49 protein-coding genes (1 of these 49 cut by a window edge) are annotated in these 57,671 nt (G+C 38.5%); 27 read left to right on the plus strand and 22 right to left on the minus strand.

What is annotated here, in order from left to right; genetic code table 11:
- From ASE74_RS11850 to ASE74_RS11860, 3 genes are all read left to right on the plus strand, one after another.
- Positions 1-404: the final stretch of an ABC transporter ATP-binding protein gene (locus ASE74_RS11850; RefSeq protein ID WP_055908993.1), read on the plus strand. It extends 505 nt beyond the left edge of the window; 404 of the gene's 909 nt are visible here — the last part of the coding sequence; its start codon lies beyond the left edge, outside the window; its stop codon occupies positions 402-404.
- Position 405: 1 nt separating this feature from the next.
- Positions 406-1,203 (plus strand): ABC transporter permease, encoded by a 798-nt coding sequence (locus ASE74_RS11855; RefSeq protein ID WP_055908995.1) that lies wholly within the window; start codon positions 406-408, stop codon positions 1,201-1,203.
- A gap of 106 nt (positions 1,204-1,309) precedes the next feature.
- Positions 1,310-2,878: a M20/M25/M40 family metallo-hydrolase gene (locus ASE74_RS11860; RefSeq protein WP_055908997.1), complete on the plus strand. Its 1,569-nt coding sequence runs from the start codon at positions 1,310-1,312 to the stop codon at positions 2,876-2,878.
- A gap of 99 nt (positions 2,879-2,977) precedes the next feature.
- Here ASE74_RS11860 and ASE74_RS24400 read toward each other — a convergent pair whose 3' ends face one another.
- Positions 2,978-3,208 carry a response regulator transcription factor gene (locus ASE74_RS24400; protein ID WP_082458749.1) on the minus strand — a complete coding sequence of 77 codons (231 nt, stop codon included), beginning with the start codon at positions 3,206-3,208 and terminating at the stop codon, positions 2,978-2,980.
- A gap of 310 nt (positions 3,209-3,518) precedes the next feature.
- On the opposite strand from ASE74_RS24400, the gene ASE74_RS11865 reads away from it, so the two are divergent.
- The 8 genes from ASE74_RS11865 (at position 3,519) to ASE74_RS11900 (ending at position 9,726) form a co-directional block, all read left to right on the plus strand.
- Positions 3,519-3,974 carry a hypothetical protein gene (locus tag ASE74_RS11865; RefSeq protein WP_055909000.1) on the plus strand — a complete coding sequence of 152 codons (456 nt, stop codon included), beginning with the start codon at positions 3,519-3,521 and terminating at the stop codon, positions 3,972-3,974.
- A 10-nt stretch (positions 3,975-3,984) separates the two neighbouring features.
- Positions 3,985-4,671, plus strand: a complete 687-nt coding sequence (locus tag ASE74_RS11870) for a hypothetical protein (RefSeq protein WP_055909002.1) — start codon at positions 3,985-3,987, stop codon at positions 4,669-4,671.
- On the plus strand, positions 4,671-5,438 hold the full coding sequence (locus ASE74_RS11875; RefSeq protein ID WP_055909004.1) for a sensor histidine kinase: 768 nt from the start codon (positions 4,671-4,673) through the stop codon (positions 5,436-5,438). Before ASE74_RS11870 ends, ASE74_RS11875 begins: the two co-directional genes overlap by 1 nt.
- A gap of 5 nt (positions 5,439-5,443) precedes the next feature.
- Complete coding sequence (locus ASE74_RS11880; RefSeq protein ID WP_055909006.1) at positions 5,444-6,085, plus strand: response regulator transcription factor; 642 nt, start codon at positions 5,444-5,446, stop codon at positions 6,083-6,085.
- Between the two features lie 219 nt (positions 6,086-6,304).
- Complete coding sequence (locus ASE74_RS11885; RefSeq protein ID WP_055909009.1) at positions 6,305-6,682, plus strand: BlaI/MecI/CopY family transcriptional regulator; 378 nt, start codon at positions 6,305-6,307, stop codon at positions 6,680-6,682.
- Positions 6,679-8,664 (plus strand): M56 family metallopeptidase, encoded by a 1,986-nt coding sequence (locus ASE74_RS11890; protein WP_055909011.1) that lies wholly within the window; start codon positions 6,679-6,681, stop codon positions 8,662-8,664. Before ASE74_RS11885 ends, ASE74_RS11890 begins: the two co-directional genes overlap by 4 nt.
- Positions 8,665-8,676: 12 nt before the next feature.
- The gene (locus ASE74_RS11895) at positions 8,677-9,303 is read left to right on the plus strand and encodes a TonB-dependent receptor plug domain-containing protein (protein ID WP_055909013.1); all 627 of its coding nucleotides are present in this window, start codon (positions 8,677-8,679) and stop codon (positions 9,301-9,303) included.
- A 24-nt stretch (positions 9,304-9,327) separates the two neighbouring features.
- Positions 9,328-9,726, plus strand: a complete 399-nt coding sequence (locus tag ASE74_RS11900; protein WP_055909015.1) for an energy transducer TonB — start codon at positions 9,328-9,330, stop codon at positions 9,724-9,726.
- A 486-nt stretch (positions 9,727-10,212) separates the two neighbouring features.
- Here ASE74_RS11900 and ASE74_RS11905 read toward each other — a convergent pair whose 3' ends face one another.
- From ASE74_RS11905 to ASE74_RS11915, 3 genes are all read right to left on the minus strand, one after another.
- Positions 10,213-10,983, minus strand: coding sequence for a succinate dehydrogenase/fumarate reductase iron-sulfur subunit (locus ASE74_RS11905; protein ID WP_055909023.1), 771 nt, complete (start codon positions 10,981-10,983; stop codon positions 10,213-10,215).
- Positions 10,984-11,064: 81 nt separating this feature from the next.
- Entirely contained in the window at positions 11,065-13,044 is a 1,980-nt protein-coding gene (locus tag ASE74_RS11910) for a fumarate reductase/succinate dehydrogenase flavoprotein subunit (protein ID WP_055909025.1), read from the minus strand.
- A gap of 19 nt (positions 13,045-13,063) precedes the next feature.
- Complete coding sequence (locus tag ASE74_RS11915; RefSeq protein ID WP_055909029.1) at positions 13,064-13,744, minus strand: succinate dehydrogenase cytochrome b subunit; 681 nt, start codon at positions 13,742-13,744, stop codon at positions 13,064-13,066.
- Positions 13,745-14,264: 520 nt separating this feature from the next.
- On the opposite strand from ASE74_RS11915, the gene ASE74_RS11920 reads away from it, so the two are divergent.
- Entirely contained in the window at positions 14,265-15,386 is a 1,122-nt protein-coding gene (locus ASE74_RS11920) for a thioredoxin family protein (protein WP_055909032.1), read from the plus strand.
- 86 nt (positions 15,387-15,472) lie between these two features.
- Here ASE74_RS11920 and ASE74_RS11925 read toward each other — a convergent pair whose 3' ends face one another.
- The 3 genes from ASE74_RS11925 to ASE74_RS11935 all read right to left on the minus strand — a co-directional run bounded on the left by ASE74_RS11925 (position 15,473) and on the right by ASE74_RS11935 (position 18,524).
- Positions 15,473-15,664: a cold-shock protein gene (locus ASE74_RS11925; protein ID WP_010599638.1), complete on the minus strand. Its 192-nt coding sequence runs from the start codon at positions 15,662-15,664 to the stop codon at positions 15,473-15,475.
- A 311-nt stretch (positions 15,665-15,975) separates the two neighbouring features.
- A complete protein-coding gene (locus ASE74_RS11930; RefSeq protein ID WP_055909035.1) occupies positions 15,976-16,476 on the minus strand; it encodes a hypothetical protein in 501 nt (166 codons plus the stop codon).
- A gap of 497 nt (positions 16,477-16,973) precedes the next feature.
- A complete protein-coding gene (locus ASE74_RS11935) occupies positions 16,974-18,524 on the minus strand; it encodes a trypsin-like peptidase domain-containing protein (protein WP_055909038.1) in 1,551 nt (516 codons plus the stop codon).
- 384 nt (positions 18,525-18,908) lie between these two features.
- Between ASE74_RS11935 and dapF the strand changes: the two genes are divergently transcribed.
- The 4 genes from dapF (at position 18,909) to ASE74_RS11955 (ending at position 26,032) form a co-directional block, all read left to right on the plus strand.
- Positions 18,909-19,691, plus strand: a complete 783-nt coding sequence (gene dapF / locus ASE74_RS11940; protein ID WP_055909041.1) for a diaminopimelate epimerase — start codon at positions 18,909-18,911, stop codon at positions 19,689-19,691.
- Between the two features lie 531 nt (positions 19,692-20,222).
- The gene (locus ASE74_RS11945) at positions 20,223-21,392 is read left to right on the plus strand and encodes an efflux RND transporter periplasmic adaptor subunit (RefSeq protein ID WP_055909044.1); all 1,170 of its coding nucleotides are present in this window, start codon (positions 20,223-20,225) and stop codon (positions 21,390-21,392) included.
- 49 nt (positions 21,393-21,441) lie between these two features.
- Positions 21,442-24,621, plus strand: coding sequence for an efflux RND transporter permease subunit (locus tag ASE74_RS11950; protein ID WP_055909048.1), 3,180 nt, complete (start codon positions 21,442-21,444; stop codon positions 24,619-24,621).
- A gap of 10 nt (positions 24,622-24,631) precedes the next feature.
- Positions 24,632-26,032: an efflux transporter outer membrane subunit gene (locus ASE74_RS11955; protein ID WP_055909518.1), complete on the plus strand. Its 1,401-nt coding sequence runs from the start codon at positions 24,632-24,634 to the stop codon at positions 26,030-26,032.
- A gap of 916 nt (positions 26,033-26,948) precedes the next feature.
- Here the strand turns inward: ASE74_RS11955 and ASE74_RS25125 are convergent.
- Positions 26,949-27,155: hypothetical protein (locus ASE74_RS25125; protein WP_235526071.1), on the minus strand; the 207-nt coding region annotated here is incomplete at its 5' end.
- A gap of 1,254 nt (positions 27,156-28,409) precedes the next feature.
- On the opposite strand from ASE74_RS25125, the gene ASE74_RS11975 reads away from it, so the two are divergent.
- Positions 28,410-31,940, plus strand: coding sequence for a gliding motility-associated C-terminal domain-containing protein (locus ASE74_RS11975; RefSeq protein ID WP_055909520.1), 3,531 nt, complete (start codon positions 28,410-28,412; stop codon positions 31,938-31,940).
- On the opposite strand, the gene ASE74_RS11980 is transcribed toward ASE74_RS11975, so the two are convergent.
- A complete protein-coding gene (locus tag ASE74_RS11980; RefSeq protein WP_055909059.1) occupies positions 31,937-32,947 on the minus strand; it encodes a type IX secretion system membrane protein PorP/SprF in 1,011 nt (336 codons plus the stop codon). The two genes, ASE74_RS11975 and ASE74_RS11980, sit on opposite strands and share 4 nt — an antisense overlap.
- Before the next feature lie 341 nt (positions 32,948-33,288).
- On the opposite strand from ASE74_RS11980, the gene ASE74_RS11985 reads away from it, so the two are divergent.
- The 4 genes from ASE74_RS11985 to ASE74_RS12000 all read left to right on the plus strand — a co-directional run bounded on the left by ASE74_RS11985 (position 33,289) and on the right by ASE74_RS12000 (position 38,264).
- Entirely contained in the window at positions 33,289-36,180 is a 2,892-nt protein-coding gene (locus ASE74_RS11985; protein ID WP_055909061.1) for a DEAD/DEAH box helicase, read from the plus strand.
- Between the two features lie 206 nt (positions 36,181-36,386).
- Positions 36,387-36,704, plus strand: coding sequence for a DUF2892 domain-containing protein (locus ASE74_RS11990; RefSeq protein ID WP_055909064.1), 318 nt, complete (start codon positions 36,387-36,389; stop codon positions 36,702-36,704).
- A 65-nt stretch (positions 36,705-36,769) separates the two neighbouring features.
- On the plus strand, positions 36,770-37,552 hold the full coding sequence (locus tag ASE74_RS11995; protein WP_055909066.1) for a DUF1080 domain-containing protein: 783 nt from the start codon (positions 36,770-36,772) through the stop codon (positions 37,550-37,552).
- 103 nt (positions 37,553-37,655) lie between these two features.
- Positions 37,656-38,264, plus strand: a complete 609-nt coding sequence (locus ASE74_RS12000; protein WP_055909068.1) for a TMEM175 family protein — start codon at positions 37,656-37,658, stop codon at positions 38,262-38,264.
- A 71-nt stretch (positions 38,265-38,335) separates the two neighbouring features.
- Here ASE74_RS12000 and aat read toward each other — a convergent pair whose 3' ends face one another.
- A complete protein-coding gene (gene aat, locus ASE74_RS12005) occupies positions 38,336-38,974 on the minus strand; it encodes a leucyl/phenylalanyl-tRNA--protein transferase (protein ID WP_055909069.1) in 639 nt (212 codons plus the stop codon).
- A 74-nt stretch (positions 38,975-39,048) separates the two neighbouring features.
- On the opposite strand from aat, the gene ASE74_RS12010 reads away from it, so the two are divergent.
- Both ASE74_RS12010 and ASE74_RS12015 read left to right on the plus strand, forming a co-directional pair.
- Positions 39,049-40,491 (plus strand): DUF1800 family protein, encoded by a 1,443-nt coding sequence (locus ASE74_RS12010; protein ID WP_055909071.1) that lies wholly within the window; start codon positions 39,049-39,051, stop codon positions 40,489-40,491.
- A gap of 172 nt (positions 40,492-40,663) precedes the next feature.
- Positions 40,664-41,863, plus strand: coding sequence for a DUF1501 domain-containing protein (locus tag ASE74_RS12015; protein WP_055909078.1), 1,200 nt, complete (start codon positions 40,664-40,666; stop codon positions 41,861-41,863).
- A gap of 62 nt (positions 41,864-41,925) precedes the next feature.
- Here the strand turns inward: ASE74_RS12015 and ASE74_RS12020 are convergent, their stop codons facing one another.
- On the minus strand, positions 41,926-42,279 hold the full coding sequence (locus tag ASE74_RS12020) for a hypothetical protein (RefSeq protein WP_055909081.1): 354 nt from the start codon (positions 42,277-42,279) through the stop codon (positions 41,926-41,928).
- A 105-nt stretch (positions 42,280-42,384) separates the two neighbouring features.
- Here ASE74_RS12020 and ASE74_RS12025 point away from each other — a divergent pair, with 105 nt between their 5' ends.
- Positions 42,385-42,753, plus strand: a complete 369-nt coding sequence (locus ASE74_RS12025; protein WP_055909084.1) for a YccF domain-containing protein — start codon at positions 42,385-42,387, stop codon at positions 42,751-42,753.
- Positions 42,754-42,763: 10 nt separating this feature from the next.
- Here the strand turns inward: ASE74_RS12025 and ASE74_RS12030 are convergent, their stop codons facing one another.
- Positions 42,764-43,738 (minus strand): App1 family protein, encoded by a 975-nt coding sequence (locus tag ASE74_RS12030; protein ID WP_055909087.1) that lies wholly within the window; start codon positions 43,736-43,738, stop codon positions 42,764-42,766.
- A 57-nt stretch (positions 43,739-43,795) separates the two neighbouring features.
- On the opposite strand from ASE74_RS12030, the gene ASE74_RS12035 reads away from it, so the two are divergent.
- On the plus strand, positions 43,796-44,680 hold the full coding sequence (locus ASE74_RS12035) for a diacylglycerol kinase family protein (RefSeq protein ID WP_055909091.1): 885 nt from the start codon (positions 43,796-43,798) through the stop codon (positions 44,678-44,680).
- On the opposite strand, the gene ASE74_RS12040 is transcribed toward ASE74_RS12035, so the two are convergent.
- From ASE74_RS12040 to ASE74_RS12085, 10 genes are all read right to left on the minus strand, one after another.
- Positions 44,657-45,061, minus strand: coding sequence for a hypothetical protein (locus ASE74_RS12040; protein ID WP_055909094.1), 405 nt, complete (start codon positions 45,059-45,061; stop codon positions 44,657-44,659). The genes ASE74_RS12035 and ASE74_RS12040 overlap by 24 nt on opposite strands.
- The gene (locus ASE74_RS12045) at positions 45,062-45,715 is read right to left on the minus strand and encodes a TonB family protein (protein ID WP_055909097.1); all 654 of its coding nucleotides are present in this window, start codon (positions 45,713-45,715) and stop codon (positions 45,062-45,064) included.
- Between the two features lie 137 nt (positions 45,716-45,852).
- Positions 45,853-46,551: a peptidoglycan DD-metalloendopeptidase family protein gene (locus ASE74_RS12050; RefSeq protein WP_055909100.1), complete on the minus strand. Its 699-nt coding sequence runs from the start codon at positions 46,549-46,551 to the stop codon at positions 45,853-45,855.
- Positions 46,552-46,556: 5 nt separating this feature from the next.
- Positions 46,557-47,186: a hemolysin III family protein gene (locus ASE74_RS12055; protein WP_162235809.1), complete on the minus strand. Its 630-nt coding sequence runs from the start codon at positions 47,184-47,186 to the stop codon at positions 46,557-46,559.
- A 6-nt stretch (positions 47,187-47,192) separates the two neighbouring features.
- On the minus strand, positions 47,193-47,570 hold the full coding sequence (gene rbfA, locus ASE74_RS12060; RefSeq protein ID WP_025143353.1) for a 30S ribosome-binding factor RbfA: 378 nt from the start codon (positions 47,568-47,570) through the stop codon (positions 47,193-47,195).
- A gap of 87 nt (positions 47,571-47,657) precedes the next feature.
- Positions 47,658-48,848, minus strand: a complete 1,191-nt coding sequence (gene hflX, locus ASE74_RS12065; protein WP_055909106.1) for a GTPase HflX — start codon at positions 48,846-48,848, stop codon at positions 47,658-47,660.
- Between the two features lie 365 nt (positions 48,849-49,213).
- Entirely contained in the window at positions 49,214-49,996 is a 783-nt protein-coding gene (gene trpC / locus ASE74_RS12070; protein ID WP_055909523.1) for an indole-3-glycerol phosphate synthase TrpC, read from the minus strand.
- A gap of 103 nt (positions 49,997-50,099) precedes the next feature.
- A complete protein-coding gene (locus ASE74_RS12075) occupies positions 50,100-50,687 on the minus strand; it encodes an aminodeoxychorismate/anthranilate synthase component II (RefSeq protein ID WP_055909108.1) in 588 nt (195 codons plus the stop codon).
- Between the two features lie 45 nt (positions 50,688-50,732).
- Positions 50,733-52,130 (minus strand): anthranilate synthase component I family protein, encoded by a 1,398-nt coding sequence (locus ASE74_RS12080; protein ID WP_200912301.1) that lies wholly within the window; start codon positions 52,128-52,130, stop codon positions 50,733-50,735.
- Between the two features lie 542 nt (positions 52,131-52,672).
- On the minus strand, positions 52,673-53,116 hold the full coding sequence (locus ASE74_RS12085; RefSeq protein ID WP_055909114.1) for a hypothetical protein: 444 nt from the start codon (positions 53,114-53,116) through the stop codon (positions 52,673-52,675).
- A 112-nt stretch (positions 53,117-53,228) separates the two neighbouring features.
- Here ASE74_RS12085 and ASE74_RS12090 point away from each other — a divergent pair, with 112 nt between their 5' ends.
- Positions 53,229-56,249: an amidohydrolase family protein gene (locus tag ASE74_RS12090; RefSeq protein WP_055909117.1), complete on the plus strand. Its 3,021-nt coding sequence runs from the start codon at positions 53,229-53,231 to the stop codon at positions 56,247-56,249.
- A 1-nt stretch (position 56,250) separates the two neighbouring features.
- On the plus strand, positions 56,251-57,561 hold the full coding sequence (locus ASE74_RS12095; protein WP_055909119.1) for an amidohydrolase family protein: 1,311 nt from the start codon (positions 56,251-56,253) through the stop codon (positions 57,559-57,561).
- Positions 57,562-57,671 lie beyond the last annotated feature (110 nt).

Below are 57,671 nucleotides of genomic sequence, written 5' to 3' on the forward strand. Positions count from 1 at the left end.
TAGAAATCCGTAATCTGATGATCGATCTGGCCACTAAACATCAAAAAACAATCTTGGTATCGAGCCATTTACTGGCAGAAATAGAAAGAACGGCCACACATGTTGGCATTATAAATAAAGGTGAACTTTTGTTTCAGGGCACTATCGATGAACTTCATTTACTTAGCAAACCCATGCTTGAAATTGAAGTAGATCAGATTGAAAACGCAACCGCACTTATCTTAAAATCGGGTTATGAGGTGATAACAAAAACCGATAAAAAAATTACGGTTCCATTTATTTCAGCGCAAAATAGTGGCGAGTTAAACACTTTGCTCATTAAAAATGGCTTTACAGTAAGCAGTTTATACAAACAAAGAAAAGATCTCGAAAATTTATTCCTCGATATTACCAAAACAAACTAATATGCACACGCTCTTCATATCTCTACAATCAGAATTTTATAAATCGCGTAAAACTTTAGCATTTTGGGCGGCCATTTTATTACCCGTAATTATATGTGGCCTAATTACCTTTGGTTTTTATTCCGGATCAGAGAAGATTCTTGATCGGCATTACCCACCAATGATGCTTTGGGGCAATTATATCGGTGCAGCACTAAATGTTATGGGTTTATTGGTTATGCCTTTCTATGTTATATTTATGGCTTTCTCAGTTAATAATATCGAGCATAAAAACGATACATGGAAAATGTTATTTGCGCAGCCACTAAATAAATTTTCTATTTATGCGGCAAAATATTTATACGCCGTATTATTAATATTCATTTGTTTATTCCTTTTTGCAACTTTAACCTACTTATTTGGCCATTTATTACAGGTTTTAGTGCCCGGATATAACTTTAACCAATTTAATCCCTCCACTGTCCTGATCAATTCTTACACTAAATTGTTCCTCTCCTCATTAGGGATTTTATCATTACAGTTTATTTTAAGCTTAGTATGGGGCGATTTCCTTAAGCCAATGGGAATTGGTTTTATTGGAACCATTATGGGCATTATAACTGCAAACGTAGGCTGGAAATATGCTTACCTTATCCCCTACGCGCTACCAACGCTGGCATTAAGAATAACGAAAGTAAAAAAAGGTGGTGATCCATTGGATTTTCCAATTTTTACCCAAGAAATATGGACAAGCTTAATCTATGCGGCCATTCTTTTCACTATTGGCTATTTTATTGTGACTAAAAAGAGCATAAAATAAGTTTAGGGCTAAAATTTCATCGAACAATCGTGTAAAAATATCATTGGAAAATAATTTGGAACGGTTTAAAGTGTATTTTAGATTAAAACCAACAAATTATTCAGAAATGATCAAAAAATTTACACTAACAGCATTGGCTTTCAGTCTTTGCTTTTCGGCTTTTGCACAAGAAACACCAGATGCAGCTGTTATACAAAAAATTAGAAAAGAAGGTTTAGACAATTCCAAGGCAATGGAAATTGCTTTTAATTTAACGGATGTGAGTGGGCCGCGTTTATCAAACTCGCCAGGACTAAAAAAAGCACAGGATTGGGCCGTAAAACAACTTACCGATTGGGGATTAAAAAATGCCCACCTCGAAGCCTGGGGAACTTTCGGTAAAGGCTGGCAAATTGATAAATACTATGCCGCAACTACCATCCCATATTACCATGCCATTATTGCATCGCCAAAAGCCTGGACACCTGGTACCAACGGCCCGATTAAATCTCAGGTGGTTTTAATTAAAGCCGATAGCGTAGCCGATTTAGCAAAATATAAAGGCAAATTAGCCGGAAAAATCATCATGATGGATCAGGGTGCACCCTTAACAAGTGGCACAAAAGCAGATTTTTCGCGCTATGCAGATACCACATTGGCACAAATGGCCGCTGCTAAACCACAAGCAGCAGGTGCAAGACAACGCCCAACCAGCGGACCAATGGCCGATAGAATGGCACAAATGATGAAAATGCGCGAAATCCGTGCTGCAATCAGCGCCATGCTTGTTGAAGAAAAAGTTGGTTTAATTTTAACTTATGCCCGTGGCGGACAAGGAACATTTTTTACCAGTAATGGTGCTTCTTATGCACTAGATGCCAAACCGGTATCGCCAGAACTGGAAGTAGCAGCAGAAGATTTTTTACATATACTACGCCTTTTGCGTGCCGGCAAAACAGTAGAGGTAGAAGCTGATATCAAAACATCATTTTATGATAAGGATCCGCAAGGCTATAATGTAATTGCAGAAATACCGGGAACTGATAAAAAGTTAAAAGAAGAAGTGGTGATGATTGGCGGGCATTTCGACTCATGGCATGCAGCAACTGGCGCAACCGATAATGCTGCAGGCTCTACCGTAATGATGGAAGCCATGCGTATTTTAAAAGCAATAGATTTTAAACCAAAACGTACAATCCGCATTGCACTTTGGAGCTCTGAAGAACAGGGTTTGTTTGGATCGAGAGGTTATGTAACCAAACACTTTGGCGATCCGAAAACGATGGTACTTACACCCGATCAGAAAAAAATCTCAGCTTATTATAACCTCGATAACGGAACAGGAAAAATCCGTGGCATTTATTTACAGGGTAATGAGGCCGCTGGCCCGATTTTTCAAAACTGGTTTACACCTTTTAATGATTTAGGAGCAACAACGGTAACCATTAATAACACAGGCGGTACGGATCATCAGGCTTTCGACGCGGTTGGTATTCCAGGCTTCCAATTCATTCAGGATCCTGCTGATTACAATACCCGAACCCACCATAGCAATATGGATACTTATGACAGACTTGTTGAAGACGACTTAAAACAGGCCGCAACAATTATTGCTTCTTTTGTTTATAATACATCGCAACGCGAAGCACAAATCCCTAGAAAAGAACTACCTGCACCACAACCTGCAAGACCGTAAATTGAACACCGCTTAAAATAAAAGCCTGCTGATTTGACTTTAGGATCAAATAGCAGGCTTTATTATTTAGATTGAGAGGTTATATGTATTTTGAAACCCTTACAGGGATAATATTCTTTCTTTAAACGCCCAAACAATTAATTGATAAGAGTTTTTTAAATCGAGTTTTCTTACCATATTTCTGCGGTGCGTATTAACTGTATGCTCACTGATAAAAAGCATTTCGCCGATTTCTTTACTGTTATAACCCATTGATAACAGGTGTACAATCTCAATTTCCCTCTCGCTGATCGAACTGTGATTTTCCTTTAGGAGGATATTGTTTGCCATTTTTGAAAAAATTAATGGTTAAATGTTTTTCGTAGTCGCCGCCCATTGTAGACCTATTTCTAAATAAGTTCAAAATAGTTGTTTTTCATAGGTAGACGCTCTATTATTTGATAACCGCATTTTTTTAAGTTGTTATCATATACCAAAAGTAGTAGTACCTCGCAATTCGTTGCTAGTGTAAAATGCCCTAAATTAAAGGGTATTTTTACGGTATCGTTCAGTGAAGCTTGGAGGGCTTATAGAATTTATTTTTCAACTTTCATTAGCTCCCCACTTATTATCTATATTTGGGTTAAAACCAAATAACTTTATGACACAAGTTCCTTTAATGAAGGATGGTAAAAACAACACCATCCCGGTAAATATTGCACAACAGATGACGGAGGCTTTTCGCAAAAGCCAGAATACAGAAAAAGGTACATATACAAAAGCGGCCTGGTTTCCTGCGGCACAAATATCATCCTTAACAAAAAAAATGATTGATTTTGGTGGCGACGGGATTAGAATCTATTTCGGAAGGTACACCAGCGAGATTATTGATCAGATCAACAAATTGGAATACGGAGACCAAATCCCTTATACCTATGCCGATATGAATACCGTACTTCTGGTGGTCACCAAATTAATTGATGGTAAACCCTGCACGGATTATTTTATTGATAAAGATGTTGCCTGCAATGTTGAGGATGCACAACCAACCGATCCTGAAAACAGAGCTTTATTATGCCCGCAACAATGCGATGATACTAGCAAATTGATGTTATAACATCAAATAGATGATAGGAAGAATTGACATTCCACTGGATATATTCAAGATTCTGAAATATATCCTGCCAACAAGCGCCTCGTATGCCGAGCTGCTTTGCCTTGTTTTTGCTATATATTTTTTATCAAAAGACAAGAACCCATTTTGGCGAATAACCATATGGTACCTGGTAATCGTAATGGTAACCGAAACTGCTGGAAAGTATTGCGCCTTAACTTACCGTACAAATCTATTTGTGCTTAACATTTATACCTTATTTGAGGTATCATACGTTACCTATGGATTTTATACTTTTATAAAACAGTATGCCGATATCAAAAAATGGATAATTGCAATCTATGGAGTAATCATATTAATTTACATCACATTTACCGCTATATACGGTATCCATGTATATAATGCTTTTACCATAAGTATAATGTCGGTGGTTTTTGTTATTTATGGCTTATTCTATTTTTATTTATTGCTTAAAGACGAAGATTATATCGATTTAAAATTTCATGCTGCATTTTGGTGGGTTGGCGGGGCCTTAATATTTTATTTTGGCAGCACACTCGCTAATTTCTTTGATGATATTATACAGCAAAAATTTTTAGGCAAATACAATACAAGGTCTATTATTTACACAACACTTAACTTTTTTTTATATGGCCTCTGGGCCTATTCATTTATATGCAGAGCTCGTCAACGGAAGTAATGTCACTCATATTATTGGCATCATTTGTTTTTCTTTTGATGCCAATATTCCTTTTACTTTATATCAGGTCGTATAACCAGCACAAAAAGAACCACGTTCTGGAAAAGCAGAATATGCAGCAAATATTCGAATCCGAAATGCTTCAAACACGTATTGAGGTACAAGATCAAACCATGCAGAGCATTGCCACAGAACTGCATGATAATGTTGGACAACTGCTGAGTCTTACCACCCTTACCCTAAATTCAGTTAATATAAATGATGCAGAAAAAGCAAAAAAGAAAATAGACAATTCACTTTCCCTTGTCAACAAATCAATTAAAGAACTTCGCGAACTGGCTAAACTTTTGCATGGTGAGCAATTGGTAGAAAACGGCATTGGTAATGCCATTGATCAGGAAATAAACTGGCTTAATAAAACTGGCGCATATGAGCTAAAAACAAACAATTTACTGGTTGAAAAACAAATTACTTCGCCAAATAAAGACTTGATTATCCTTCGTTTACTGCAAGAAATTATCAATAATATCATTAAACATGCACAGGCCACACAGATTCAAATCGATGCTTACCTACAGAACGATACTTTACATTTAAAAGTAACCGAAAATGGAATAGGTTTTAATCCAGACGAAATTAAAGCTCAAAAATCGGGTATGGGCCTTAATTCTATTTACAAAAGAATTGAGATGATTGATGGAAAATTAGCCTTAAATTCGGCCCCGGGAGAAGGTACTTCCATTGCAATCGAAATCCCATACCCTTAAACTGTATGCAGAACCAAAGTATCGCTATCGCTATTGTTGATGACCACACGCTCTTCCGCTCAGGATTAGCCAGCCTGTTGGAAGAATTTGATGAAATTAAAGTGATGTTTGAAGCCACTAATGGGGTGGATCTTCAAAACAAAATTAATAACCATACTGAAGTTCAGCTTATTTTGATGGACATCAACATGCCTGTAATGGATGGTTATGCTGCTACCAAATGGGTTAAAATCCACCACCCGAATGTTCATGTGCTTGCATTAAGCATGCTCGAAGATGAAAAGGCAATTATCGGAATGCTCAAAGCTGGTGCTGGCGGTTATATGCTCAAAGAATCAACTCCATCAGATTTATTTGCAGCCATAAGAGTAATTGTAGACAAAGGATTTTTTGTAAATGAATTGGTATCCGGAAGGTTATTGGTAGCTTTAAAAGACAGCGATATTAAACCAACATTCTCTGCCCGCGAATTAACATTTTTTCAGCATTGCAGCACCGAGCTTACTTACAAAGAGATTGCCGACTTAATGAATGTAAGTCCACGCACGGTTGACAACTATAGGGAATCTCTTTTTGCGAAACTCAACATTAAATCACGCACCGGATTGGTAGTTTATGGCATTAAAAATAACATCATCACGATTTAAACTTTTATAAAAGATAAATCATCAACACACTGATTATCAATACTTTAAATACAAAACCTTCTGCATTCCCATTTCAAAATAATGGAAATTCATTCTAAAAAATACAGCATTTTCGATTTCTAAAATATTTTTCAAATAAAATTTGGATAACTAACGAATTAGTTTTAACTTTAGTCAAGACAATTTAATTTGTCATCATCCTTATTATTATTAATTATTATGGAAATTAAAGATTTAACCAAAGCTGAAGAACAAATTATGCAGGTTTTATGGCAATTGGAAAAAGCATTCGTCAAAGAAGTTATTGATGAGCTTCCCCTTCCCAAACCTGCCTATAATACTGTTTCAACAATCATTAGAATCTTAGAAACGAAAGGCTTTATTGGCCACGAAGCTTTCGGGAAAGCACATCAGTACTATCCTTTAATCAGCAGAGAAGAATATAAGCGCCACGCAACGGAAAAATTGCTGGGTAATTATTTCGAAAATTCGGTTGAGAGTATGTTCTCTTTCTTTGTTAAAGAAGAAAAACTGGATTTAAGCGACGTTGATGAAATTTTAAAAATGATTAACAAAATTAAACATCAGCCAAAATGAGTTTTGCCCACTACCTATTACAGGTGAACTTATATTTAATTGTTTTTTTCGGTTTTTACAAATTACTGTTAGATAAGGAAACCTACTTTACCTTAAACCGCATTTACCTGGTATCTGCGGGAATTTTGTCGTTATGCATACCGTTTATACGTTTAGAATGGCTTACAGAACAAAAGGCAGCACAGCAGGTTTATACATCAGTAAATTGGGAAGCCGTATTACAACAGGCAACAATAGTAACAGAACGGAGCGCAGGCTTTAATTGGGCCAATGCTTTCGTTTATATTTATTGTGCAGGTATATTGTTTTTCTTGGGTAGATTGGTATTTAACTTATTGGCAGTTAAAAAACTCATCACATCAAGCAAAGCCGGATCGGCATTTTCTTTTTTCGGAAAAAAAATAATCGACCGCGAATTGCCGCAAATGGATGTGATTGATATTCACGAAGAAGCACACATTAAACAATGGCATACGGTAGATATTTTATTTTTCGAAATTATAGGCATAATTACCTGGTTAAACCCGGTAATTTACCTATACAAAAAAGCGATTAAAAATATCCATGAGTTTTTGGCTGATGAACTTGCCGCCGAATTTCAGGGCGATAAGGCTGAGTATGCCATGCTTTTGCTCAGCAAATCATTCGGCATATCGCCAAACGCATTAACAAATGGCTTTTTAGAGAAATCGTTAATTAAAAAAAGAATTTTCATGCTTCATAAAGAACGATCTAAAAAAATCGCGATTATGAAGTATGGAATTTCTATCCCACTGTTTGCACTCTTGATCGTATTTTCATCAGCAACTGTGCGTAAAAGTGAAAAACTAATCTCCATTACTGATCAGATTCCTTTAGATAAGCCGATTGAGATGGTACAGGATATGGTAACCGAAACACCTAAAGAAATAATTCCCGAACCAAAGGTTTCTATTGATGGAAAAACAGATCCCAATTGGAAAGGATTTTATCAGTTTCTTGGCAGAAACATTAAATATCCGGCGGCAGCCAATAGTGACGAAGTGCAAGGAAACGCTCAGATAAAGTTTAATTTAAAAGGTGGAAGAGTAACAAATATCATTTCAAATGTAGAATTAGGTGCCGGTTGTGATGAAGAAGTAATGAAAGCCATTTTATCATATAGAGGCTTTAAACAGATAAAGGATGGTAAATATGCATTAACAGTGAGCTTTAGTATTCCGGAATCGTCGGAAGAATTTAAAAATAAATTGTTGCCAAAATCAGCAGGCTATCTGAATTTGAACAAAATTACCATTATATCTTATCTCCAAAAAAATACTGAAACCGGAACGGTTAAATCAGAAAATACTGATAAAATTTACGACTTTGTTTCAATCGAAAAACAGCCTGAATTTCCGGGTGGTATAGCTAAGTTTTATAAATACCTTGGTAGCAATATCAAATATCCTAAAATGGCTTTAGAGAATAATGTTCAAGGTAAAGTTTTCCTTAGTTATGTAGTTGAAAAAGATGGTTCGCTATCGGATATTCAAATTACCAGAGGATTAGGAAGCGGTACAGATGAAGAGGCCGTGAGGGTTATAAAAGATTCGCCAAAATGGAACCCCGGCATTTCAAACGGTAAGCCTGTTAGGGTAAAATATAACATCAATGTGAACTTCACAATCAATGATGATACACCAAAAGAAATTAAAACAGGTAGTATTCCTGCCGATAGGATAAAATTGAAAGATGGTTCTAATCTTGATGCATTAATCATTTTAGATGGTGTTAAATTATCTGAGAACAGCCAATTGGGTACAATCAATCCAAATAGTATCGAATCAATAGAGGTACTAAAAGATCAAACCGCCATGAATTTGTATGGACCAAAGGCTAAAGGTGGCGTAATTTTAATAACAAGCAAGGGTGCAAAAAGCAATACTTTCCGATCGTTAGATGCCAAAGAACTTTCGATAGATAAGACAGGTAACTTTTTTGAACTCAGAAAAAGATTCTAATCAAAATTTACTATGAAAAATGTAATCGTATTTACCATGCTGATGGGGTTTACTTTAGCTGGTTTTGCCCAAAAGGCCGACAGTACCAAAACACCTAAAATTAAGTTAAATAGTACATATCTTACCGCTACTGAACCATTAATGGTGGTGAATGGGACTAAGCAAGTTTTAAGGGGTATATCATCGGTAAAGGATCTTGATCCTACCAATATTAAAGCCGTTACCATATTAAAAGATAGTTCTGCGATTGCAAAGTACGGAGCAGACGGCTTTGCGGGAGTTATAGAAATAGAAACCAAAAACACCGATTCAACAGGTAACAGCATTATAAAGGCTAAACCTATAAAACCTGTAGATCTGCATTTGAATGGAAAAGTAACGGGATTTAAGGTAAATCCAATGCCCAATGGCCAATTACCTGTTAAAAAGCGATACCTGTTAAATAGAGATTTCGATCCAAAAGCAAAAATGCTGTATATTATTGATGGTAAAGAAGTTGCTGATCCTAAAATAAATGAACAATCTATTAAGTCAGTAGAAGTTCTTAAAGATTCGTCGGCCACAACTTTATACGGCGATAAAGGCAAAAATGGTGTAATTATTATCACAACCAATAAAGCAACCTCCAAGAAAAATTAATCCCTAACCTTTTAATATAAAACAATGAGAAAGCTAATCTTTTTAGCCCTAATGGGCATCGCCATGTGTTTTAACCAGGCAAAAGCACAAAACAATCCTGATAAAGTTTACGATTTTACCTCTTTAGAGAAAACGCCAGATTACCCTGGAGGAATCAAGAAATTTTATGAATACCTGGGCCGTGAAATAAAGTATCCTGAGGTAGCCAAAAGAAACAGCACACAGGGAAAAGTATTCGTTTCATTCGTAGTGGAAAAGGATGGCCAGTTAACTGATGTTAAAGTTACCAGAAGCCTAACCCCTGAAACAGATGCGGAAGCATTAAGAGTTTTAGAAAAATCGCCAAGGTGGAACCCCGGCTTAATAAATGGAAGACCGGTTCGTGTAAAATACAACATCAATGTTAATTTCAGCATGAAATAAAAATCAAACGGTAATCTGAATAAACACAAAACCCCAGCAAAAATTGCCGGGGTTTTATGTTTTCTCTCCTGTCTCGGAAGACTAAATTTACGAAAATTTTAATGTATATACAAATATTACAGAATATAATTTTTAATTAAGCAAAATTTTAATATGCTAACATAGGAATATTGTAACTTTCGCAAACTTTTATTTTGAGCTTGCTTTGTTGTACAAGGTTTCAGTTTTAAAAGATCAAGTTTCGTATGTTTTCAAAACATGATGTAAATGTTAAATTCCACATTATTTTCAGCTCATATTAACCAAGAGATCACTATAGTTTAGTCCATTATAATTTTCAGTCATTTAGAAGTTTAAAATACTTTTAGTTCATATTTCACCTCTTTATTAATTCTTCTTAGCTTTCAAAAAAGAGCCAAAACTAGAAAGCCCCCACAACGTGGAGGCTCAAGAATCCGGTGTTTAAACCGGATGCACAGTATATCTTTAAATTGTTTCCTCAGAAATGAATTTTGCAGATGCAAAATCACGGTTCATGCGGGCAATGTTTTCCAAAGAGATTCCTTTAGGGCATTCGGCCTCGCAGGCACCAGTATTGGTACAGTTACCAAAACCTTCTGCATCCATTTGTGCAACCATGCTCTGTACCCTGCGGTAACGCTCTGGCTGACCTTGTGGTAACAATGCCAATTGAGAGATTTTAGCCGACACGAAAAGCATTGCTGAAGCATTTTTACAAGTAGCCACACAAGCACCACAACCAATACAAGCCGCCGCTTCAAAAGCAGCATCTGCCTGCATTTTAGGAATAGGCAAATTGTTTGCATCCTGAGCATTACCCGTGTTTACCGAAATAAAACCACCGGCAGCAATAACCCTATCAAATGCAGAACGATCTACTGTTAAATCTTTTACTACCGGAAAAGCTGCTGCTCTCCAAGGCTCAACAACGATGGTATCGCCATCTTTGAAAGAACGCATATGCAACTGGCATGTAGTTACCAAGTCTTTAGGTCCGTGCGGACGGCCGTTAATGTACATTGAACACATTCCGCAGATACCTTCGCGGCAATCGTGGTCAAATACAACAGGCTCTTCGCCTTTAGTGATTAATTGCTCGTTCAATACATCGAACATCTCTAAGAAAGACATATCCGGTGAAATATCGGCCAATTTATAATCTACCAAAGCACCTTTGGTTTTGTTATTTTTTTGACGCCAAACTTTTAGCGTTAAGTTCATATTTCCTGTACTCATTGTATCTCAGATTTGAGATTTGAGATATTAGATATGGGAACCAAGATTTTCATCTCATGCCTCACATCTTACATCTCTTATCTATTTATAACTTCTTTGTGCTACTTTAATATTTTCAAACTTCAATTCTTCTTTATGAAGTTCGAAGTTTACACCTTCTTTAAATTCCCAAGCGGCTACGTATGCAAAATTTTCATCATCACGCAGGGCTTCACCTTCTTCGGTTTGATACTCTTCACGGAAGTGACCACCACAACTTTCGTTACGGTTTAAAGCATCAATACACATTAACTCGCCAAGCTCGATAAAATCGGCAACACGACCAGCTTTTTCCAATTCAGTGTTTAACTCATCAGCAGTACCCGGCACACGAACATCACTCCAGAATTCATGACGCAAGGCCCTGATTTCCTGAATGGCTTCATTTAAACCTTTTTCGTTACGTGCCATACCACATTTTTCCCACATGATGTGGCCTAAACGTTTGTGGAAATGATCTACTGTTTTGGTTCCTTTGATATTGATTAGAGTGTTTAAAATACCAACTGCTCTTTCCTCGGCCTCTACAAACGCAGGGTGATCGGTTGAAATTGCCTTTACCGAAATTTCTTTTGATAAATAAGCACCAATTGTGTAAGGTAGAACAAAATAACCATCAGCTAAACCCTGCATTAAAGCAGATGCACCTAAACGGTTGGCACCGTGATCGGAGAAGTTAGCCTCACCTGTACAGTATAAACCTGGCACCGATGTCATTAAGTTATAATCAACCCAAAGTCCGCCCATGGTATAGTGAACTGCAGGATAGATACGCATTGGTGTTTCGTAAGGATTTTCACCTGTAATTTGCGCATACATATCGAACAGGTTACCATATTTCGCTTTAATTACCTCAGTACCTAAGCGCATGCAGGTTTCTTTATCAGGATTATGGTTACCAGCTTTTGAAGCTTCGATTTTACCGTAACGTTCTGTGTTGGCTTTAAAATCAAGATATACTGCTAATTTGGAAGCACCTACACCATAACCTGCATCACAACGTTCTTTAGCAGCACGTGAAGCCACATCACGTGGAACAAGGTTACCGAATGCAGGATAACGGCGCTCTAAATAATAATCTCTTTCATCTTCAGGAATTTCTGAAGCTTTACGGTTATCATCTTTCTTTTTTGGTACCCAGATACGTCCATCGTTACGCAACGACTCTGACATCAGGGTTAATTTTGATTGGTGATCTCCTGAAACAGGGATACAGGTTGGGTGGATTTGCGTATAGCAAGGGTTTGCAAAATAAGCACCTTGTTTGTGCGCTTTCCAGGCTGCTGTAACGTTACTTCCCATTGCATTGGTAGAAAGATAGAATACGTTTCCGTAACCACCTGTTCCTAATACCACTGCATGGCCAAAATGACGTTCGATTTCTCCTGTAATGAGGTTACGGGCAATGATACCACGCGCCTTACCATCGATTTTAACAACCTCAAGCATTTCATGGCGGGTATACATTTCTACTTTACCCATACCAATCTGGCGTTCTAAAGCAGAATAAGCTCCTAATAACAATTGTTGGCCGGTTTGACCTGCTGCATAAAATGTACGCTGAACTTGTGTACCACCAAATGAACGGTTATCCAACAAACCACCATACTCACGCGCTAAAGGAACTCCTTGTGCTACACATTGATCTATAATGTTTGCACTTACTTCAGCTAAACGGTGTACGTTTGCTTCGCGTGCTCTGTAATCACCACCTTTAATGGTATCGTAAAAAAGGCGGTAAACACTATCACCATCATTTTGATAGTTTTTTGCTGCATTGATACCACCCTGAGCAGCGATTGAGTGTGCTCTACGTGGAGAATCCTGAAAACAAAAACATTTTACTTTGTAACCCATCTCAGCCAGGGTAGCGGCAGCCGAAGCACCTGCTAAACCCGAACCTACAATAATTACCTCAATAGTTCTTTTGTTCGATGGGTTAACCAAAGGCACAGAAGACTTATATTTTGTCCATTTGCTGGTTAATTCGCCTTCTGGAATATTTGAATTAATATCTGACATATCTCTTTTGTGCTAAAACTTAATCAATTAAATGGGTATAAACTGCAATTGGCATGAGTGCGAATACGATCGAAATGATTAGCGCATACCATACACTGGCTCTTTTAATCATTCCATTGTATTTTGAATGATTCCATCCCATGGTTTGAAATGCCGAAGCGAAACCGTGCAATAAGTGGTAACAAAGAGAAATCATTAAAAGAACATAGGCCACAACCCTTACCGGATCCTGAAATTTCTCTTTCATAACGGCATATAAATCTTCATTGCCGTTTGCATCAACAGTTGGAATTCCTGTGAAACGAGAAACTACCCAAAAATCTTTCAGGTGGATAACAAGAAAAATAAGCAATAAAGTACCTAACAAGCCCATAGAGCGGCTGTACCATTTACTGTTCGCACTACCATTGTAAACTGCGTAGCCTTCTGGCCTTGCTTTTCTATTTTGAATTGTAAGGTTAACTGCCTGATAAATATGCACAAGCAAGCCTAAAAACAATATGTACTCGCCTGCCCTGATGATCCAATTGGTAGCCATAAAATGTGCTCCAATATTAAACTTCAAACCATTATCGTCAAGAAATATTAACGAATTAATACCTGCGTGTACAATTAAAAAGAGTATCAGGAATATTCCTGTAATACCCATAACGTATTTTCTTCCTATTGATGAAGAAAGTGCATTTCCGAAACCACTCATTTGATTAGGATTTATATCTAAATTTCTTGCAAAAGTATCTAATTATGAGTTTAATTTATAAACGATTATGACAAAACAACGATAAAACATTTATTTAGAAACATTCTAAAGCAGAATAGGAAATAATTGAAATTATACCCATACCGTCATGCTGAATTTATTTCAGCAACTATCCTATATAAGTCCCTGGAATAAATTCAGGATGACGATAGTTTTGAAATTTATGGATAAAGATATTGACCAGATCGTCATGCTGAAATTATTATAGCAACTATCCTTTATAAAGGCCCTGAAATAAATTCAGGGTAACGATAGTTTTGAAATTTATAGATAAAGATATCACCCAGATCGTCATGCTGAATTTATTTCAGCAACTATCCTTTATAAATCCCTGAAATAAACTCAGGGTGACGGCAGTTGCAATATTGGGTTATGAATTCCTTAATGGTTAAAATTTAAGAAACCCTAAACACCCAACATAACTAATCTTTTCGTTATATTGCCTTACCAAATAATTAACATGAAAAAGCTGCTCTATTTTATTGTGCTCCTGGCCATTTTATGCTCAGGTTGCGATCCTGCTCCGGCTACTTTTAATCTGGAAACCAAAAACTTTGGTCCAAATGCCGTAATTACCATTCAAAGTGCAGAAAACAGTGAAACACTAAAAGTTGAAAACATAACAAACGGGAACCAGACTTTTAAAATTAACATTCCGAAAACAGGCTATGCCATTTTAAAAACAGAGGATGGGCCCCATAAAGAGGAATATTTCTTTTATCTGGATAAGGGTGATTATAAGGGAGTTCTTGATGGAAAAAATACAAATAGTTATCCATTTAAAACCGTACCTGATCAAGAAGGCGAAGCGTTTATCGAGTTTTACAAACTTTCAGATAACATGAGTAAAGATATACTTGATAGTTTAAGTAAAGCCGAGGTAGATCTTGATCAGGCCAACCCGAACAATATAATGGAACGTGCTCAAAAAGCTGATCAATGGAGAGAAAAACAACTCAAGCTTAAACTTGAAATTATAAGAGCCTTCGCTAAAGCGCATCCAAAATCGACTCATCCGCTCTTTTTATTGGAACGTTTAGGTACTGTGGATTCGGAAGCGAAAAATTACTTATCCATTTTTAACCTACTAAGTGAGGAAGTAAAAGAAACGAAAAGAGGTAAAAATCTCCTTGCTGAAATAAAACAGGCTAACCAAATGATGGCGGGAAGTAAAATGCCGCTTATTGAGGGCGAGAACCCTAAAGGCAGAAAATTTGATTTGAAAGTATTGAAAAAGGTAAACCTAGTGAGTTTTTGGGCATCTTATAGCGGTAAGAGCCGCAGAGACAATCAAACCTTAGCTTCACTTTATGAAGAATATAAAAACAAAGACGTTGAATTTATCAGTGTATCTTTTGATAAAAAACGTGATTCGTGGTTAAAAACCATCAAAGAAGATAAGTTAATTTGGCCTCAATATGCCGATTTTAAAGGGTCAGAATCTCCCAATGCCAAAAACTTAAGCAATTATAACGTTACCTATTTCTTTTTAGTTGATAAAAACGGCAACGTATTAAGCAATAATGACCTTACATTAGATTTTGTGAAGAGTGAAATAGAGAAAAATTTAGCTGGCAGATAATTTTTATATGCTTACTGCGGAGTTAATTCCACAAAAAAGTCCCGATTTGCATCGGGACTTTTTACGATTTATGTGTTCGAGTTTTCTTAAGCTACTTTAACATTTACCGCGTTTAGGCCTTTTCTACCTTCTTCTACATCGTAGTTTACGGTATCATTCTCGCGAATGTTATCGATTAAGCCTGAAGCATGAACAAAAATTTCGGCATCGCCATTAGATGGAGTGATAAATCCGAAACCTTTAGTTTCATTAAAAAATTTTACTGTTCCTTGTTGCATTATATTGTATTTTAATTTGTTTCAAAGATAAAGTTAAATACCTATAAATCAATTTTTTATTTTTAATTATATTAATTATTGCTAAATATATTGACTATTTGCCTTTTAAGCCCTGTTTGGCAGCTCGATTTACTCAATAAATACCTGATGTATTACCTGATTTTATAATTAAATAGCAGTAAAAATTAGTATTCGCTTCTGCTTTTCTGCCTAAAAACAGCAATAACCGACCATAAACGACTCCTATTTCATTCCAATAAATACTTACTCAATTATTCTTGATTTTACCTTTGAGAAGATAACATAGTTTATTAGCTATAAGCCATACTTTCCTGTTGTTCATAATTAACCAAAAGGCTTTCGGTAATTTTAACCATCAGTGTTCGATCGCTCCCGTTGTAGCTTAAAATCAATAAATCGCCTACAATTTCGTGTAAAATAAGTTTCGGGCTGGTATATGTAATAGAAACCACATGAGCGCCTTTATTTAAAAGATCTGAAGCATAAATATGCAACTCGGCCCAATCAAAAAGTACAGGCTGATCTTCCAGGTCATTTAAAACAGGCATTTTATGATCCAGGGCGGCAATGCTGTTCATTACCGAATATTGAAGTTTTTGATGTAATGTATTTGCCTTTTCATTGGTAAACTGCATTTGCGAAAAGGTATGGAGTTGTTGATTTAGGCTGTATATTTTAGATTTTTTTTGAAATTCTTTGTAGGTATCATGAAATATCCGTCGTTCAAAGTCGGTTTTACACATGAAATTGAAATATTGTTTTACACTTAGGTTAATATGAGCTAAAGCCATAATATTCGTTTTTGGATGCTTATTCAAATATGTAACAATAAAATAATTTAGTAGTTATCGATAAAGGCTGATAATCAATCGCGATAACAAAACTAATTCTTGATTATGAAAAACGCATGAATATTGGTTTGAGTACGGAGCATTAGGTGATTTGCCGGTTATTTAAGATATTTTAACATATTAAATAGCCGTTTGATTGTGTAGGTAATACTCAATTATATTTTCTGGTTTGCGTTGGTTTCCTAACGGGTGCATTAATTCGCTCAAAATGGACGAAGCGGATGTGGAATGGTTCTTCTGATGCAACAAGCTATCCAATACACAAATTCGTAGCGATCGTTGTAAGATTGCTTCGCTGGCTGAAAAAGCCATCTCGCAATAACGAAACGTGAAAAATTTTTACTCCTTTTACCTCTATTCCTGGCTTAATTGCAATTAAAACAAAAAAGCTTCCCGGGTTAACCCCGGAAAGCTTTCTTAAACTATTATTTACTTAATTATTGTGCTGGAAAACTGTAGTTGTATGAACCCTGTTCGCCAACACCAGAAATACTTACCATATTGTTTCTACCCAATGGCAATGCTTTTTGAACATCAGCAACAGAGTTTACAGGTTGTCCGTTTACTTTTGTAATGATCAATCCTTTCTCTACACCAATGTTATCAAAAGCTTTTCCGGTGGTTACTGATGTTACTACAACACCACTGTTGATGCCATATTTAGATTTTTGTGCCTGAGATGCTGGAGCAAAAGTTGCACCTAATTTTGAAACTTCGGCACCTTTGCTTGTTGCGTTTTTGGCAGTTAAACCTACACTGGCTTCACCTTTCAAAGTAACAGTGTAATCTTTAAGGGAACCATCGCGAAGCACTGTTAATTTAACTTTATCACCAGGATTTAAACGGCCAACTCTTTCCTGAAGATCTGGTGAATCGTTAATTACAACACCATCTACTTTTTTAATTACATCGCCAGATTTAATTCCTGCTGCAGCAGCACCGCCACCAGCAACAACATCATTCACATATAAACCGCTAATTTCGTTGGTTTTAATACCCTCTGGTTTTTCCTCACCACTTAAAGGCACAAAATTTACACCAATATATCCACGTTTAACTGAGCCATATTTCATAAAATCATCCACAATTTTACGTGCCAGATTAACTGGAATTGCGAATCCGTAACCTTGGTTATATCCACTTTGCGAAGCAATTGCAGAGTTGATACCAACCAATTCACCATTGGCATTTACCAATGCACCACCGCTGTTGCCTGGGTTAATGGCTGCATCAGTTTGAATAAATGATTCGATACTGGTATTTGCCGGACGGTCTGGTCTTTTACCCGTACGTTGATACTCGCGGTATTCTTCTTCTGTAATTTCATTGCCTTGTTGCTCACGACCGATAATACCGATACTACGGTTTTTGGCACTTACAATACCAGCAGTTACAGTTGTATTTAAATCCAATGGGAAACCAACGGCTAAAACCCACTCTCCCACCTGCACATTATCTGAATTACCCATTTTTACCACTGGTAAACCTGTTGCGTTAACTTTAATCAGGGCTAAATCTGTATTTGGATCGCGACCGATTACTTTGGCCTCAACTTTACGCCTGTCGGTTAAAACAACTTCAACTTTTTCAGCATTTTCTACTACGTGGTTGTTGGTAACGATATAACCATCCTGACTGATAATTACACCCGATCCTGATGCTGCCCTTGGCTGACGCTGCATTTGGCGGCCACCGCCTCCACCGAAAAAGTCTTCCATCATATCAAATGGAGAAGACGAACCCTGGCCTTTAGATGCCGCATAAGTTGTTTTAATGTGTACCACACCCGGTGCAACTGCTGCCGCAGCCTGTGTAAAATCGGTAGCTCCTGCTGATGTTACTTTAAGTGGATTATTTGCAAAATATAAATTCTGTTTTTCAGAAATTGTACTGCCTGTTTGGTTACGCTCAAATAGTTTGTAACCTCCAATTGCAGCTGCCCCACCTATAAAAGCAGCCAACATGGTAATTCCTAATATTTTTTTCATGTGTTTGTATATTGTTTTTAAATGTTATGAAGCTATTAAAAGTATAAATTGGTTAGCTTTTAATGGTTCATTTGTTTATTTATTGTTTAAAGCCATGATTTATTATAAGCTGGTTTGCTAGCTAATTGTTTGTTTAGCTTACAATATTTCATATTGTTAAATGTTATTATTGCGGGAGCGCTTTCAATTTGATTTAAGCAGAATGCTCCGGCAGTTTTTATCTGCTCAAATTTTCTTTTATAAGTTTATTCAAATTTAATACCATATAAACGATATTTGCATCCTCAAAGCACTTAGTTTTGTGTTAAAAAATGTTAAATTAAAAAACACAATCCGCTTATTACCTTTTGCAACTCAAATATTGCATAAATAAATGAAGATTAAATGAAAATTAATTTCTTTAAATACCAGGGCGCAGGCAACGATTTTATTTTAATAGACCATACCGCGAGTCCATTAAAAAATATTGATAATCAATTAGTTGAGCAGCTTTGCCATAGGCGTTTTGGTGTTGGTGCTGATGGATTAATGTTCATTACCAAACATGAGGATTACGATTTTGAGATGCATTATTTTAATGCCGATGGTAAACTGGGAAGTATGTGTGGAAACGGTGGCAGATGTATCGTAGCCTTTGCCAAACAACTCGGTATTATCGACCGTGAAACAAACTTTTTGGCAGTAGATGGTCCACATTATGCCAGAATTTCAGAAAATGGCGAGTGGGTTGATTTACAAATGATTGATGTAGATACCATTACCAAAGATGATGATGCCTATGTATTGAATACAGGTTCGCCGCATTATGTTGCGTTACAAAGTGATTTAAAAGACTTTGATGTTTTTCATGAGGGGAAAAGTATCCGTTACAATGCAACATATTCAGAGAAAGGAATTAACGTAAACTTTGTAGAAGATAAGGGCGATCATTTATTTGTGCGCACCTATGAACGTGGCGTTGAAGATGAAACCTATGCTTGTGGCACAGGCGTAACCGCTGTGGCTATGGCCATGGCAAAACACAAAAATCAAACCGGTCATATTACAACAGCCGTTAAGGTTTTAGGCGGCGATATTAAAATCGAATTTGATTACGATGGTAAAACATTTACGAATGTATTTTTATGCGGCCCGGCCAAATTGGTTTTTGAGGGCGAAGTGGAATAGGATTCCTTTTTAAAATTATTTGTTATTACAAGTGCCGAGGTTTTTTAAATTGATAGATCAGAACAATCTTACTTTCTATTTAGATAAAAATTGCTCACATAAAAAAAGCTTATTGCGTTCCTTTCCAAAACCAGCGGATTTTAAAATTAAATGCTACCAGTATCTAAAAATCTAGTGTAAAACAGACAACCGCTACACCCTCTGTTGGCTAAAATACACAACATTTACTGTAATAAAAACTGTATATTTCAATTGATTTTAACAGCTTTTAACATCTGTCGCAAGATATTTACACACGCTTTTTCCCAGTAAACAGTGCTTTAATAGCCTACTGAACAGCTTTTTAAAGCTTCATAGCACTGTTTTTAATCAAAAAATAAATCAATCGATTGATTAAATGACAGAATTCGGACAGATTTATTTTTTTTTAGGCTCTATTTTTGGGCAATTATTAGCGAAAATCAAAGTCCCATTTTTTTTGATATCGCCCTTAATCCCGGAAATTTAAATTTAAACACACAGAAATACCCCATGAGAAAAGTAACAACTCTCTTTTTTAGCGTGAGCATTGGTATGCTTTTAGCGTCCTGCGGAAATGATGATGCAGCTAAAAAAGCAGCCGCTGCAGCCGCAGCCGGTCCACAGGCCTACCCCGTTTTTACAGTAAGCACACAAAATACAACTTTGGATTCTGATTATCCGGCTACGATAGAAGGTATCCAGAATATCGATATCCGCCCAAAGGTTGATGGCTTTATCGAAAAGATTTTTGTAGATGAAGGTGCGGTTGTTAAAAAAGGCCAGTTACTTTTCACTATTAACGCACCACAATATGAGCAACAGGTTAGAACAGCAAGAGCGGCCATTAGTAGCGCAGAGGCTGATGTAAATGCGGCTCAGTTAACGGTAAATAAAACCAGGCCACTTGTAGAAAAAGATATCATCAGTAAATATGATCTTGATGCTGCTCAGTTAACGCTTCAAAGCAGAAAAGCAGCATTGGCACAGGCAAAAGCCGAATTGGTAAATGCACAGGTTAACTTAGGTTATACCTCAATTACAAGCCCGGTTGATGGTGTAGTGGGCAGTATTCCTTTCAGAAACGGAAGTTTGGTAAGCAGCACCAGTACACAGCCCTTAACTACGGTTTCTAATACATCTAAAGTATATGCATATTTCTCATTAAACGAGAAACAGCTATTGGATTTTGCCAATATCTACAAAGGAAACACCCTGGCCCAGCAAATGAAAAACATTCCTGCGGTTAGCCTGGTGCTGGCTGATGGAACTGTTTATGCACAGAATGGTAAAATAGAATCCATTAATGGTCAAATTAATACCAGTACAGGTTCTGCAAGTTTAAGGGCAACATTCCCCAACCCGACTTCATTATTAAAAAATGGAGCTAGCGCATCTGTTAGAATCCCTCAACATGTTGAAAATGCCATTTTAGTTCCTCAAAAATCAACTATCGATTTGCAGGGTAAAAAATTCGTGTATGTATTAGGCGATTCTGCTAAAACGGTAAGTACCGAAATTCAGATTATGGATTTGGCCAAAGGCAAATTTTATGTGGTAACAAAGGGCTTAAAGGCTGGCGACAAAGTTGTACTTGAGGGTTTCCAATCATTAAAGGATGGAACAAAAATCAAACCTGAAGAAAAAAGTGCTGATTCAGTTTATGCTGATATCAAAAAGTAACAATATAATGAGTGACAATCACACGATATCAGTGTAATCAATATTAATTATGTTTAAGAAATTTATAGAAAGACCGGTTTTATCAACGGTTATATCCATTATCATCGTAATACTCGGTGTTTTAGGTTTAGCTACGTTGCCGGTTTCACAATACCCAGAAATTGCCCCGCCTACGGTTCAGGTTTCTACCTCCTACCAGGGTGCTAACGCCGATGTGGTAATGAGTAGCGTTGTTGTTCCGCTGGAAGAGCAAATAAACGGTGTAGAAGACATGACTTACATGACTTCGAGTGCAAGTAATGATGGTACTGCAACCATTACCGTTAACTTTAAACTGGGTACCAATCCTGATTTAGCGGCGGTAAACGTACAAAACAGGGTAGCGCGTGCAACCAGTTTACTCCCTGCAGAGGTTACAAAATCGGGTGTAATTACAGCTAAAAGACAAGCGAGTAACGTACTTATTTTTGGTATTTACAGCGATGATCCTTCTTACGATCAGAAATTTTTACAGAATTATGCCAACATCAACATCATTCCACAAATTAAACGTATTAATGGTGTAGGAGATGCAAGTGCTTTCGGGCAAATGGATTATACCATGCGTGTTTGGCTTAAGCCTGATGTGATGGCGGTTTACGGTTTAATACCTAGTGATGTTAATGCTGCTTTGGCAGAACAAAACGTTGAGGCTGCTCCTGGCCAGTTTGGAGAGCAGGGCGATCAGGCATTTCAATACACTTTAAAATATACAGGCCGTTTAAAAGATGAGGCAGAGTTTAGCAACATCATTATCAAGGCGGATGCAAACGGACAGATACTGCGTTTAAAAGATGTAGCCAGAATCGAATTGGGTGCTCAAAGTTATGCCAGTACGGTTAAATTTAACGGTAAACAGGCTTTAGGTATCGCGATTAACCAAACGGCAGGATCGAATGCGAAAGAGGTTATCGAAAATTCAATCAAAACTTTGGATGAAGCGCAAAAATCTTTCCCTAAAGGCGTTCATTATACCACATTGGTAAACGTTAACGATTTCCTTGATGCTTCAATCGAAAAAGTAATTCACACCTTAATTGAGGCATTTATCCTCGTGTTTTTGGTGGTATTTATCTTCTTACAGGATTTCCGTTCTACATTAATTCCGGCAATCAGTGTTCCGGTAGCTATTATCGGTACATTCTTCTTCCTTAGTTTATTTGGGTTTACCATCAACTTGTTAACGCTATTTGCACTGGTGCTCGCCATTGGTATTGTGGTGGATGATGCGATTGTGGTGGTTGAGGCAGTGCACGCCAAACTGGATGAGGGTTATACCGACGCCAGAAAGGCTACCATAGATGCAATGGACGATATTAGTGGTGCAATTATTTCGATTACCCTGGTTATGGCCGCGGTGTTTATTCCCGTGAGTTTCATCTCTGGTTCATCAGGTGTATTTTACAAACAGTTTGGTTTAACGCTGGCCATTTCGATCATTTTGTCAGCAATTAACGCATTAACTTTAAGTCCGGCGTTGTGTGCAATCTTTTTAAAACCACACAAAGAAGATCATGAAAAATCGAAAAACTTTTTAAACCGTTTTTACGATGCCTTTAATACATCTTTTGATGCCGTAACCGGGAAGTACAAAAAATCGGTTGGCTTTCTTTCCAGAACAAAATGGATTGTTGGTGCAGGCATTGCGTTTTTTACAGTGCTCCTGATCTGGACAATGAATACCACACCTAAAGGTTTTGTACCCAATGAAGATTTAGGAACTGTGTTTTCTGACATTTCATTACCGGCAGGAACATCACTGGAAGAAACAGATCTGGTAATTAAACGAATCGACAGTATTGCGCATACGGTGCCTGAGATTAAAAACTCTTTAAGGGTAGTTGGCCGGAGTTTAATCAGCGGTTCAGGAAGTTCTTACGGTATGGTTATAGGTAGGTTAATTCCATGGGATGAGCGTAAACGTGATGTAAAAGCAATTATTGGAGAGCTTTTTGCGAAAGCCGCAAGTATAAAAGGTGCTAAAATTATTTTCTTTGCGCCGCCAACCATTCAAGGTTTTGGTACCAGTGGTGGTTTTGAATTTCAGTTACAGGATAAAACAGGTGGCGATATTAAAAAATTTAATGATGTTGGCAATTCATTCCTGGCAGCGTTAAGTAAACGTCCGGAAATTCAGTACGCATCAACTTCATTTAACCCTAATTTTCCTCAATATCAGATTGATGTTAATGTGGCAAAAGTTAAACAGGCTGGCTTAACGGTTAGCGATGTACTGGCTACACTTCAAGGTTATTATGGTGGTGTTTATGCATCTAACTTTAATAAATTTGGAAAGCAGTTTAGGGTAATTTACCAGGCAGATGCTCAATACCGTGCCAACCAACAAAGTTTAACCAGTATTTACGTTCGTAACTCGAGCGGTGGCATGGCACCAATTTCTGAATTTATTAATTTAGAAAAAGTGTATGGTCCGCAAGCCATTTCGCGTTTCAACTTGTTCACCTCAATCGCAGTAACAGGTAACCCGAATGCAGGATATAGTTCTGGTGATGCTTTAAAAGCAGTACAGGAAGAAGCCGCAATCCATTTACCAACAGGTTATGGTTACGAATTCTCAGGTTTATCCCGTGAGGAGATGGCCGGAGGAAGTCAAACCGTTTTCATCTTTTTACTCTGCGTAATTTTCGTTTACTTTTTACTTGCAGCACAGTATGAAAGTTATATTTTACCGCTAGCTGTTCTATTCTCTTTACCAATCGGTTTGGCGGGTGTATTCGTTTTCGATAAAATATTTGGTGTAGATAATAACATTTACACGCAGATTACTTTGATCATGCTTGTGGGTTTACTTGCAAAAAATGCCATTTTAATTGTAGAATATGCGGTAGATAGAAGAAGAAAAGGCATGAGCATTGTAAATTCGGCAATTGATGGTGCTACTGCACGTTTACGCCCAATTTTAATGACATCCTTTGCCTTTATTTTAGGTTTATTACCCTTAATGTTATCATCAGGAGTAGGTGCATCAGGAAATAAATCAATCGGAACGGGTGCCGTTGGCGGGATGTTGATCGGTACTTTGTTTGGGGTATTCGTAATCCCTGCTTTGTTTATCATATTCCAATCTTTACAAGAACGTGTAAGCAATAAATCGCCTTTTAATGAAGGAATTGATCATGAGCAAACACCAGAAGAATACGAATTGGCAACTGCTAACAGCAAACATTAATATTAAGAAAATGAATTTTAGATATAAACATTCCATTTTAATCGGTTTAGCAATTCTTAGTCTGAGTGCCTGCGTAACTAAAAAATACGAACGCCCACAGGTTACCAGCGAAGGCTTATACCGGGATAACAATACCACAGATACAACAACCATGGCCGATTTGCAATGGAAAACGCTGTTTTCTGATACCACATTGCAATCGCTCATTCAACAGGGAATAAATGAAAATTTAGACTTAAAGCAGGCAATTGAGCGCATTAAGATTGCAGAAGCAACTTTAATTCAAAGTCGTGGGGCATTATTGCCAAGTTTACAGGCCGATGTAAACGTAACCGATAATAAAGCGTCGGCTGCGGCACAGAATTTTCCGGCAGGGATAAACATTAATTTAGAAACACAAACCTATAAAGCACAGCTAAGTACCAGTTGGGAAGCTGATATATGGGGTAAACTGAGCAGCGCAAAACGTGGTGCATATGCTACTTTATTACAAAGTGATGCTGCCAAAAGAGCCGTTCAAACTCAATTAATTGCAACTATTGCCAACAACTATTATGCATTACTGGCACTAGATAAGCAACTGGCCATTACTGAGCAAACCATTAAGGTTAGAACTCAGGATGTAGAAACCATGAGGGCATTAAAGCAAGGTGCTGTGGTTAATGGAGCCGCTGTTGTACAAAGTGAAGCCAATTTATATGCTGCCCAGGTAACATTGCCTGATTTAAAAAGAAGTATTAAAGAAGCAGAAAATGCCTTGAGTGTACTGGTTGCAAAAGCACCAAACGCAATTAACCGCACTACTTTGGATCAGCAAACGCCTTATGCCAATTTACAAACCGGAGTTTCTGCGCAATTGTTAAAAAACCGCCCGGATGTAATTGCAGCTGAATTTGGATTTAGATCGGCTTTTGAAAATACCAATGTGGCCAAAGCTTATTTTTATCCTGCATTAACCATTACCGCAGCAGGTGGTTTATCGAGTTTGCAATTGCAGGATTTCTTCAGCAAATCGATCTTCTACAATTTGGTTGGTGGTTTAACGCAGCCTATTTTTGCTAAAGGGGCAAATAAAGCCCGTTTAAAAACAGCGGAAGCAAACCAACAGATTGCGTTTTACAATTTCCAACAAACGCTTTTAACTGGCGGACAGGAAGTTTCAAATGCTTTGTACGCTTACCAAACCGCAGCAGAAAAAGAAGAAACACGCGCAAAACAAATTGCTTCGCTTACCAAAGCTGTTGATTTTACCAAAGAATTATTGCGTTATAGCTCAGCAACAAACTATACTGATGTTTTAACTTCAGAACAGAGTTTGTTAACCGCTCAATTGAGTGGCATTAACGATAGATTACAAAAACTACAGTCGGTTGTAAACCTTTACCGTGCATTAGGCGGTGGCTGGAAATAAACAATAATTAACAAGCATTTTTAGGGCATTCTGATATTTCAGAATGCCTTTTTTGTTGAGTAAATTGTTGGCCTAAGCCTGATGCCACGGAAGACATGTGGTTTGTCATCCACAGCCACGCAAAGGACGGAATTGGCGCAAGGCAAATTCAAAGATCTCTCCACTTCGCGTTGCTTCGGTCGAGATGACGATTCTATACGTCCACTCTAATTTTCAAAAATAAACATGCGGGGTGATTTAATTTATAAAAACATAGCGATCGCTTTAAGATTCCCGCATGCGCGAGAATGACGACCGTGTTTAAAATACCTACTAAAAGATTGTTTCGGCTCGCTCTGCCTCCAGCCATGCAAAGGGCGGAATTGGCGCAAGGCAAATTCAAAANGAATGACGACCGTGTTTAAAATACCTACTAAAAGATTGTTTCGGCTCGCTCTGCCTCCAGCCATGCAAAGGGCGGAATTGGCGCAAGGCAAATTCAAAAATCTCTCCACTTCGCGTTGCTTCGGTCGAGATGACGATTCTATGCGTCCACTCTAATTTTCAAAGACAAACATGCAGGGTGATTTAATTTATAAAAACATAGCGATCGCTTTAAGATTCCCGCATGCGCGGGAATGACGACAGTGTTCAAAATACCTGCTAAAAGATTGCTTCGGCTCTCTCGCCCCCAGCCTTGCAAACGACGGATTTAACGCATTCCCTGCATCATGCTATTTGCACCTCGCTATTTCCTCCATGCTAGACGGCATAGGAAATGATGGAAGGATAAAACGTTAAAGCTTTATCAATACCTTTCCTTCCATCGTTGCATTGAGGCAGCACACACTTTCCGCCCCCTTCGGCGGAACTTGTGCTGACGACCAAAAAGCTTTAACGAATTTATCCGACATCAGTTCCAAGCCTTGATTTTTGGTTACCTTTTTATCAAGAAAAAGGTAAGAGCCCCCTCGGTGGCGGTGAACCGAGGCAAGCCCGAGCAGAGCGAAAACATAGCAAACGCATTACGATTCCCACATGCGCGGGAATGACGACCGTGTTTAAAATACCTACTAAAAGATTGTTTCGGCTCGCTCTGCCTCCAGCCATGCAAAGGGCGGAATTGGCGCAAGGCAAATTCAAANGAATGACGACCGTGTTTAAAATACCTACTAAAAGATTGTTTCGGCTCGCTCTGCCTCCAGCCATGCAAAGGGCGGAATTGGCGCAAGGCAAATTCAAAGATCTCTCCACTTCGCGTTGCTTCGGTCGAGATGACGACTCTATGCGTCTACTCTAATTTTCAAAGACAAACATGCGGGGTGATTTAATTTATAAAAAAATAGCGATCGGTTTAAGATTCCCGCATGCGCGGGAATGACGACCGTGTTTAAAATACCTACTAAAAGATTGCTTCGGCTCGCTCGTACCCAGCCTTGCAAATGACGGATTTAACGCATTCCCTACATCATGCTATTTGCACCTCGCTATCTGAACCTTGCTTCCGGGCATAGGAAATGATGGAAGGAGAAAACGTTAAAGCTTTATCGTTACCTTTTCCCTTCATCATTGTATTGAGGCAGCACACACTTTCCGCCCCCTTCGGCGGAACTTGTGCTGAGGACCAAAAAGCTTTAACGAATTTATCCGACATCAGTTCCAAGCCTTGATTTTTGGTTACCTTTTTATCAAGAAAAAGGTAAGAGCCCCATCGGTGGCGGCGAACCGAGGCAAGCACGAGCGGAGCGAAAACATTACGATTCCCGCATGCGCGAGAATGACGACCGTAGTAGGAATTTACAACAAAAAGATTGTTTCGGCTCGCTCTGCCCCCAGCCTTGCAAAGGACGGAATTGGCGCAAGGCAAATTCAAAGATCTCTCCACTTCGCGTTGCTTCGGTCGAGATGACGATTCTATGCGTCCACTCTAATTTTCAAAGACAAACATGCGAGGTGATTTAATTTATAAAAGCATAGCGATCGCTTTAAGATTCCCGCATGCGCGGGAATGACGACCGTGTTTAAAATACCTACTAAGGTGCTGAAGTAAATCCGATAGCTATCGGATCAGCATGACGATCGCGTTAAACATAGGGGCAAAAATAACCATCATAAGTGCATTTTACTTTGAAACTCTCCTGCCATGGGCAGCGACCAATCAAAGTTACTTTGAAACCTTCCTGCCGCGGGCAGGGACAAATCAAAGTAAAATCGCCAAAATCAGCATTGATTCTATAATTACAACCAAGATTCTAAGCCCGTTACGCTTGTACTTTCTCATTGTGCACACCCCTTTAAAAGCTGGCTCAATTATTTTCGAAAAAATAATGTACGTTTGTTTTCTAAAACGTTAGCCACTAAACAGTTTATTTGTATTTTGGCTGAACCAAACAAATTTATGCGTCTCTCAAAACTTCTAGCCCTACTAGTTGGCTTATTTTTATTTAGCAATAGCTACGCTCAAACTTATGTGGTAACCAGTAATGCGGATAGCGGCCCTGGAACCTTAAGAGATGCCTTAACGCAAGCAGCGGTAGCAAACCGGGCTTCTACCTATACCATTAACTTTAATTTACCTGGTAGCCCAAGTGATAATGCAAACCGAACCATTAGGCTCCGTACTGCATTGCCCATCGTATCATCCAATGTAGTAATTGATGGTACCTCTCAAACCGCCTGGCCCGCACTCGGCGTTTCGGGAGCTAAGGTAATTTTAGAACCGGAATATGCAAACACAACATTTTCTGGTTTAGTAATTGGGCAGGCATCCGATACTCAGGTTCAAACCACCGGTGTTGAAATTTATGGTTTATACATCCGAAATTTTGCAACCATTACCAATTTACAGAATGTAAATACCGCCCAAGGATCAGGAATAGTAATTGATTACCGGGCAAATAATATTATCATCGGTGCTCCGGGAAAGGGAAATGTAATCGGTGGCAATATTAATGGTATCGTTATCCGGAACAACTTTCCCTATTCCAATATAGCAGCAACCAGAATTAAGATCCAGTCGAATTTAATTGGAGTAATATATGATGGGATAACCCCTAACACCAACGTTTTCGGTATCTCGGCCAATTTGTACGATAGCGCGCTTGATGTTGGTGGCGACAGTGCCGGAGAAGGAAATGTAATTGCCGCAAACCGGATTAATCTCGACATTACCCGGTCATCATATTCTACCAATGCAAGGTTTGATGTTAACGTAATCAACAATAAAATCGGGGTTGATTATACTGGTAAAAAGGATTTCCATGAATTACCTATTTTTCTTTCTTCATCTTCATTAGAAATTGCCGGGTTAAAGGTTAATTCAATTAATACAGCACTTTACGTACGGAACAATATTATTGGTGGCAACAGAACAACAGGTGTTTCCATTACCAATTCAGATTTTGTTTTAACAGGCAATGCAATAGGTACTGATGCTGCCGGAACTGTGGTAATGGGCAACGGTATTGGGGTTAAAATAGAATCTGGTGCAGGTGGAACCATTGGCGGTGCTACCCCAGCTGAAGTAAACCTAATAGCCAACAACAATTTCGGTGTCGAAACGGTATCATCAAAGCCGGTAAAAATTACCCGAAACAGTTTCTTTTGTAACAAAACATTCGGGATTGGAAAAACATTGTCCATTCTTCAACCCTATATCCAGGTACTGAAAAAAAGAAGTGATTATGTTTCGGGCAGGGCCACCCCAAATTCAGAAGTAGAGTTATTTTATACCGTAAACTGTCAGGGCATTTGCGAGGGTAAAACTTATATTGCAACGGTACAGGCAGGCAGCGATGGCCGATGGGAATACAATGGCAGCCTAAGTGGGATGGTTACCGCTACGGCAAGTTTATTAAATGCCACCACCTCTCCGTTTTCTACAGCAGAATTATTACCTAATGAAGCTATAGTGGAGCCGGTTACCTGTAATGCCAACGGATCAATCACCATCCCTGAAGTGCGCGAAGGATTTACATTTACCTGGGTAAAGATAGAAACCGACGGTAGCCGTGTACCTAAAGGCAATACACAAAGCATTTCCAATTTGGAGGTAGGTACTTATGAAGTAACTGTTGATGATGGATGTAAAGCATTTCCAACAGTGTTCATAATTAAAGACCAAAAATTAACAAAACCTACTATTATACCTGTCAATCCAATCTGCGGACAAACATCTTTTACATTTACAGCCGAGGTTTTGAGGGGTAAAGGTGTTATAAAATACGAGTGGATAAATACCGCAACAAGTGCTGTTGTAAGCAGAACAAACCCGGTAAATTTACCCGAAGGCACTTATTACGTAAAAGTATCAGATGAAGCTGCCTGTACACTAAATTCAGATCCGATTACAGTTGCCAGAAAACCACAACCAAAAATTGGCAGTCCATCCAGAACAGTTTCTGCCGCTTGCGGAAAGGAAAACGGTTCTATTACAGGTATTACCATTACCGATGCAACAGGTACATTAGGTTATAAATGGTTTAAGCGCGATCCAATTACCGGAGTTTTAGGTACAGATGTTGTATCAACAACCTTAGACCTTGAAAATGTTGGAGGTGGCAGCTATACACTATCTGTTTCCGATCAGGGCCAGTGTTCGCCTGTTACTGCAACTTTTTTTATCGGCACCTATAGCGATGTGGCCATAAATGGTGGAGCAGTTACACCAGCAAGGTGCGGGGCCAACAATGGAATTATCGACGGGGTATCAATCACAAACGCCGATACGTACGAATGGTTAAGCCCAACTTTACAAAGCATAAAAAAAGGTTCCTATTCTCCAGGCATGTCTATTAAACTGATCGATCTTGCTCCGGGCACCTATACACTTAGAGCAAGCAATTCATTATATACCTGTACTTTAGACAGAACTTACCGGGTAGATGCGCTAACCCCAACAATTTACACCTTTACACCAACGGTAAACAATACCACCTGCGAGTTGATTAATGGCAGCATCAACCTTAATTTTAGCTCTACACTTCCAACATCGTTTAAATGGGTAGATGAGTCTGGCTCTACAGTGGCAGGCGCAACAAGAACAGGAAATATTATCGAGCTTAAAAATTTACCCGGAGGAAATTATAGGATGTTCGCTTATGATGTTAATAATTGCGAAACTATTTTAGGCCCATATCCGATCAATGTTACGCCAAAATTAAACATCGTATCCAATACGGCAACTGTAATAAAAGATGGTTGTACCTTACAAAGAGGTTCTGTAAAAGGCATTCAGGTAATCGGCGGGATTCCTGCTTATGATTTTAAATGGATAAATGAAGCAGGAGAAGCAGTTCAGTATACGCAGGATCTGATTAATGTTGGTGCAGGCACATATCATTTAGAAGTTCGCGATAAAACAACATGCGGCTATGCAGTTAGTGAATCTTACACTGTGGTTGACGAACCTTTCAAAATTCTCACACCAATCATCAACGATCTCCGCGTTTGTTATGTATCTGATATCGTGCTGCCAGTAGTTGCTCCTGAAGAAGGCACCTACCAGTTATTCGAAAAAATCGACGATAGTAAGCCGTTTTTAGAAAGCAGTACCGGAATATTTAAGTTTAGGGTAGCCAAAACAGCCGATTATTTTGTAAGGAGAAAATTAGGATCCTGTACGAGCGAATTTGCAAAAGTACATGTAGAAGTAACGCACGACAACCTTGAAATAACCAATACCATGACACCAAATGGCGACGGTATGAATGATGTTTGGCAAGTAAGGGGTTTACCAGATTTTAAAGGTACAAACATTAAAATTTATACCCGTGGCGGTCAGTTGGTATTCGAATCAATCGGTAATTATACCAAACCATTTGATGGCCGTTTTAGAGGTAAAGATTTACCTGCCGGGGTTTACTACTATGTGATTGATTTAAGGGCCGAATGTAAACCACTGGGTGGCAGCATAACACTATTGCGCTAAAACTGCCTGCTCGGACAAGCCACCTGGTAACGGTTATTTAATAAAATACCGAGTACAATTTCGTGCGTGCCGTTATTTACCGAGCGTAAGCCTGATGTATTTACATCATAAGAGTAACTCAGGTTTACCAATGATGCAACATTAAATCCCGCCAGCAGCGAAAAAGAATCGTTGTTACGGAAACTCGTGCCAACCCAAAACTTATCTTTATAGGCAAACTTTAAATTGGCATCAAATGTAGCAGGCGAGTTTGCCCAATAGGTAATCAATGCCGATGGGATCATCGCTATATCTTCATCCAGAAATATCTTATAACCTGCTGTTCCATAAAAGGTAGCAGCCTGGTAGGCATCTGTTTTAACCTTATCGTTTACGATGGCACTTTTGCTACCAATTAATTGCTTTGCAGATACACCAGCAAAAAACCTTGGGCTGTATAACCAAACACCGGCACCAATATCCGGTCTTATTTTATTGTTATAATCAGCAGAAAACAATGGATCTCCAGATTCGTCGGCAATAATACCACGAACATCAACACTGATTGATTTAAAGCCACCCGATAAGCCCAATGATAAATTTACTTCGTTGGTAAGGCCAAGATGATAGGCATACGTTACATTTACGTTCGTTTGTCGCACCAAACCGGCCTTATCCGTCATGGCTACCAATCCAATTCCATGATGGGGCTCTGCTGCTGTATAATTATTTACATAACTTCTGCTCATCGGGTTTTCGCCATTTCCGGCAAATGAATTTACATTGCTTCGAACAAAATCTTCACCAATGGCCGTACTTAAAGAAAGGTATTGAGTGCTTGGAGCACCTTCTAAACCGCTCCACTGCTTACGTAAACCCAATTTAAGGTCAGTATAATTATCTATCCCAGCCAAGGCAGGATTTAGGAGGATATTATTAAAAATATATTGTGTACTCCGTGGGATTTCCTGTCCGTAGCCAGAAAAATACAGACAAGCGAACAGAGAGAGCGTGTAAAAAAATTTCATTTAAACTATTGTGATGCGTTAATTGATTGATGCTAAAAACTGATCAATACAAGGGCTAAGATAATAAGTTGTAGCCAATTATAAAGTATTTAATATTTATGTGTGCAATTCCTTTTCACAGGTAACCAAAACAAGCTGGCAACATCAAATTGATGTGTAAATTGAGCAACGCAAATCATTAAGGTTGTTTAAAGCATTTTCTGATTGGGTATTTTTAAAATTAGACAAAAAAAATGCTGCTTTTTTATCTCAAAAACAGCTGTTTCTTTTGATGTGACTTCAAAATATTGTAAGTTTAAAGTTTTTTAAGCGCTTAGCTTGCAAAAATTTTAAACCAATCAATGTTACGTGTCGATAGTTCTAAAGCCTGTAAAGTGGTGTACTCTTTGTGCAAGCATGAGTATTTGGGCTACTTAATTGAACCACACGTAGTTCAGCTTAACCCACAAGGAGATTTTTCTTTTACTTACCAGAGAATTTTTACCCATACAGCAGAAGAATTTAATGCCTGTTTAAGTGAAATTGATTATAAGCTGATTAAAATTTTAGACGATATTGAGCAGGATTCGCTGATTAAAAAATATTATAAAAAGCTGATCAGACCGACAGAGTTCTTTACCAAAATTTTCGACGATAAGTTTTATGAGAGCGTCCGCCCAAAAATTGAAAAAAAACTTGCCGAGGCTTTAGAAATATTAAAGGTTAAAAATGAGCTTTATGTAATGGATAAAGATGGCTGGCCGGTAGAACGCAAAATTGAACTTGCGGCCGAACCTGCTTCGATTCTTTTTCATTTCAGGAGAAACGAAACCGAAACAAGGTACTTTCCCACCATTAAATATCAAAACCTGCGCATCGAATTTATGTTTAAAGAAGCGCAGATCATCAGCAACAAACCCGCATGGTTGCTACTAAATGATGTTTTGTACTTTTTTGATCAGGATATTGAAGGCAAAAAACTGCAGCCGTTTTTAAATAAACGTTTCATTGCCATACCAAAAGCCACCGAAGCCACTTATTTCGAAAAATTTGTTGCCCCGTTAATTGAGAAACACCATGTTTACGCAGAGGGATTCGAAATTAGAACAGAACAATTTGAGGCCGTTCCTGTAATTAATGTTTTATATGTTGATGGTGGTCTTTCTCAAATCCAACTGTACTTTAAATATGGCGAATATACTTTCCCTGTAGAAAATGCACACAAAGTAACCGTACGTTTAGAAAAAACAGCCGATAACTATATTTTCCACCGGGTAAAACGCTCAGCAGAATGGGAGAAAAAACAATTTAACTTACTGCTGTCACTTGGTTTAAAAAAAACAAGTGCACTTTTCAGTAACCTTGAGGTGGCTGCCCCGGATGAAAATCCCAGTTATGGAGCCATTAACTGGGTAAACGAGCATATCGAAATTTTACAGGCATCAGGCTTTGAAATTGAACAGGCAACCGGACAGAAAAAATTTGTACTCGGGGCAAGTAAAATCGACCTTGAAGTTAAAGAAGGTAACGATTGGTTTGACATTAATGCCGTAGTTTGGTTTGGGAAATACCAAATTCCTTTTCTATCGTTAAAACAACACATCCTTCATAAAAAACGCGAATTTTTATTGCCTGATGGCGAAGTAGCCATTATTCCTGATAAATGGTTTACCCAATATGGCAGCTTGTTCAGTTTGGCAGAAGCAGGAAAAACATTAAAATTAAAGAAACACCATATTGGCCTGATCAACGATCTGGCCGAAGACAGTTTGGCAAATGTTACGCTCGAACGCAAGCTTCAACGCTTATCTGATTTTGAAGATATTGCCGATACACAGATGCCTGTTCACTTTAAAGGCAGTTTACGCGATTACCAAAAGGCCGGCTATAACTGGTTCAGCTTTTTACGCGAATATAATTTTGGCGGCTGTTTAGCTGATGATATGGGTTTGGGTAAAACCATCCAAACACTGGCCATGCTTCAAAAAGTTAAAGAAGACGACCAGTTATTGGGTATTCAAACCACATCATTAATCGTAATGCCAACTTCTTTAATATATAACTGGCTAACAGAAGCGAAAAAATTTACCCCAAAACTTAAAATACTGGCGCATACAGGCACAAATCGAAATAAGGATGTGGCCAATTTTGCCAATTATGATATCATTATTACCACCTACGGTGTAACCAGGGTTGATGTAGATGAACTAAAAAACTTTTATTTCAACTACATTATTCTCGATGAAAGTCAGAACATTAAAAACCCTGCATCGAAATCATTTAAAGCGGTTAGAAGTTTAAAATCGAGGCATAAACTAATTTTAAGTGGTACACCTGTAGAAAATTCGGTAAGCGATTTATGGTCGCAGTTAACATTTTTAAATCCTGGTTTGTTGGGTACGCAAGCATTCTTTTACGAAGAATATGTACAGGCGATAGAGAAGAAAAAAGACGAAGAAAAAGCGCGTAAACTACAATCGATCATTAAACCTTTTGTGCTCCGCAGAACGAAAGAACAAGTGGCCGCAGAGTTGCCTCCTAAAACCGAGCAGGTTATTTATTGCGACATGAGTGAAGATCAGGCAGCATATTACGAAAAAACCAAATCAGCCTACCGGAATGATCTGCTGCAAAGCATGGATGATGGAACTTTTGCACAAAAACAAGTTCAGCTTTTACAGGGATTAACCGCCTTACGCCAATTGGCCAATCACCCGGTAATGATCGATGGAGAATATATATCAGATTCAGGAAAGTTTGAAAACGTGATTCATACGTTAGATAATGTGCTTAAAGGCGGACATAAGGTGCTGGTATTTTCGCAGTTTGTAAAACATCTTGATATTTTTAAAAAGCATTTTGAATCAGAAAATATTCCTTTTGCCTATTTAGATGGCTCAACCCGTAACCGTGGAGAAATTGTTTCCGAATTTCAGCAAAATACCGAATTAAAGGTTTTCCTGATCTCCATAAAAGCAGGTGGTGTAGGTTTAAACTTAACGCAGGCTGATTATGTTTTCATTCTCGATCCATGGTGGAACCCTGCGGTAGAACAGCAGGCCATTGACAGAACGCACCGTATCGGTCAGGATAAAAAGGTTTTTATCTATAAATTTATTGCTAAAGATACTGTTGAAGAGAAAATTCTTGCGCTGCAAAACCGCAAAAAATCGTTGGCAAGTTCTTTAATCACCACAGAAGAGAGTTTCTTTAAATCGCTGAGTAAGGATGATATTAGGGATATATTAAATTAATTTTTTTGCCACGGTCCATTTGGAGTTGAGTTGAAAAGCTATTTTAAACCACACATAGCAAACTTCAAACTGTAATATTAGAAATCAAATCCAAAAGTGGTATCAAAGCATATACCCCCCCCTTCCGTGGCAACATTATTTTAAATTTCTTTTCAAAACTCATTCCTTATTTACTTGTTATACAGTAGAACATAAATACTAACATTATGACAAATCAAGATTTTAATACAGCAGTAAATAACGTTAAAGAAGCCTGGAAGTATCCAGAGTTGTTTCAAAACGTATCAAAATCCGAGCGTTGGCTATCTGGCGCAGCTGGTACATACCTTCTTTTTAAAGGAATCACTGGCATATTTTCACACCCGGTTATTGGTTTAACAGGTGCCGCAATTGGAGCAGGCTTACTATATCGTGGTATAACGGGTTATTGCCCTATGCGCGATTTGGCAGAGCAAAGACAAGAAGAAATAGCCCCTGATGAGGTGATTGTAAGTGAAACCTACGTTGTTGACGATTTGGGGTAAAATTTTAAATACGAAATTTCCATTTCTTAATAAACTGGTTAACTTTAAAAAGTTAAACCACAATTATGAACAAGTATACACTATTATTTATTCCTGTTTTATTTGCAGGGCAAGTTATGGCACAAGATAAAAAACCAGATCCTGCCAAAGACCCAAAAACAACCGAGGTTTGGGAACCTGTACCTAAAATAGTTACCCCAGGTAAGTTGCCTCAGGATGCACCATCTGATGCTACAATACTTTTTAATGGCAGAAATCTTGACGCATGGCATTCGGTTAAAGATCCATCTAAACCAGCAGCCTGGACAATTGACGACGGGTTTTTCACCGTAAAAAAAGGTACAGGAAATATCGAAACCAATAAAAAGTTTACCGATTATCAATTGCACATGGAATGGAAAATTCCTGAAAATATATCTGGAGAAGGTCAGGCACGTGGAAACAGCGGTGTTTTCTTAGCTTCAACCGGCGGTGGTGATGATGGTTATGAAATCCAGATTATGGATGCTTACAACAACAAAACCTATGTTAACGGCCAAACCGGAAGTGTTTATAAACAAGCTATCCCACTGGCAAATGCAAACAAAAAACCAGGCGAATGGCAATATTATGATATCATCTGGAATGCTCCACGTTTTAATGAAGACGGAACAGTACTAAAACCAGCAAGCGTTACCCTATTTTTAAACGGTGTACTTTTACAAAACGGTTATGTATTAAAAGGCGAAACCAGGTATATCGGTGCTCCTGAATACAAGAAACATGGCCCGGCTTCGATTAAATTACAAGATCACGGCGACCCTAGTCCGGCAATTAGTTTTAGGAACATTTGGGTAAGAGAACTTTAATTTCAACAAAACAACAATAAGGAACCTGCAAGCCAAAAACTTGCAGGTTTTGTTTTATAAGATAATTTGACTGATAATTGTACCATCAAATTAGCGGCAAATTATGAACAAAGGCAGGTTAGAAGCATTTAGTGATGGGGTAATTGCAATTATCATCACCATTATGGTTTTAGAAATTAAGGTTCCTGAACATGGCGATACCTTGGCTAGTTTAAAGCCCCTTATTCCGAAGTTTATCAGTTATATTCTCAGTTTTATTTATGTAGGTATTTATTGGAACAACCACCACCATTTAATGCATGCAGTAAAAAAGACCAACGGATCAATGCTTTGGGCCAATCTTAATTTCTTGTTTTGGTTATCACTATTTCCCGTTGCTGCTGGCTGGATGGGCGAACATCATTTTGCGCTTTGGCCTGTTATTGTTTATGGTGCAGTGCTTTTTCTTGCAGCTGTTTCTTACACCCTACTGGTTATTGTTATCAAAAAAACAGAAGGGCAGCATTCACTTGTTGTACATGCCATCGGTAACGACGCTAAAGGTAAATATTCATTGATTTTTTATATTGCCGGCATAGCCTTCAGCTTTATCAATCCGTGGATTGGTGTCGCACTTTATTTTACAGTGGCCTGCATCTGGTTTATTCCCGATAAAAGAATAGAAAACGCAATGCGTGAGCAAGGCTTAATTGATGTAGGGAACAAAGATTAGCATTAAGGTATCAGATTAAAAACAGGCGGTTTGATAAACATTTATCCGCAATACAAAATCATTTTAAACCCTTATGCATCAAGACGTTTGAAGCACTCCATATACAATTCCCTGCTGATCATCTCTGCGCCTAAACTCATTAAATGATCGTTTGGCATTTGGCAGTCGATTAAATCGATATTCATTTTACTCAAAAAAACCAGTGCAGCTTTAGAAGCATTGCTTACATGGCTAAACATGCTTTCGCCACAAAAAACGCGGTTTACTTTAATTCCGTATAAGCCGCCTACCAATTTGTCATCAAGCCAAACCTCTACACTGTGTGCATACCCTTGCTGATGGAGGCTGATGTAGGCATCCTGCATTTCATTGGTTATCCAGGTGCCATCCTGCCCTTTCCTTTCAGTATTTGCGCAGTTTAGAATTACATCTGCAAAAGCCTTATTAAAGGTGATATTAAAAATTTCATCTTTTAAAACTTTCCGCATACTCTTGCTGATTTTTATCTTATCAGGATATATAACGCAACGCTCGTGCGGCGAATACCACAGAATCGGTTCTCCCTCACTAAACCATGGAAATATACCGTTTGAATACGCAACTAAAAGCCTTTCTGTACTTAAATCACCACCAATAGCCAATAAACCATCCTCCTCTGCCAAAGCCGGATCAGGGAAGCCTGGGTTATCGTCTAACAATTGAAAAAACATGGACAAAAATAAAGAAAGAAAACAAAGATTAAACCCTTGCGTTTTAAATAAGTCATACTGTAAAACAAGCCATTATGAGCGCAAAAGATAATTTCTTCAAAGTAAAACATCTTTACAACCGGGCGGGCTTTGGTATTTCTTACACCGATCTGGAAAAGCTAAGCAGAAAGAATCTTGAGAAAGTGGTAGATAACCTCCTCAAAGATTCGGAAAAAAAAGACCCCATCAATTTGGTTAATGATTTTGAATCTAAGCGGCAACTCTTGGTGCAGGCAGGTTTATATGCCAAAAAAGACCTCAACGATGAAGAGAAAAAAATGCGACAGCAGATTATTCGCGAGCAAAATGAAGTAAGCCGCGATTTAAACATTGCTTTCGTAAATAAAATGATTAATACCGATGCGCCATTGAGGGAGAAGATGACTCTTTTTTGGCACGGACATTTTGCCTGCCGCAGCAATAATCCCTTTTTTGCACAACAGTTAAACAATATACAACGCGAAAATGCACTTGGCAGTTTTAAAAGCTTGCTTGTTGAGGTTTCGAAGTCGCCGGCAATGCTGCAATACCTTAATAACCAGCAAAACAAAAAAGGGAAGCCAAATGAAAATTTCGCCCGGGAGCTTATGGAGCTTTTCACCCTAGGCAGGGGAAATTATACCGAGCAGGACATTAAAGAATCTGCCCGTTCTTTTACCGGCTGGATGTATGATAAAGACGGATCGTTTGTTTTCAGGCAAAACCAACACGATACAGGAACAAAAACTTTTTTTGGTAAAATCGGGAATTTTGAAGGGGAAAATATTATTGATATTATCCTCGAAAAGCCTGAAACTTCACAATTTATCGCCCGGAAAGTATATAAATTCTTTGTAAACGATAATCCAAACGAAGCGCACGTAAAAGAACTTGCCACACATTTTTACAACTCAAAATACGACATTGCCTCATTAATGAGGAAAATGTTTACATCAGATTGGTTTTATAGTGATGAGAACGTGGGCACCAAAATTAAATCGCCGGCAGAATTTCTGGTAGGTTTAAGCAGAGAATTCTATGTTACCTATAACAAACCTCAGGTTTTAATACAATTGCAAAGCAGTTTGGGCCAATACCTGTTTAACCCGCCAAATGTAGCGGGCTGGCCAGGCGGACAAAACTGGATTGACAGCTCTTCGTTAATGTTGAGAATGCGCATTCCTTCACTGGTTTTAAATGATGGGGAAATCGACTTTAGTGGTAAAGCCGACCCTGAAGATGAAGCTGTAATTGCCTTAAGCCGAACAGCAACAACCAATGCAAACGCCAATACGAAACCAAAATCATATGTAAATGCCAATGCAAACTGGACCAAATTTTTAGATACTTTACCTAAGGGATTAACGCCATTAGAATTGACCCAATTTTTATTGCAACCGAAATTAAACACTAAAATAACAACCATGGTAAGTGATAATAAAGGGTTGAGAAGTACAGCAGTAGAAATTACAAGTATGCCCGAATATCAATTGTGCTAGGTGCTTATTTAGGTTAATGGTTTGATGACTCATAGTTGATAGCCAAGTGACAAAATACCGAAGATTAAACCGGGGTTGATAGTTTAATGGCTTATGGCTAATAACAGGTTAGCCAACTAAAACGTTGAAAATGAGCCACTAAATACAGGCAATTAGTTAAAACACTAACAAGATGAACAGAAGAAATTTTTTAAGAAATACAGGGTTTGTTGCAGCAGGCTCATTATTCGTTCCCGCTTTTATGAAACCGCTTGAGGCCATGGCGTTGGATGAGTTGAGTTTATACAAAAACCTGGTTGTGGTACAGCTTTCGGGCGGAAATGATGGTTTAAACACCGTAATCCCATTCGGAAATGATATTTATTACCAAAAACGAAAAAGCATAGCCATTAAGCCTGAAGAGGTAATTAAACTTAACGATATGCAAGGCTTAAACCCAAATATGGCTGCCCTGCAAGAGATACATGACCAAGGTTGGATGACGATTATTAATGATGTAGGTTACCCAAATCCTGACCGTTCGCACTTCCGCTCAATGGATATCTGGCAAACCGGTAGTGATAGCAACCAGTTTTTATCTACCGGATGGATTGGCCGCTATTTAGACAGCAACTGCCAAACCTGTAAATTCCCTTATACTGCAATTGAAGTAGATGATTCACTTTCTTTAGCGATGAAAGGGCAAACCAAAAAAGGCATCGCTTTAAAAGATCCCGCAGCCTTATTCCGCAATACCAACGACCCCTTTTTTAAATCGATGCTGCAAAACGATAAAGAGCATTTAGATGAAGATAACCTGGGTTATTTGTATAAAACCATGATCGAAACTTCATCTTCTGCAAATTATATACAGAATACATCGAAAATTTATCAATCGAAATCAACCTACCCAACTTCGGGTTTTGCGAACCAGTTAAAAACGGTTTCCAAGTTTATATCTTCGGGATTAAAAACCAGGGTATATTATGTTTCGTTAAGCGGTTTCGATACGCATGTAAATCAGATCGGGCAACAAGGCAATTTGCTTAAACAGTATAGCGAAGGCATGGCTGCTTTTTTGAAAGACTTAAAATCGAACAACAAACTCGACGATACATTGGTAATCACTTTCTCTGAATTTGGCCGGAGAGTTGAACAAAACGCCAGCAACGGCACCGACCATGGAACTGCAAATAATATGTTTGTTTTCGGCGGAAAATTAAAAAAACAAGGCATTTTTAACGCTGCGCCTAATCTGGGCGATTTAGATACGGGCGATTTAAAATATCAGTTGGATTTTAGACAGGTATATGGTACCATTCTAGATAAATGGCTGGATGTAAATAATGCGGATATTTTAAACAAGAAATTTAATACACTTGATTTTATATAACCTTAGCAAAAGAAGTCAAGTTTGAATGGCCAAAGTGCTATAAAACTTGACTTCTTTGTTATTTACTTCTTTTTTAGTACATAAACCGGCCGGTTAGAATCTGAAGAAACTTGCTCTGTATAAACACTAAACAACTCATAGCCATAGGCCTTCATCTTATTCACTGCATCAATTGCTGAATTAAATCCTAGTTTTTTATCATTATCATCCCTAATGTACTGCTCGCTATAATCGCCAACCTTTTGCCCATACTCCAGCGCAATCCATTGTTTATCTGCCAGAAAACTTTTTGTTGCACGGATCTGAACAAAATCCACGTGGATATCCGTCAATTTTACGCCATTTACATTTTGGGCAATGCCACGCGACAGCCCAAAGCAAGCGACGAACGCCGCTGCAAGAATTAATTTTTTCATGTTGTGTTTCTTTTGTGTGTAATTCTAAATTACAAAGAATACATGATGTTGTTGAAATGAATTGTAACAAATACTTCAGAATTAAATCTTAACCTAAAAAACACAATGAACTTTTTAGGCAATATCATCTGGATTATTTTTGGTGGCATCTTTATTTTCTTCGAATACATTATTGGAGGCTTAATCCTTTGCTTAACGATTGTAGGTATTCCATTTGGCATACAATGTTTTAAATTTGCCTTTGTGGGGCTTGCTCCTTTTGGGGTTAAAATAACCGATACATCATCAAATACAGGTTGCCTTTCTACCATCATGAACCTGATTTGGATTTTATGTGGTGGTTTCTGGATTGCGTTAACCCATTTGTTTTTTGGCATCCTACTTTGCATTACCATTGTAGGTATTCCATTCGGTCGTCAGCATTTTAAGCTAATGAATCTGGCTTTTACACCTTTCGGGAAATCGATTTCATAATTTGAGGTAACTATTGGATCAATCCTATTGATTTAGAATGTTCAATCGCCTCTTCACTATTATTAAACAAACAAGCCCTAACATTTTTACCTTCTATCTTTCTAAGCAGTTCTAACGCTTCTGCTTCTTTTTCAGGGCGAATATTACGGATGTAAACTGCTTCGATATTTTTTGGATATTTCTCTACTATGGAAGCATAAATTTGAGGGTCATGCTGCGAATTATCACCAAAAAATACAAACTTCTGGTTCGGAAAAGCATCCAGGATCCGCATTACCCTCAATAATTTACCTTCATGCCCTGTTTTGCCTGTTTTAATTAAATCTTTCCACCGCTTTAAAGTATTTAAAAGAAAAGCACCATCAGGTAGTTTATTAAATTTAAATGTTTCTACCAAATAATCGTAAAGATTCCACTCGCTGCTACTTACATAAAAGAACGGGTTGGGCTGATTGGAATCGGTATGCGAAAGTGCAAGTTGCTGGTAATGGCTTGCAGCAGCAGGAAAAGTTTTCCGGGTGTGTGGATTTTTGATAAAAAGCTCTCTCAACCGTCGTCCAATAGTGGCAGAATGCGAAATCATTACCGTATCATCCACATCAGAAATGAAAGCATATTGCGTAATGTGTGGCACATAAATTTTTCCTTCTCCATTACCTAACACACTTCCATCCTGATCAATTGCTTCTACCATCACATCATGCCAGCCCGCGGGGATGTCGTTTTCAGCTTCCCATTCGAATTTAAAAAAGCCATCTGCTTCGGCTGTATTGGAAATGATCTGGTTAAAAAACCGTAAACGGACATCAGCAAAAGCATAAGGTTTTAAAATAAAAAGCTTTAAGAGATAAATGATGTTAACCAGTATATTATTGCTATAAATCTGCTTTGTTTTCGCTTTATGCTTAAAAACGTGCCCATAAACAACAAGATTGTGGGTATGGCCATAACCATGATATACTTTTACACTAACAGATTTATTCATTGTTATTAAAACAGAGTTAATTAAAAGTTGTTTGTGATGTAAACATAAGTTAACTACATGAAATTACTATTTATAATCAATCCGGGCTCTGGCAGTCACGATATAAACTTAAAAGAAGTAATTTCTGCACATTTCGAGGCAAAAAATACCGAAGTAGATTTATTTGAATTGCCTAAAGATTGTTCCATTGATAAGATTAAGGAAAAAATTAACAGTTCTAAAGCAGATCGGGTTGTGGCCGTGGGTGGCGATGGCACATTAAAACTGGTTGCAGAGTGTTTATTAAATACCGAAACACCTATTGGGATTATACCAGCAGGTTCGGCTAATGGCATGGCAAAAGAACTGGGCATACCAACAGATATTGAACAGGCTTTGGCCTTTTTGGATGGCGGCCGACTCCAAAAAATTCATGTAGTTAAACTTAATGAGGAAATTTGTATCCATTTATCCGATCTTGGTTTCAATGCCTACCTGGTTAAAAAATTTGATGCACTACCCGAACGCGGAATGTGGGGCTATGCAAAAGCTACCTGGCACGCATTGTGGAATCACCGCCGGATGGAGGTACAACTAAAACTTAAAGATGAAACCATAACCTCTAAAGCTGCGATGGTGGCCATTGCCAATGCGACCATGTATGGTACTGGCTTAAAAATAAACCCGGATGGAAAACTGGATGATGAGCTTTTTGAGGTGGTTTTGGTAAAAGATTACTCTTACATGGAGATATTAAAAATATGGATAACCAAACTGCCATTTAACCCTAAAAAGATTGAAGTATTTCAAACTGCAGCGGTAAAAATTTCTTCAAAACACAAAGCGCACTTCCAGGTTGATGGTGAATATATTGGCCAGGTAAATACGGTGGAAGCTAAAATTATTCCAGCTGCCATTACTGTTGTGTTGTCAAACGAATCAGCCCCTGATGCTATCGGGTAATGCACGATGAATTCTAATTGTAAAGTACAATCTGAAAAACTCAGCAATAAAACAAACCCGGAATAGGATATCGAACCAGCGATCGCCCAGATGTAATACTTCTGGCAGATAAGTAATGAAACCGATAGAAAAAACCCATACCACTAAACGGAATGGAAATTGAATGTAGTAGGTTATAAAACCAAATTTTTTAAGTAAAATTAATCCTATTGCCGAAATAAACAACGATACGAACAAGGGCAACAGTAAAACTACTTTAGCTTGTGAGAGTACCTGATCTGGAATTTCGTTCAGGTGAGATAAAATCTGCCAAAACTGCTTTGCCAGCAATATGATGCTGATAATATCCAATAAAGCAAAAAATCTGGTGGCGTTTTTCATTTACTTACAATTTTTTGCCAGATAATCGTCGGCCAGTTTACTCCCCATATACTTAACGAAAGTAAAATCTTCGCAGGCTCCCTGTTTATCGCCTTGTTTTATCTTTTTCAAACCCATCTTTATCCGGTCGCCTAAATATTCATCATCTATACCGAGTTGATTTTTTATGGCAATAATCTGAGCTTCCTGCCCAGGCTTTGCCTGATCGATGTTTTTATAAAAGTTGATTACTGAATTTGTTAAAGCCTCTTCGGCCTGATAACTGCGGATGGATTCTTGCATGGCTTCGCTTGATTTCCCTTCGCAATTGTAGCCAGACAGCACAAAGTTAACAGGAACAACGATCGATACCGTGGTATCGTAACCCACCGGAACCTGCCATTTTCCGCTGCTCATCCGAACCAGACGTAATGCTTCTTCATCCAGATCGGACAAGATTCCTTTACTTACTTTCGAGAAATAAACCTTTCCCTCACCGTCGAGTTTAAAGCTCACATTTACCGTTCCCTGGATGCAGTTATCTTTAGAAAACTGAGGATAGATGGTATTTTCTCTTAAGAAATTCGTAAAGCCACTTTTCCCTGATTTAAACTGGACTTGTGCCATGGCAAATGAGCAGCATAAAAGTAGACAGATGGTGAATAGCTTTTTCATTATACTAATTTACGGTTTTAACCGCAGAGCACGCAAAGTTTTTCGCAAAGGGAAGGGAAGTTTTTTGCCACGGAAATCACATAAATTATTCCGTTTTAATCTATGTTTCTCTGGCTAAATAAAACCTCTTCATGTTCTCAGTGGTAATGCTTGGAAAACGTAGCCTTCAGAATAAAATTCGGATCAGGGCAATTGGCCAAGTACCTTTCCCTTTCGCTAAACTTGCAAACTCCAGGGTAATCGCCTTTTAACCCTTCCATATTTTCGATTAATTGGAAATGAAGGTGTGGCGGCCAATAACCGTTTTCTTCTTTTGCACCCAATGATGCAAATCTCGCTCCTGCGGCAATAAATTTACCTTCTTCTATACCCTTTAATGAATCCAAACTTAAATGCCCGTATAAAGCATTAAACTTAAATCCATCTATTTCATAGGCAAGAATTATTGTTGCACCATAATCGCCGAAGTTGTTGTTATTGGCAAAGCTTTGAACAGTAGCATCATAAAAATTATAGATTGGGGTGGCAACCGGTCCCCAGATATCTACGCCCAAATGTAATCTTCTGGGTTCTTCGCCAGTGTCAAAATGAGCACTTCGCGAATAAATGGTGCGGTGTTCATTGTAACCGCCAATTCCATAACGTGCATTATTGCCGGCAAGTTTTTCGTTTACCCAGGCAGAAAACAGATCGGTATTGTCTAAAATTTCATCCGTTAGCTCAGTATTTGCTGCTGTAAAATCTAAACTTAAAAGCTGATCCTGATTTACATCAAAATCTACAACTTTTTGGATCAAAGAAGCATTTGATTGGATAAGTTGCTCGAAAGTTTGCATGCTGATTATTTAAAAATGTAAACGAAATTATAAATATAGTGAGATAAGGCCCCACCAATTACAAACAGGTGCCAAAGTTCGTGACTGTGGATCCACCTGGACAACGGTTTATCTTTTGCATAGTAATAAGTTCCGGCGATGTAAAAAACACCACCGAATAATAACCAGAAAATTGCCCCAACAGGTAAAGCAACTAACAATTTTTGTAGCAAAGGCACAATTAAACAGCCCATTAAAATGTATATCGACAAGGAAATGGCGTTACTTTTTAACCGGTTAAAGATTTTAAGCAGGCAACCAACACTGGCAATAATCCATACTATGGCGAACAGACTCCAACTTAGCCAACCATCAAATACAAGCAATGCGGTTGGGGTATACGACCCTGCAATCATAAGATAAATGCAGCAATGATCGAATTTCTGCCAGAAACGCACACCATAATCGGTAACCGGATAGCCATGGTACATTGCACTTACACCAAAAAGGATAAAGGTACCAATACTATAAATCCATGCAGCAGTATATGCAATTGGGGTATGGCACTTTTGCAGCAATAGGTAACCTGCCGGAATTGCAATTAACGCCGGTATAAAATGTGTGAAGAAATTAATGGGTTCCCTTAGCTTCCTCACAAAGATTTATTCGCTGTCTTCGTCTTTTTGCCTTGGCTCTTTTGCAATTTTATCAAAAAGATGATCCATACGCTCTACATATTCATTTGTATCATCTACAAAGAAAGTAAGCTCTGGCACAACCCTAACCTGGTGGCGGATTCTGCTTCCTAGCTTATACCTGATTTCGCCTGCATGTGCGTTAACCGTATTGATAGATAGCGTAGTATTATTGGTATTAAAAAAGCTTAGGTAAACTTTGGCTACTGCCAAATCTGGCGAAACCCGAACCCGGGTAATGGTTACCAGTGTATTTGGCAAAAACGCAGCACCTTCGCGTTGAAAAACCTGTGCCAACTCCTCTTGTAATACTCCTGCAAATTTCTGCTGACGTTTACTTTCCATAGTGTATTTATCTGTCGGCACTGTGATGAGACCACGCAGTTTTTAATACTGCGGGTTTTATTTCTACATCCAATGACGGAATTTAATCTAATATAACAAATTACTATCATACGGGTATCTTGCCACGTGTGCGGCTTTAACCTTATCATACAATAGTGTTTTAAACTCTTCTAAGTTTTCTTTTTCTGTAGCCGATATAAACAACACAGGCACTTTATCGTGGCTCATCCAACTTTTCTTAAAGTCTTCAAGCGTTAATTTACCATCATCTGCTTCATCATCAAGTTCTGGCGAAACATAAGCATCAATTTTATTAAAAACTAAAATCATGTCTTTATCAATCGCGCCAATATCTTTCAATGTTTCGTTAACCGTATTAATTTGATCTTCGAAGTTTGGGTGCGAAACATCAACCACATGGATCAGTAAATCTGCTTCACGTACTTCATCTAAAGTAGATTTAAAACACTCTACCAAATGGTGAGGCAGTTTGCGGATAAATCCAACGGTATCTGAAAGCAGAAAAGGCAAATTCTCGATCACCACTTTCCGCACTGTTGTATCTAAAGTTGCAAATAGTTTATTCTCTGCAAATACTTCCGATTTCGACAGCATATTCATGATGGTAGATTTACCCACGTTGGTATAACCAACCAAAGCTACGCGAATTAACTGACCACGGTTTTTACGTTGTGTTTCGTTTTGACGATCGATATTTCTTAAACGCTCTTTTAACAAAGAGATTTTGTTTAAAATAATCCGCCTGTCACTTTCAATCTGCGTTTCACCCGGTCCACGCATCCCGATACCTCCTTTTTGGCGTTCTAAGTGAGTCCACATACCTGTTAAGCGTGGCAGTACATATTGTAATTGCGCCAGCTCAACCTGTGTTTTTGCCTGTGCCGTTTGCGCCCTGTTGGCAAAAATATCCAGTATTAGATTGCTCCTGTCTAACACCTTAACACCAAGTTCGCGGTCGATGTTGCGCAGTTGCGAAGGTGACAGTTCATCATCAAATACAACTACATCAATTTCTTCCGATTTTACATAAGCCTTTATTTCTTCCAGTTTTCCTGTACCCACAAATGTGGCACGCTCTGGCTTAAGCATTTTTTGTGTAAAAACCTTTTCTACCTTCCCACCAGCTGTATCAACCAAAAAGGCCAGCTCATCTAAATATTCTTTTGTTTGGGCATCTTTTTCGCCGGGTGTAACCACACCAACCAAAATTGCCCGTTCCTGCACAATGGCAGTATCATAAAATTTTTGTTTTCCCATGTAATTGCAACAAAGATACGAAATTTGCAAACTTGTAAATCCATTAAGAAACCATACGCGTGCAATAAAAGTTTTTAATTCCCTTTAGAGAAAAATGATTGTCAACGCTTCTATGGCAATACGACCAAATCAAACCAGTTAAATGTTTTTCAGGCGACTTAGGTGGTTAAATATTTTTTTTGAAAAACAGGGTTCAGCGTGCTTCGGCTACGAAAGTCCTGTTATCGCTTCAAATCCTCACTCGTACCTCGCTGTGGGTTTTCCGCTTTATCAGGTTTATTTAACAGAAGATTGAGGTCCTTAGTTTAAAGGTAAAGTGAAATATAAACCTCGCAGGTTTTAAAAACCTGCGAGGTTTATACAGTCTATATCTGCCCTACAAATTCCTTAATTGCAGCACCCGGATTATCGGTTTTCATAAAATTCTCACCGATCAGGAATCCGTTAAAGCCTGCTGTTTTTAATTCTTTAATTGTTTGTGGATTACTAATCGCACTTTCCGAAATCTTTAAAAAACCGTTCGGAATTTTATTGACTAAATCAAACGAGGTTTGAATATTTACAGTAAAATCTCCCAGGTTTCGGTTGTTTACGCCTATGGCATCTAGATTAGGGCAGATGCTTCGCTCCAATTCTTCCAGATTATGCACTTCTAAAAGCACATTTAAACCTAAATCTTTTGCAAATTTCCCAAAATCGTTCACTTGTTGAGGTGTTAAGATTGAAGCAATCAACAGAATAATATCTGCACCCCAGGCTTTTGCCTCGAGGATCTGGTATTCGTCGATCATAAAATCTTTCCTTAAAATCGGAATATCGTTTGCAGCTCTTGCAGCTAATATATCATCTGTTTTACCGCCAAAGAAATCTACATCGGTTAATACAGAAAGTGCTGATGCCCCTGCGGCATTATACGCCTGGGTTACTTCAGCAACATCGGCAATGCCATTAATTAAACCCTTTGATGGCGAACGGCGCTTAAACTCAGCAATAATGCCAGTGCGCTCTTCTGCCAATAAAAACGATTTAAAGGAATAGGGTGTTCTGTTAAAATGCACCGATTTTTCTAAATCCTGAACAGAGATTAAAGCCTTTGCGGCTGCAACTTCTTCCTTTTTACGTAATACGATTTTATCTAATATGTTCACCCCTAAATCCCCTGAAGGGGACTTTGACTTTCCATCATTCATATTTCTGTTATAATCAATTTTAAACTTTAAGTTACTTGGGTTTTCATTCCCCTTCAGGGGGCTAGGGGGTCATTAACCAATTTTGCATCATCTGTTTACCATACTCGGTAAGTACGCTTTCGGGGTGAAACTGTACACCACGCACATCCAATGTTTCGTGCCTTAAAGCCATAATCTCACTTTTATGATCTCTTGCCGTAATTTTTAAACACGAAGGAAAGTTGTCCTTACTTACCACCCAACTGTGGTAACGGCCAACATTTATTGTTTGCGGGCATTCCCAAAACAATGGCTCATCTCCATCCACAACGGTTACCGGAGTGGCAATTCCATGCATTGGTCTGCCTAAATTTAATAAAGTTCCGCCAAAAACCTCGGCAATGGCCTGCTGACCTAAACATACGCCAAAAATACTTTTTGTAGGTGCATAAGTCTTGATCACATCCAGCAATAAACCGGCCTCTTCAGGTATTCCCGGGCCTGGTGAAAGCAAAATTTTATCATATTTATCTACATCTGCCAAGTCGAATTTATCGTTTCTCCAAACTTCAGCTTCATAACCTACCTCATTAATTAAATGTACGAGGTTGTAGGTAAAACTATCATAGTTATCGATTACTAAGACGGTTTTTTTATCTATATTTTCCATTTTATTTCCTGTTAACGGATTTTACTCCAAACTAAAAACTCCCAACTATATACCCTCTGCCATTTGCAGTGCTTTACGCAGGGCTGCAATTTTATTATTTACTTCCTGCATTTCGGTTTCCGGAACAGAATCGGCCACAATGCCTGCACCGGCCCGATAATGCAATTCATTGTTCTTGCTCATAAATGTTCTAATCATAATGGCATGGTTAAAATCTTCATTAAAACCCATAAAACCAATTGCTCCTGCATAAAAATTTCTGCCGAGTTTTTCGTTTTCATCAATCAGCTGCATGGCTTTGTATTTTGGCGCACCACTTAAAGTACCCGCTGGGTAAGTATCTGCAACTACTTTAAAAGCACTTACATCTTCCTGCAAATGCCCGCTTACTTTGCTAACCAGGTGAATCAGGTGGGAGTAGTATTGTACTTCTTTAAATGATTTTACTTCAACACGGTTACAGTGTCGGCTCAGGTCGTTCCTTGCCAAATCAACAAGCATTACATGTTCTGCACTTTCTTTAGGATCCTGCTCTAGTTTACGGGCTTGTTCGGCATCTTCAATGTCGTTTCCGCTGCGTTTAAAAGTACCTGCGATGGGGAAAATATTTGCGGTATTGTTTTTAATGGTGATTTGTGCTTCTGGTGAAGAACCAAATAATTTGAAGTTCCCGTAATCAAAATAAAACAGATATGGTGATGGATTTATAGAACGCAGGCAACGGTAAACATTAAATTCATCGCCAGAGAAAGCTTGTTTAAATGCCCTCGAAGGTACAATCTGAAAAACATCCCCGCGGTAAATGTGCTTTTGAAGTTTCTCTACCAAATCCATAAAACCCTGATCGGTAAGATTAGAGCTTTCTGCACCGCGCAATTGAAACTTATATTCAGGATAATTTTTATTCTGAATCAGGTATTCCATTTTCTCCAATCCGCCTTCCTCCTCTCCTTCAAAAGTATTTTTGAAAAGCGTAATTTCATTTTTGAAATGATCGATGGCAATAATGTAGCGGTACAAATGGTATTGCATTTCCGGAATATCTTCACCCTCGGGTGTTTCAGAAGTAAACTTAATATCCTCAAAATGCTGCACAGCATTCCAGGTAAAGTAACCAAATAAACCGCTAGAAATAAACTTGATTTCAGGCAATTCAGTTTCTCTGAATTTATCTTTAAAATCGGCTATTTCATCAATAAGGTTTTTGCTTTCTGTAATTTCTACCGTGCCATCAGGGAAATAAGATTCCAATCTTGAGCCCTTTAAAATGATGCCCGCAACAGGATCTGCACAAACAAAGCTCATTGAGTTTTCTCTGCTGTGGTAATCGGAACTTTCTAACAGGATGCTGTTGGGGTACACATCACGTAAGCGTAAATAAATGCTCACTGGCGTTGTGGTATCGGCAAGCATTTTTTTGTAAGTCGTATTTATTTTATACATGATAAAGGTAAATGGTGTAAGCTATAGGGCTTAAGGTTTGCATTTCGTATTTTTTAACAATAAAAAGCCCGGCGTGTGGTTCTACGCCGGGCTTTAATGGTTCTTTAATAAGGTTTAGGTTGATAAACTATATTTTGTTCATACGCAGCCAGCGCAATCCGTTCGAATTACTTTGCCAAAGCCAGGTATGTATATTGTTGATCATGAGCCACAAAAATATAAAGAATTTTGAAAAATGGAAATATTTATGAAAATAAGTTTAGTAAGCGGTTAAAAGATGGAAGTGTTGCATCCGAATTAAAAGTTTCTTTTGCCCAATATCATCTTTTTGATCGGAGTGCAGCGCAGTTGGGAAATCTACTTAACAGATCTCTCCATTCAAGATGAAGATTCCTTACCCATTTCGTTATTGCGAGATGGCCTTTTCAGCCAGGGAAGCAATCTTTGATCGCTACAAGCCAGATATAACAAATCGCATAAAGCAATAAAAAAATCCTGCTCTTTTGAAGCAGGACTTTATATATTACATGTAGAAATACCGGTTAAGAAACCCCAAAGAATGATCTTCCCGGAACATCTTTAACCATTAATAAAATAGCTACAATAATTAAAATCAAGGCCAGGCCGAAGAAAACAGCAATAGTACGGTGTTTTGCAACTGCTTCTGTTACCTTTTTCGATTTTGCATTTCCAATCGTGATTAAAATAATTGCAATAATCATCATTGAGGTATGTTCTGCCTTAAAGTACCGGCCAATAGCATTGCTCATAGGTAATTTGGTTAACGGACTTAAAAAAAACAGTACCAGGCCAATCAAAAACTGAATATGTACACTAATCAATGTAAAAACATTCAGCTTGCGGTTACCTTCTGTGTATGTTTTATTGCCTAACCAGCCCGATAAAGCATTGATTACAGCGATAACCAATAAAATTAATACGATGTAGCGCCATCCGGAGTGCGCAGATTTTACGATGTTGTACATTTTTATCAAATATGTTTAGCCAAAAATAGTCATTAATTGTAAAATATAGGATATTCAGTAGAATGAACACTAATTTATATTAGTTTTAAACAAATTAAACACTAAACTTATTATGAAGAAAATTTTACTTGCCATTGGGCTGGTATTTTCTACTACATTTTTGTTTGCACAGCAAACAACCTTCCCTGTTAACGGCTCTTTTGATACCAGACCTGGAATGTTTGCCTTTACCAACGCAACTATTGTAGTAAATGCCAACCAAACCTTATCAAATGCCACACTTTTAATTAAAGGACAAACCATACAGGGCGTTGGCGCTGGTTTGGCCGTACCAAAAGGTTATGTGGTAATCGATTTAAAAGGGAAATTTGTTTACCCATCGTTAATTGATGCTTTTACAAGCTATGGCCTGGCCGAAGCACCTGCACAACAACGGGGCTTTGGTGGTCAGCGACAATCTATTTTTGTTTCGACCAAAAAAGGTGCGTATGGCTGGAACGAATCCATCAGACCTGAAACGTATGTTAAAAATATTTTTTCTACCGATACTAAAAAGGCCGACGAATTGCGTAAAGCAGGTTTCGGAAGTGTTAATGTAATCAGTAGAGATGGCATTGCCCGTGGAGTGTCTGCAGCAGTAACTTTAAACGAAGGTGCAGATAACAGCGTTATTTTGAAAGACCAAACCGCAGCGAACTATTCGTTTAACAAAGGCACTTCATCTAATGATTACCCTACCTCACTCATGGGTTCGATTGCCTTATTGCGCCAAACTTATTACGATGCGCAATGGTATGGCAAACAAAAAGATGAGTATAACATCTCTTTGGATGAATTTGGCAAACAACAAACTATGCCGCAGATTTTTGAAGTTGATGGCTGGCAGAACATTCTCCGTGCAGATAAAATTGGCAAAGAGTTTGGCAAGAAATACATCATTAAATCAACCGGTGATGAATACCAGCGCATAAACGAGGTAAAAGCGACCGGAGCAAGCTTAATTATTCCATTAACTTTCCCTAAAGCTTATGATGTTGAAGATCCTGCGGAAGCCAGAAACCTGACTTTATCGCAAATGAAGGGCTGGGAACTTGCACCTACCAACCCGGCAAGCTTAGAAAAAGCAGGAATTAAATTTGCTTTAACTGCTTTTGGATTAGAGAACAGCCGCGATTTTTGGACGAACATCCGCACGGCGATAGAAAATGGCTTAACCGAAAAGCAAGCCTTACAATCGGTTACCGAAATACCTGCTTCATTGTTGGGTATCAGTGATAAAGTAGGTTCCCTTGAAAAAGGAAAAGTGGCTAACTTTTTAATCTCATCTGATAATTTATTTAAAAACGGAAACATTATTTTCGAAAACTGGGTTCAGGGCAAACGCTTCATCGTAAACAAAATGGATGTAAGTGATGTACGCGGCACTTACAACTTAAATGTTGATGGTGTTGGTGCTTTAACGCTAAAGATAACAGGAACAGGTGGCGGTTCTACCGCTGCAATTGAAAGATTGGGTACAGATAGCGTAAAAACCACTGCCACTTTTACCAGAAACGGAGATTGGGTAAGCATCAATTTCAATTTAAAGAAAAGTCCGAAAGGCGATATCCGCTTAAGCGGTTACATCACCTCTGCAAACCCGGTAACTATAAAAGGCGAATCGGCATTGGCTGATGGCACCAGCGGTAAATTTACTGCTACTTACAAAGAGGCCGCAAAAGATACTCCTAAAAAAGATGAGCCTAAAGCAACCTTGGCATTAGGCCCTGTTATTTATCCTTTTTCTGCCTTTGGGAGTACTGAATTACCTAAACAGGAAACCGTATTAATTAAAAATGGTACTGTATGGACGAATGAGAAAGATGGTGTTCTTTTAAATGCTGATGTACTTTTGGAAAACGGAAAGATTAAAGCCGTTGGTAAAAACCTTTCGGCAAGTGGTGCAAAAGTAATTGATGCTACGGGCAAACACGTCACTGCCGGTATTATTGATGAACACTCGCACATTGCCGGTGCTGGTGGCATTAATGAAGGTGCGCAATCGGTATCTGCCGAGGTTCGTGTTGCCGATATTATCAACTCTGAAGATGTGAACATTTACCGCCAGCTGGCCGGTGGTGTTACCACTTCGCATATCCTGCATGGCTCGGCTAACCCAATTGGCGGTCAGTCGCAGTTGATTAAACTCCGTTGGGGTAAATCGCCCGAAGATTTAAAATTTGCTGGTGCTGATGGTTTCATCAAGTTTGCCCTGGGCGAAAATGTTAAACAGAGCAACTTTGGTACTGGTGCACGTTTCCCGGTTACGCGGATGGGGGTAGAGCAAACTTTTGTAGATGAGTTTACCCGCGCAAAAGAGTATGCAAAAGCAATTTCGGTTAAAGGCAATAGTGTACGTAAAGATTTAGAGCTAGATGCTATTGTAGAAATCCTGAACAATAAACGTTTCATTACCTGCCACTCTTATGTACAGAGCGAAATTAACATGTTAATACATGTTGCAGATAGCTTAGGATTTAAAATAAACACTTTTACGCACATTTTAGAAGGTTATAAAGTGGCCGACAAAATGAAAGCACATGGCATTGCAGGCTCTACCTTTTCTGATTGGTGGGCATATAAAAACGAAGTTGCCGAGGCCATTCCCTACAATGGAAAAATTATGCACAACGTGGGTATTACTACAGCCTTTAACTCAGACGATGCCGAAATGGCACGCCACTTAAACCAGGAAGCAGGAAAATCGGTATTGTATGGTAACGTGCCTGAAGAATATGCGCTTAAATTTGTAACGCTTAATCCGGCCAGAATGCTTCATATTGATGATAAAGTGGGCAGTTTAAAAGCTGGTAAGGATGCCGATGTGGTAATATGGACAGCCAACCCACTTTCTATTTATGCCCGCGCTGAAAAAACATTTGTTGATGGTATTCCGTATTGGGACATTGATAAAGATGCCTTGGTGATTAAAACACAACAGGCAGAAAAAGCCCGCCTGATTCAAAAAATGTTGGATAGCAAAAGTAAAGGCGGCCGCACACAACGCCCAATGGGTGATGCACCACGATTATACAATTGCGAAACTTTAGAAAACTATTCTGCAGAATTAACCGAGAAAGAACATGCACACTAACATGAAAACATATTTATTCAGTCTGGCTTTTTCGGCTTCGAGCCTGATGTGTTTTGCGCAGGCAAACATTTCGCCAGCCAAAAAACAAAGTAAAACGATAGCCATTACCGGTGCCACAGTACATGTAGGTAATGGAACAATAATTGAAAATGGCACCATCCTTTTTGGTAACGGTAAAATTATTTCGGTTACGGCCAATGGCCAGGTACCACAAGATGATGTGTTACGTATTGTAGCTACTGGCAAACACATTTACCCGGGCTTTATTGCCGCTACTACAAATTTAGGCCTAACAGAAATTGAAGCGGTAAAAGCAACATTGGATTTTCAGGAAATCGGCGATTTTAATTCGCACATCCGTTCGATTGTAGCGTATAATACCGATTCGAAAGTTCCGGCCACGTTGCGCAGCAATGGGGTGTTAATGGCACAGCCAACTCCACAGGGCGGTACGGTTTCGGGCAGTTCATCAGTTGTGCAGCTCGATGCCTGGAACTGGGAAGATGCAGCACTTAAAACGGATGACGCCATGCACATGACCTGGCCTGTTACGCCTCGTTTTAGAGGTGGTTTTGGAGGCTTCGGCCGGCCGCAGCAATCGCCAGAATCGTTAGCGGAAAGAACACAGGCAGCCATTGCGCAGTTAACCTCCTTTTTTGCTGAGGCTAAAGCTTATTCGGAAATGGGCAAACCAGAAGTGATTAACACGCGTTTCGAAGCGATGAAGAAAGTATTTGCAGGCAACGAAAAACTGTTTATCGCGGCCGATAGTCAGAAAGATATCGTTGCAGCTGTTAATTTCGCCAAAAAGTTTGGCATTACGCCTGTAATTACGGGTGCTGATGAAGCTTACCTGATTATCGATTTCTTAAAAGAGAACAACATTACCCTGGTGGTTAAACAGCCTCATGCTTTACCCAACAACAATGATGATGATGTAAATATGCCTTATAAAAACGCTGCTGTTTTGGCCAATGCCGGCTTAAACGTGGTATTGAGTATTGATGGTTACTGGCAACAACGCAACCTCCCTTTTATGGCGGGTACGGTTACTGCATGGGGTTTGGATAAAGAAAAAGCATTATCTACCATTACTTTAAATGCAGCCAAAGCAATGGGCGTTGATAAAATTACGGGCAGTATTGAAACCGGTAAAGATGCCACTTTCTTTATCTCGGCAGGCGATGCTTTAGATATGCGTACCAATAAAGTGGAACAAGCATTTATACAGGGCAGAGATATAAATCTTGATAACCTGCACAAACAATTGGATAAAAAATTCAGCGATAAATATACCGCCGAAAAGAAATAGCATTTTAATGGTTAACTGGTTAATTGTTTAAACCGGTTAATTGACTGTTAAAGCTTAAAATTAGAACGGCCGATATTAATTTACCGGCCGTTTTTTGTTTAATAACGATT

This window comes from Pedobacter sp. Leaf216 (assembly GCF_001421515.1).
In the GTDB taxonomy this organism is placed as follows: domain Bacteria; phylum Bacteroidota; class Bacteroidia; order Sphingobacteriales; family Sphingobacteriaceae; genus Pedobacter.

Excerpts from the sequence above, each read along its gene's own strand:
- dapF (WP_055909041.1), top strand. The coding sequence starts at position 18,909 with ATGAAAATTAATTTCTTTAAATACCAGGGCGCAGGCAACGATTTTATT.
- ASE74_RS11920 (WP_055909032.1), top strand. The coding sequence starts at position 14,265 with ATGAAAAAGCTGCTCTATTTTATTGTGCTCCTGGCCATTTTATGCTCA.
- ASE74_RS11855 (WP_055908995.1), top strand. The coding sequence starts at position 406 with ATGCACACGCTCTTCATATCTCTACAATCAGAATTTTATAAATCGCGT.
- ASE74_RS12000 (WP_055909068.1), top strand. The coding sequence starts at position 37,656 with ATGAACAAAGGCAGGTTAGAAGCATTTAGTGATGGGGTAATTGCAATT.
- ASE74_RS11865 (WP_055909000.1), top strand. The coding sequence starts at position 3,519 with ATGACACAAGTTCCTTTAATGAAGGATGGTAAAAACAACACCATCCCG.
- ASE74_RS12015 (WP_055909078.1), top strand. The coding sequence starts at position 40,664 with ATGAACAGAAGAAATTTTTTAAGAAATACAGGGTTTGTTGCAGCAGGC.
- ASE74_RS12040 (WP_055909094.1), bottom strand. The coding sequence starts at position 45,061 with ATGAAAAACGCCACCAGATTTTTTGCTTTATTGGATATTATCAGCATC.
- ASE74_RS11950 (WP_055909048.1), top strand. The coding sequence starts at position 21,442 with ATGTTTAAGAAATTTATAGAAAGACCGGTTTTATCAACGGTTATATCC.
- ASE74_RS11885 (WP_055909009.1), top strand. The coding sequence starts at position 6,305 with ATGGAAATTAAAGATTTAACCAAAGCTGAAGAACAAATTATGCAGGTT.
- ASE74_RS11985 (WP_055909061.1), top strand. The coding sequence starts at position 33,289 with ATGTTACGTGTCGATAGTTCTAAAGCCTGTAAAGTGGTGTACTCTTTG.
- ASE74_RS11980 (WP_055909059.1), bottom strand. The coding sequence starts at position 32,947 with ATGAAATTTTTTTACACGCTCTCTCTGTTCGCTTGTCTGTATTTTTCT.
- ASE74_RS11910 (WP_055909025.1), bottom strand. The coding sequence starts at position 13,044 with ATGTCAGATATTAATTCAAATATTCCAGAAGGCGAATTAACCAGCAAA.
- ASE74_RS12030 (WP_055909087.1), bottom strand. The coding sequence starts at position 43,738 with ATGAATAAATCTGTTAGTGTAAAAGTATATCATGGTTATGGCCATACC.
- ASE74_RS12045 (WP_055909097.1), bottom strand. The coding sequence starts at position 45,715 with ATGAAAAAGCTATTCACCATCTGTCTACTTTTATGCTGCTCATTTGCC.
- rbfA (WP_025143353.1), bottom strand. The coding sequence starts at position 47,570 with ATGGAAAGTAAACGTCAGCAGAAATTTGCAGGAGTATTACAAGAGGAG.
- ASE74_RS11880 (WP_055909006.1), top strand. The coding sequence starts at position 5,444 with ATGCAGAACCAAAGTATCGCTATCGCTATTGTTGATGACCACACGCTC.
- ASE74_RS24400 (WP_082458749.1), bottom strand. The coding sequence starts at position 3,208 with ATGGCAAACAATATCCTCCTAAAGGAAAATCACAGTTCGATCAGCGAG.
- ASE74_RS11990 (WP_055909064.1), top strand. The coding sequence starts at position 36,387 with ATGACAAATCAAGATTTTAATACAGCAGTAAATAACGTTAAAGAAGCC.
- ASE74_RS12080 (WP_200912301.1), bottom strand. The coding sequence starts at position 52,130 with ATGTATAAAATAAATACGACTTACAAAAAAATGCTTGCCGATACCACA.
- aat (WP_055909069.1), bottom strand. The coding sequence starts at position 38,974 with ATGTTTTTTCAATTGTTAGACGATAACCCAGGCTTCCCTGATCCGGCT.
- ASE74_RS11875 (WP_055909004.1), top strand. The coding sequence starts at position 4,671 with ATGTCACTCATATTATTGGCATCATTTGTTTTTCTTTTGATGCCAATA.
- ASE74_RS12020 (WP_055909081.1), bottom strand. The coding sequence starts at position 42,279 with ATGAAAAAATTAATTCTTGCAGCGGCGTTCGTCGCTTGCTTTGGGCTG.
- ASE74_RS11915 (WP_055909029.1), bottom strand. The coding sequence starts at position 13,744 with ATGAGTGGTTTCGGAAATGCACTTTCTTCATCAATAGGAAGAAAATAC.
- ASE74_RS11955 (WP_055909518.1), top strand. The coding sequence starts at position 24,632 with ATGAATTTTAGATATAAACATTCCATTTTAATCGGTTTAGCAATTCTT.
- ASE74_RS12095 (WP_055909119.1), top strand. The coding sequence starts at position 56,251 with ATGAAAACATATTTATTCAGTCTGGCTTTTTCGGCTTCGAGCCTGATG.
- ASE74_RS11870 (WP_055909002.1), top strand. The coding sequence starts at position 3,985 with ATGATAGGAAGAATTGACATTCCACTGGATATATTCAAGATTCTGAAA.
- ASE74_RS11925 (WP_010599638.1), bottom strand. The coding sequence starts at position 15,664 with ATGCAACAAGGAACAGTAAAATTTTTTAATGAAACTAAAGGTTTCGGA.
- ASE74_RS11860 (WP_055908997.1), top strand. The coding sequence starts at position 1,310 with ATGATCAAAAAATTTACACTAACAGCATTGGCTTTCAGTCTTTGCTTT.
- ASE74_RS12075 (WP_055909108.1), bottom strand. The coding sequence starts at position 50,687 with ATGGAAAATATAGATAAAAAAACCGTCTTAGTAATCGATAACTATGAT.
- ASE74_RS11945 (WP_055909044.1), top strand. The coding sequence starts at position 20,223 with ATGAGAAAAGTAACAACTCTCTTTTTTAGCGTGAGCATTGGTATGCTT.
- ASE74_RS12090 (WP_055909117.1), top strand. The coding sequence starts at position 53,229 with ATGAAGAAAATTTTACTTGCCATTGGGCTGGTATTTTCTACTACATTT.
- ASE74_RS12085 (WP_055909114.1), bottom strand. The coding sequence starts at position 53,116 with ATGTACAACATCGTAAAATCTGCGCACTCCGGATGGCGCTACATCGTA.
- ASE74_RS11905 (WP_055909023.1), bottom strand. The coding sequence starts at position 10,983 with ATGAGTACAGGAAATATGAACTTAACGCTAAAAGTTTGGCGTCAAAAA.
- ASE74_RS11975 (WP_055909520.1), top strand. The coding sequence starts at position 28,410 with ATGCGTCTCTCAAAACTTCTAGCCCTACTAGTTGGCTTATTTTTATTT.
- ASE74_RS11995 (WP_055909066.1), top strand. The coding sequence starts at position 36,770 with ATGAACAAGTATACACTATTATTTATTCCTGTTTTATTTGCAGGGCAA.
- ASE74_RS12050 (WP_055909100.1), bottom strand. The coding sequence starts at position 46,551 with ATGCAAACTTTCGAGCAACTTATCCAATCAAATGCTTCTTTGATCCAA.
- ASE74_RS12010 (WP_055909071.1), top strand. The coding sequence starts at position 39,049 with ATGAGCGCAAAAGATAATTTCTTCAAAGTAAAACATCTTTACAACCGG.
- ASE74_RS11930 (WP_055909035.1), bottom strand. The coding sequence starts at position 16,476 with ATGGCTTTAGCTCATATTAACCTAAGTGTAAAACAATATTTCAATTTC.
- ASE74_RS11935 (WP_055909038.1), bottom strand. The coding sequence starts at position 18,524 with ATGAAAAAAATATTAGGAATTACCATGTTGGCTGCTTTTATAGGTGGG.
- ASE74_RS12035 (WP_055909091.1), top strand. The coding sequence starts at position 43,796 with ATGAAATTACTATTTATAATCAATCCGGGCTCTGGCAGTCACGATATA.
- ASE74_RS11895 (WP_055909013.1), top strand. The coding sequence starts at position 8,677 with ATGAAAAATGTAATCGTATTTACCATGCTGATGGGGTTTACTTTAGCT.
- ASE74_RS12025 (WP_055909084.1), top strand. The coding sequence starts at position 42,385 with ATGAACTTTTTAGGCAATATCATCTGGATTATTTTTGGTGGCATCTTT.
- hflX (WP_055909106.1), bottom strand. The coding sequence starts at position 48,848 with ATGGGAAAACAAAAATTTTATGATACTGCCATTGTGCAGGAACGGGCA.
- ASE74_RS11900 (WP_055909015.1), top strand. The coding sequence starts at position 9,328 with ATGAGAAAGCTAATCTTTTTAGCCCTAATGGGCATCGCCATGTGTTTT.
- ASE74_RS11890 (WP_055909011.1), top strand. The coding sequence starts at position 6,679 with ATGAGTTTTGCCCACTACCTATTACAGGTGAACTTATATTTAATTGTT.